This is a genomic window from Micromonospora sp. CNZ322 (genome assembly GCF_007827755.1).
Map to the genome: position 1 here is coordinate 1 of NZ_VITD01000014.1, position 56,084 is coordinate 56,084.

The following is a 56,084-nucleotide window of genomic DNA, read 5'->3' on the forward strand; positions in this document are numbered from 1 at the left end:
TACCACAGCGTGGAGATCTCCAGCCCCAACGCTGACGGTAAGCAGACCGACCGGCTGCGCGCCGACATCGTCAAGACCGTGGACGACGGCCGGGCTGTGGTCGCGAACATCGCCGGCACCAGCGTCGACACCGACGGCGGCGTGCACTCCTTCGAGGGCGGGCACTACATCAGCGTCGTGGGTTACCGCGACGGCGGGAACGTGGTGAAGATCGCCGACTCCGCCGATGCGAACACCGCCTCCTACGAGGTCACCGTCGAGCACCTCGCCGACTGGATCGCCACCCGCGGCTACGCCACCAGCTGACCCACACACCACCAGCACACACCGAAGGGCCGGACCCCCACCACGGGGCCCGGCCCTTCGGCATGCCTCAGTCAGTGGCGAGGACGGTCAGGATCTGCTCGCCGTACTTGGCGAGTTTGTTCTCGCCGACTCCGCTGACCCGGGACAGGTCGGCCAGGGTGCTGGGCGCGTCGCTGGCGATCTGTCGCAGCGTGGCGTCGTGGAAGATGACGTACGCCGGGACGCCCTGCTCCTTGGCGGTGGTCGCGCGCCAGGCTCGCAGCCGCTCGAACAGCGACGCGGCGGCCGGGGTCAGCTCGGCCACGACGGTGGACGAGCCGCGCGGCTTCGATGAGCGGCTCGATGCCGGCTTCTCCGGCTCGCGGCGCATGGTGACCGTACGGCGGCGAGCGAGGACGTCGGCGCTCGCCTCGGTCAGCGCCAGCGTGCCGTAGTCGCCCTCCACGGCGAGGAGCCCTTCGGCGAGCAGTTGCCGGACCACGCCCCGCCACTCGGCCTCGCTGAGCTCGGAGCCGATGCCGAAGACGGTCAGCGAGTCGTGACCGTACTGGCTGATCTTGTCGTTCTGCTTGCCGAGCAGGATGTCGATGCAGTGCCCGGCGCCGAAGCGCTGGTTGCGTTCGCGGTCGAGGCGGAAGACGGCGGAGAGCAACTTCTGGGCGGCGACGGTGCCGTCCCAGGACTCCGGTGGAGTGAGGCAGGTGTCGCAGTTGCCGCAGGCGGCCGTCGACGTCTCGCCGAAGTATTCGAGCAGTTGGACCCGCCGGCAGCGCACCGTCTCGCAGAGGGCGAGCATCGCATCCAGGTGCGCGGCCAGGTTGCGGCGGTGGGCGAGGTCGCCGTCGGACGTCTCGATCATCTTGCGTTGCTGGACCACGTCCTGAAGCCCGTACGCCAGCCAGGCGGTGGATGGCAGGCCGTCACGGCCGGCGCGGCCGGTCTCCTGGTAGTAGCCCTCGACGGACTTGGGCAGGTCGAGGTGGGCGACGAACCGGACGTCGGGCTTGTCGATGCCCATGCCGAAGGCGATGGTGGCCACCATGACCAGGCCGTCTTCCCGCAGGAAGCGCTGCTGGTTGCGAGCGCGGGTGCCCGCGTCCAGCCCCGCGTGGTACGGCAGCGCGGCGACTCCGTTGGCGTTGAGGAACTCCGCCGTCTTGTCGACTGAGGCCCGGGACAGGCAGTAGACGATGCCGGCGTCGCCGGGGTGCTCGTCGCGCAGCAGGGTCAGCAGTTGCTTGCGGGGCTCCCGCTTGGGCACGATCCGGTACTGGATGTTGGGCCGGTCAAAGCTGGCCACGAAGTGCCGGGCGTCGTCGAGTTTGAGCCGGGTCGCGATCTCGGTGCGGGTGGCGCTGGTCGCGGTGGCGGTCAGGGCGATGCGGGGCACCTGCGGCCAGCGCTCGTGCAGCATCGAGAGCGCGAGGTAGTCGGGGCGGAAGTCGTGCCCCCACTGGGACACGCAGTGCGCCTCGTCGATCGCGAACAGGGAGATGCGGCCCCGGTCGAGCAGGGCGAGGGTGGATCGGACGCCGAGCGCCTCCGGGGCCAGGTAGAGCAGGTCCAGTTCGCCGGCGACGAAGGCGGCCTCCACCCGCCGCCGGGCGTCCAGGGTCTGGGTCGAGTTGAGGAACCCGGCGCGTACGCCGACCGCGGTGAGGGCGTCCACCTGGTCCTGCATGAGCGCGATCAGTGGGGACACGACGACGGCGACCCCGTCGCGGACCAGGGCCGGGATCTGGTAGCACAGGGACTTGCCGCCACCGGTGGGCATCAACACCAGCGCGTCGCCGCCGGCGACCACATGGTCGATCACGTCCTGCTGGAAACCGCGGAAGGCGTCGTAGCCGAACACCCGGCGCAGCACCGGCAGCGCGTCCTCGGCCCGCAGGTCGGTGGGAGAAGCCATCCGGGGAGTCTACGAGCCCACCCCGACAGCGCCCGTCCGGCGCACCCGGGTCGGGCGGACCGGACGGGCGACGCGGTCAGCCGGGCTGGCTGGACCGGTTGGCCAGGCCGCGCGGCGGGGCCTTCATCCCCATCACGATGTCGACGATCTCGATGTAGCGGGCCTTGTTGCCCATGCGGAAGGCGGTGGCCGCCGCGTTGATCTCCTCGAGGGTGTCGGCCTCGACCATGGTGACCTGGTCGTACTTGCCGTTCACCCCGGTGCAGACGACGTGGGTGAGCTGCTTGGCGAAGCGGCCCAGGTCGCGGGCGTGCTCGGCGGAGATCTCGTGGATGCCCTCGCGGCCGAGGGCGAAGTACTCGGGGCTGATTCGCATGAACAGGAAGCCGACGTACTTGTTCTTGTCCGCCAGGTCGTGCATCGCACCCTACAGATGTCGGTCTGACCTGCGACGATCACGTTGAGCGTATTGACAACTACTGATCGTCATCAAGCGTGCGGGATGTCGGGAGGGCGACCCTCGAAGCGGTCCGCGGCCGCCGCCCGGCCACGGGTGCCGGGCCGCGACCCGGCGGCGGGATAGAGTCGCTGATTGACCAATCGCGGCCGAGGGCGGCCGCGGCGCCACGGCTTGGGGGTACGGGTGAGCGAGGCGCGCACAGCCGGTGACCGGATCGACGGCCCGGATGCCGGTGACGAGCAGATGGCGGCTGAGTCGGAGACCACCCTCGTGGTGGTCACCGGCCTCTCCGGGGGTGGCCGCAGCACTGTGGCCCGGGCGTTGGAGAACGTCGGCTACTACGTCGTGGACAACCTGCCGCAGGCCCTGATGCTGGACATGGCCGAGCTGGCGTTCAAGGCGGGCGGCGCGGCCCGGCGTACCGCAATGGTGCTGGACGTGCGGTCGCGGGCCTTCTCCACCGATCTGGCCGGGGCGATCCGGGAGCTCAAGGAGCGCGGATTCTCGCCCCGGGTGGTCTTCGTCGACGCCGACGACGAGGTGCTGATCCGGCGGTTCGAGAGCGTTCGGCGTTCGCATCCGTTGCAGGGTGACGGCCGGCTGGCCGACGGCATTGCCGTGGAGCGCGGCCTGCTGGAGGAGGCCCGTGACCAGGCCGACGTGATCATCGACACCAGCCACCTGAACGTCAACCAGCTCCGGCGCCGCATCGAGGAGCTGTTCGGCGGCGAGGACGCCCGCCGGCTGCGGGTCACCGTGTTGTCGTTCGGCTTCAAGTACGGCCTGCCACCGGACGCCGATTTCGTGTTGGACGCCCGTTTCCTGCCCAACCCGTACTGGGTTCCGGAGCTGCGTGAGCACACCGGGCGGGAGGAGGCGGTCAGCGCGTACGTGCTGGGTCAGGAGGGTGCGGACGCCTTCGTCGCCTCGTACGCCGACCTGGTCAACGCCACCACGACCGGCTTCGAGCGGGAGGGCAAGCGGTACCTCACGGTCGCCGTGGGCTGCACCGGCGGCAAGCACCGCAGCGTGGCCATCGCCGAGGAGTTGGCCAGCCGACTGCGTCACTCCGGGTTGGCGGCGAACGCCCAGCACCGCGACCTGGGGCGGGAATGACGGCCCGGCGGGTGGTGGCGTTCGGCGGCGGGCACGGCCTGTCCGCCTCGTTGCGTGCGCTGCGCCACTGCGCTCCCGAACTCGACCTCGACATCACCGCGGTGGTCACGGTGGGTGACGACGGCGGCTCCAGTGGCCGGCTGCGGGCCGAGCGGGGTGGCCTGCCGCCGGGAGATCTGCGCCAGGCGCTGGTGGCGTTGGCCGGGGACCACCCGGCCACCCGGCGCAGCGCCGGGCTGTTCCAGCACCGCTTCGCCGCCGTACCGGTGGGCGTACCCGGATCCGGCGCGACCGGCCCGGGCCCGGCGGTGGGCGACGACCCGGACCGGGACGGCGCGGCCCCGCGCGGCACGGACACAGCCCAGGGCGGCACGGACACAGCCCTGCGCGGCACCGACGGGGCGTCGGCCGGGACCGACGGTCTGACCGGGCACGCGGTGGGCAACCTGGTGCTCTGCGGCCTGATGGAGCTGCTCGGCGACCCGGTGGCCGCGCTGGAGCACGCCGGCGCGATGCTCGGCGCGGTGGGCCGGGTGTTGCCGATGTCCCGCCAACCGGTCGGCATCGAGGCGCGGGTACGCGGTGCCGACCCGGCCGCCCCGGACGAGGTGCAAACGGTCAGTGGCCAGCACCAGGTGGCCGTCACCACCGGCCGGGTTGAGTCGTTGCGCCTCACCCCGAGTGCCCCGCCGGCGTGCGCCGAGGCCATCGAGGCGATCCGGGCGGCCGATTGGTTGATCTTCGGGCCGGGCAGCTGGTACACGAGTGTGCTTCCGCACCTGCTGGTGCCGCAGTTGGCCGACGCGATCGTGTCCACCTCGGCCCGGCGGCTGGTCACGCTGAACCTCGCCGCCGAGAAGGAGACCCTCGGGCTCTCCGTCGCCGATCATCTCGCGGCGCTGCACTGGTACCTGCCCGAACTCAAGGTCGATCTTGTGCTCGCCGATGCCAAGGCGGTGGGTGACCCCGAACCGGTCGAACGTGCGGCAGAATCGCTGGGTGCCCGCCTGGTCCTCGCCCCCGTCGCCGTTGTCGACGGGACTCCCCGCCATGATCCGGCTGCCCTGGGCGCCGCGCTGGTGCCTGTCCTGGGCGCCGATCGTTAGACACGTACGTAATCTCCGGCGACACGCCGGAACAGGTCCGTGAGGGGACGCACAATGGCGATGACGGCCGCGGTCAAGGACGAGCTGAGTCGGGTCGACGTGCCCAAGCCCTGCTGCCGGCGGGCGGAGATGGCCGCGCTGCTGCGCTTCGCCGGCGGGCTGCACATCGTCTCCGGCCGCGTGGTGGTGGAGGCTGAACTGGACACCGGGGCGGTGGCTCGGCGGCTCCGCCGGGAGATCGCCGAGGTCTACGGCTACCCCAGCGAGATCCACGTGCTGGCCTCCGGTGGGCTGCGCAAGGGCAGCCACTTCATCGTGCGGGTGGTCAAGGACGGCGAGGCCCTGGCACGGCAGACCGGCCTGCTCGACGTGCGGGGTCGCCCGGTGCGTGGGCTGCCCCCGCACGTGGTGGCGGCCAACGTCTGCTGCGCGGTCGCCGCGTGGCGGGGCGCGTTCATGGCCCACGGTTCGCTCACCGAGCCGGGCCGCTCCAGCGCGCTGGAGATCACCTGCCCGGGGCCGGAGTCGGCGCTGGCGCTGGTCGGCGCGGCCCGACGCATCGGCATCACCGCGAAGAACCGTGAGGTACGCGGGGTGGACCGGGTGGTCGTCAAGGACGGTGACGCGATCGCCGCGCTGCTCACCCGGATCGGCGCGCACTCCAGCGTGCTGGCCTGGGAGGAGCGTCGGGTACGCCGTGAGGTGCGAGCCACCGCCAACCGGCTCGCCAACTTCGACGACGCCAACCTGCGCCGCTCGGCGCGGGCGGCGGTCGCCGCGGCCGCCCGGGTCACCCGTGCGCTGGAGATCCTCGCCGACGAGGCGCCCAACCACCTGACCGACGCCGGTCGGCTGCGTCTGGAGCACCGGCAGGCGTCGCTGGAGGAGTTGGGGGCCCTGGCCGACCCCCCGCTGACCAAGGACGCCATCGCGGGGCGGATCCGCCGGCTCCTGGCGCTGGCCGACAAGCGGGCCCGCGACCTTGGCATCCCGGATACGGAAGCAGCCGTCACGCCCGACATGCTCGTGGTCTGATAGGACGGTGGGGCCGCACGGTGCGCCCGGGAGCACGACCCGGCGCAGCGTGGTCTCGCACGCTCGGATAGGGTCGCTGCGTACGGCAAGGGGGCCGACACCGGCACTCCTCGTCGTGCCCCACCGCCTCGGGCGGTCAGGTCCTCAGACCGCGCGGCGGGGTGGCCGAGATGAACCGTCGACGGCCGGCTCCAACGGTCGGCGCACACCATTCCCGCCGGCCCGTTGTCTGAAGCCGGCGGACCAGAACGCGAGGAGATGGGACCTGTGACCATCCGGGTTGGCATCAACGGCTTCGGCCGAATCGGCCGTAACTTCTTCCGGGCAGTGCTGGCGTCTGACGCCGACATCGAGGTCGTGGCGGTGAACGACCTGACCGACAACGCCACGCTTGCCCACCTGCTCAAGTACGACAGCATCCTCGGTCGCCTGCCGTACGAGGTCAAGGCCACCGCCGACGAGATCACCGTCGGCGGCAGGACCATCAAGGCGTACGCCGAGAAGGACCCGTCGAAGCTGCCGTGGGGCGAGGTCGGCGCCGACGTCGTCATCGAGTCGACCGGCTTCTTCACCGACGCAACGAAGGCCAAGGCGCACGTCGACGGTGGGGCCAAGAAGGTCATCATCTCCGCCCCGGCGAAGAACGAGGACGTCACCGTCGTCATGGGTGTCAACCACGACACCTACGACCCGGCGAAGCACACCATCATCTCCAACGCCTCGTGCACCACCAACTGCCTCGCCCCGATGGCGAAGGTCCTGCACGACACGTTCGGCATCCAGCACGGTCTGATGACGACGATCCACGCGTACACCCAGGACCAGAACCTCCAGGACGCGCCGCACTCGGACCTGCGTCGTGCCCGGGCCGCCGCGCTGAACATCGTGCCGACCTCGACCGGCGCCGCCAAGGCGATCGGCCTGGTCCTGCCGGACCTCAAGGGCAAGCTCGACGGGTACGCCCTGCGGGTGCCGATCCCGACCGGCTCGGTCACCGACCTCACCGTCAACGTGGGTCGCGAGACCACCGTGGACGAGGTCAACGCCGCGCTGAAGGCCGCCGCGGACGGCCCGCTCAAGGGCATCCTGGTCTACAACGAGGACCCGATCGTCTCCACCGACATCGTGACCGACCCGGCGTCGTGCATCTTCGACGCGCCGCTGACCAAGGTTGTCGGCAACCAGGTCAAGGTCGTCGGCTGGTACGACAACGAGTGGGGCTACTCCAACCGCCTGGTCGACCTCGTCAAGCTGGTCGGTTCGTCGCTGTGAGCATCCGGACCCTCGACGACCTGCTCGCCGAGGGGGTGTCGGGTCGGCGCGTGCTGGTGCGCGCCGACCTGAACGTCCCGCTCGACAAGCAGACCGGTGCCATCACGGATGACGGCCGGATCCGCGCGGTGCTGCCGACTCTCGGCGCGCTGGTCGAGGCCGGCGCGAAGGTGGTCGTCTGCTCGCACCTGGGCCGCCCGAAGGGCGCTCCGGACCCGCAGTTCAGCCTGGGCCCGGTCGCCGGGCGGCTCGGTGAGCTGCTCGGCGCGCCGGTGCACTTCGCCACCGACACCGTCGGTGATTCCGCCCGCTCCACAGTCGCCGACCTGGCCGACGGTCAGGTCGCCCTTCTGGAGAACCTGCGTTTCAACGCCGGTGAGACCAGCAAGGACGAGGCCGAGCGGGGTGCCTTCGCCGACCAGCTGGCCGCGTTCGGCGACGCGTACGTGGACGACGCGTTCGGTGCCGTGCACCGCAAGCACGCCAGTGTCTTCGACGTGCCGGCCCGGTTGCCGCACGTCGCGGGCCGGCTGGTGCTGCGTGAGGTCGAGGTGCTCTCCAAGCTCACCGGTGACCCCGAACGCCCGTACGTGGTGGTGCTCGGTGGGTCGAAGGTGTCCGACAAGCTCGCCGTGATCGAGGCTCTGCTGCCCACTGTCGACCGGCTGCTCATCGGTGGCGGGATGTGCTTCACCTTCCTCAAGGCCCAGGGCCTGGAGGTGGGCACCTCGCTGCTGGAGAAGGACATGGTCGACACCTGCCGCAACCTGCTGGAGCGGTCCGGCGGCAAGATCATGCTGCCGGTCGACGTGGTGGTCGCGGACGCGTTCGCTCCGGACGCGGCACACGACACGGTGCGGGTCGACGGCATCCCGAGCCACCGGCTCGGCCTGGATGTCGGCCCGGAGACGGTGGCCGGCTTCAGCGCCGCGCTGTCCCAGGCGAAGACGATCTTCTGGAACGGTCCGATGGGCGTGTTCGAGATGCCGGCGTTCGCGGCGGGCACCCGGGGGATCGCCGAGGCGATCACCAAGGCCGACGCGTTCAGCGTCGTCGGTGGCGGTGACAGTGCAGCCGCGGTCCGTGCGTTGGGGCTGGACGAGTCGTCCTTCGGGCACATCTCCACCGGTGGTGGCGCCTCCCTGGAATACCTCGAGGGCAAGACCCTCCCCGGCATCGCGGCCCTGGAGAACTGAATGTCGAGCACCACCCGCCGGCCGCTGATGGCCGGCAACTGGAAGATGAACCTCAACCACCTCGAGGCCAACCTGCTGGTGCAGAAGCTGGCGGCGAGCCTCACCGAGAAGCAGCTCACCGACGTCGAGACGGTTGTGCTGCCGCCCTTCACCGACCTGCGCACGGTGCAGACCGCGGTGGACGGGGACAAGCTGCTGATCGGCTACGGCGCACAGGACCTGTCCCCGCACGCGTCCGGCGCGTACACCGGGGACATCTCCGGGCCGCTGCTGGCCAAGCTCGGCTGCACGTACGTGGTGGTCGGGCACTCCGAGCGGCGGGCCTACCACCACGAGGACGACGTGCTGGTCAACGCCAAGGTCAAGGCGGCGCTGACGCACGGCCTGACGCCGATCCTGTGCGTGGGGGAGGGGCTGGACGTCCGCGAGCAGGGCACCCACGTGGCGCACTGCTCCGACCAGCTCGACGGGGGCCTCGCTGGGCTCACCCCCGAGCAGGTGCGGCAGGTCGTGATCGCGTACGAGCCGGTCTGGGCGATCGGCACGGGCAAGACCGCGACCCCGGACGACGCCCAGGAGGTCTGCGGGGCGGTGCGTCAGCGACTGGCGGAACGCTTCGACCAGGAGACCGCCGACCAGGTTCGGGTTCTCTACGGCGGCTCGGTCAAGGCGTCCAACATCGCCTCGATCATGGCCCAATCGGACGTGGACGGGGGCCTGGTGGGGGGCGCCAGCCTGGACGCCGAGGAATTCGCTCAGATCTGCCGGTTCCCGGAGCACCTCGCCCGCTGATCGCTCGGTATCCTTGACACCGCCCGTCCGCCGGTCGGTGCCGCCGTGCCCGATCAGACCGGGCGAGGATCGCTACGAGAGGAACTGACCCCAGCCATGCCGATCTGGTTCGCATACACGTTGATCGTGTTGCTGGTCATCACGAGCATTCTGCTCACCCTGCTGATCCTGCTGCACCGCGGCAAGGGTGGCGGTCTGTCGAGCATGTTCGGCGGTGGCGTCAGCTCCAGCCTCGCCGGCTCCTCGGTCGCGGAGAAGAACCTGGACCGCTACACCGTTCTGGTGAGCGTCGTCTGGTTCGCCGCGATCGTCGGCCTCGGGCTCTGGCTGCGCCTCCAAATGAACAGCGGCGCCTGAGCAGGCTCAGTAAGTCGTACAATCTGCGCGCGGTTCGTCACTCGACGGGCCGCGCGCAGGCTTTTCTCCGCTGCACCGCGTCGCCCGCCGCTCCACCCCCGAAGACGGCGGGTCCCCTCCGACGACAGGAGCGAGCAGCCGTGCCGAATGGCAACGTTATCCGGGGAGCCCGGGTCGGGTCCGCACCGATGCGCCCGGACGAGCGGCACCAACCCGCCCCCCGACAGGACGTCAGCTACTGGTGCCGTAACGACCATCGGGTCGACATCCGGATCGCCGCGGACGTCGAACCGCCACCCGTGTGGGACTGCCCCCGCTGTGGCCTACCCGCCGGTCGGGACGCCCAGAACCCGCCAGGTCGGGTCCGCGCCGAACCGTACAAGAGCCACCTGGCGTACGTGAAGGAGCGGCGCACCGCCGAGGAGGGGGAGGCCCTGCTCGCCGAGGCGCTCGCCGCACTACGCCGTCGACGCGGCGAGTAGCGGGCTCCTCCCCGCGCTCAGCGCAGGCTGCGCAGTCGGACAGGCACGTCGGCTGCGGCCGCCCGGTCCAGCAGCCAGCGGGTGCGGTTCACGCCGTGCACGCCCGCCGCCGGCAACTGCACCGGGCCGGCGCCGGCCAACGCCATACCCACCGCGCGAGCCTTGTCTGCGCCGGCGGCCACCAGCCAGACCTCCTCGGCGGTGTTGATCGCCGCCAGGGTGAGGGTGGTCCGCGTCGGCGGCGGCTTGGGGCTGCCCCGCACCGCGCTGACCGGCCGGGTCTCGTAGCCCACCGGGTGCTCGGGGAAGACCGAGGCCACGTGGCCGTCCTCGCCGACGCCCAGCATCAGCACGTCGAAGTGCGGCAGGGTGGCGTGCCCGGGCCGGGCGGCGTGGACCAGCTCCTCCGCGTACGCGGCAGCCGCCGCCTCGGGGTCGTTGCCGGCCGGGCCGTCCGAGGCCGGCATCGCGTGCACCCGGGCCGGATCCAGTGGCACCACGTCCAGCAGGGCGGCCCGCGCCTGCGTCTCGTTGCGGTCCGGGTCACCGGCGGGCAGGAACCGTTCGTCGCCCCACCACACGTCGACCCGGGACCAGTCCACCGCGTCGCGGGCCGGCAGCGTCGCCACCGCCCGGTACACGGCCGCGGCGACCCGACCTCCGGTGAGCACCACCGAGGCTTCGCCCCGGTCGGCCTGGGCGTCAAGCAGCTTCACCAGCAACCGGGCCGCCACGGCCTGCGCCAGCAGGTCGGCGTCGGCGTGGACGGCGACACTCGCCTCACTCATGGTTACGCCTTCGTTTCCCGACCGCGAGGCGGTCGCTGTCGTGCCCGGGGCGGTGTGCCCGAGGTGGTGGGGCGAAAACCCCGGAGATTGCGGGGCAGGGCCGGTGCGTACCGGCCCTGCCCGACGTTGTGCCCCGGCTGGGCTCAGCCCTCGCCGCTCGTGCCGACGTGCGCGGTCACGCCGGCCTCGGCGCGCTGCGCGGTGGCCGGATCCTTCCAGACGTGGACCCGCTGCGCGGGGCGCTGCTCCAGCCCTCGCAGCCCGACCGTCGCGCCCAGCGCCTCCGCGTACACCTGGTCGGCGTCCAGCCGGCGCAGCTCCTCGGCCAGCTCGTCGCCGAGCGGGCGGCGCACCAGCGGCAGGGCCCGGTCGTCCTGGCCCGTCCGCCGGAACACGGCCAGGCTGTCCTCGCGGGTCAGCGTCAGCTGGTCGCCGTTGGCGCAGCTGAGCTGCACCTCCCGCATCCGAGGGAACTCGTTGCTGTCCACCCGGCGTGGGGTGATGCCGAGCCGGCTGGACAGCCAACCGGCCATCAGCGCCGCCGTCGGGTCGGTGGGAGGGGCGACGATGGTCGCCTCGGTGACCTTCGCGCTGGTGGTGTCGAACGCCCCGGCGACCAGGGTGCGCCACGGGGTGATCCGGGTCCACGCCAGGTCGGTGTCGCCCGGGGCGTAGTCACGGGCACGCTGCCGCAGCGCCTCCACCGGGTCGGCGGCCTGCGCGGAGTCGGTGATCCTCCGGTCGGCCACCACCCCGAGGAAGTCGGTGGCGATCTCCGCCGGTGGCTCACCGTGCCACCAGGTGACAACCGGTACGTCGGGAACGAGCAGCGGCATCACTACCGACTCGGCGTGCAGGGACAACCGGCCGTACATCCGGGTGACCACCGCCTCGCACGGGCCGAGCCGGCCCCCGACCACGATCTCCGCGTCCAGTCGGTTGCGGTCCCGCTCGATCTCCGAGCGGACCACCACCACGAGCCGACACGGGTGCGCGGCGGCGGCGATCGTCGCCGCGGCCTCCGCCTCCCGGACCCGCTTCTCGTCCACGACCACGATGAGGGTGAGCGCCATGCCGCTGGCCACCCCGCCGGCGCTGCGCCGCTCGGCGGCGAGCGCCTTGACCACCTCGTTGCCGGTGGTGTCCCACAGCCCGATCATGCTCGTCTCCAGGCGCGGCCCTCGCGGGCCAGCATCTCGTCGGAGGCCCGGGGGCCCCACTCTCCGGCCCGGTACGGCTCCGGGGTGGTGCCCTCCCAGGCGTGCTCCAGGGGATCGATCACCTGCCAGCTCTGCTCGACCTCGGCCGCGTCCGGGAACAGGGTGCGGTCGCCGATCAGCACGTCCAGCACCAGACGCTCGTACGCCTCGGGGCTGGACTCGGTGAACGCCTCGCCGTACTGGAAGTCCATCGCGATGTCGCGGACCTCCATGGTCGTGCCCGGCACCTTCGAACCGAACTTGAGCACCACGCCCTCGTCCGGCTGCACCCGGATGACCAGCTGGTTGTTGCCCAGCGACTCCATGTCGGCGTCGTTGAACGGCAGGTGCGGCGCCTTCTTGAAGATGATGGCGACCTCGGTGACCCGCCGGGGCAGCCGCTTGCCGGCCCGGATGTAGAACGGCACCTCCGCCCAGCGGCGGTTCTGGATGCCCAACCGCACCGCCACGTACGTCTCGGTGGTGGAGTCGGCGGGGACGTCCCGCTCATCCAGGTAACCGACAGCGCGTTCACCGCCGACCCAGCCCGGCAGGTACTGACCGCGCACGGTGTCCCGGGCGACGTCCTTGGGCAGGGTGATGGCCTTGAGCACCTTCAGCTTCTCGGTCCGGATCTCGTCGGCGTCGAAGCTGGTCGGCTCCTCCATCGCCACCAGAGCGAGGAGTTGGAGAAGGTGGTTCTGCAGCACGTCGCGGGCGGTGCCGACGGTGTCGTAGAAGCCGGCGCGGGTGCCGATGCCGACGTCCTCCGCCATGGTGATCTGCACCGAGTCGACGTACTTGGAGTTCCACAGCGGCTCGAACAGGTTGTTGGCGAACCGCAGGGCGAGGATGTTCTGAACCGTCTCCTTGCCCAGGTAGTGGTCGATCCGGAAGACGTCCTGCCGGGTGAACACGTCGTCGACGAGGTCGTTGAGCGCCTTCGCCGAGGGCAGGTCGTTGCCGAACGGCTTCTCCACGACGACCCGGCGCCAACCGCCGGACTTGTCGTTGTCGGCCATCCCGGTGCGGGCCAGCTGCTTGAGCACGACGGGGAACGCGGCCGGCGGGATGGAGAAGTAGAACGCCGCGTTGCCGGTGATGCCGTGGGTCTGACGCAGATCGTCAAGCGTCGAGGCGAGGGAGTCGAAGGCGGCGTCGTCGTCGAACGACCCGCCGACGAACTTGATGTTGCCGGCCAGCCGCGCCCACACCTCGTCGCGCCACGGGGTGCGGGCGTGCTTGCGGGCAGCCTCGCAGGCCAACGTCTCGAAGTCGCCGTCACCCCAGTCGCGGCGCGCGAAACCGAGCACCACGAAGCCCGGCGGCAACAGCCCCCGGTTGGCCAGGTCGTAGACCGCGGGGAGCAGCTTCTTGCGGGCCAGGTCGCCGGTCACCCCGAAGATCACCAGAGCGCAGGGCTCCGGGATCCGGGGCAGCCGGCGGTCCTGCGGGTCGCGCAGCGGGTTCACCGAACCGCCTCCTCGCTCCGCTTCAGTCACGTCGTCCATCCTCACGCCCGCAGATCACCGGCCGCGTCCAGTAGTTGGGCGACACCGGCGGCCCGGTCGGTCAGGTGCAACCGCAGCACCGGCCGCTCCCGACCGGCGAGAGCCTGCCGGTCACCGGCGGCCTGCGCCGCCTGCAACTCACCGAAGGTGTACGGCTTGCCCGGCACCGCCAGGTCCTCGGCGACCGCGCCGGTCACCTGGAGGTAGCTGCCCACCTGCGGGCCGCCCTTGTGGTACTGGCCCGTCGAGTGCAGGAAGCGCGGACCCCAGCCGAAGGTGACCGGTCGGCCGCTCGCCTGAGCCAGCAGCGACCGCAGCCGGGCCGTGTCGGCGTCGGCGAACCGGTCGAGGTACGCCATCACCGCGAGGTAACCGTCGTCGCCCAGCCCGTCGAGCAGCCAGCGCAGCGCACCGGCCAGGTCTCCGGGGGCGCCCTGCGGGGCGTACACCTCGATCGCGCCCTCGGTGAACGACGGCGTCTCCGCCGGCAGGCCCGAGGCCAGGATCTTGTTGGTGTTCTCCTTGGACTCGGTGACGTTCGGCTGGTTGAACGGGTCGATGCCGAGCACCACGCCGGCCACCGCGGTGGCGTACTCCCAGGCCAGGAACTGCGCGCCCAGCGGGCCGTTGACGGCCACGTCCGGGTTGGCCCCGCCGCCCGGCATGTCGCCGGGGGCCAGCGCGCCGCCGTAGCTGACGGTCAGCACGTCCGCGCCGGTGGCGCCGGGGCTCTGCGGAGACTCCACGACCACCGGGAGGATGCCCACCCCGGCCTTGCCGGTCGACTCGGCGATCAGCTGCTCGGCCCAGTCGCCGAGCCCGTCGATGCCGGTGCCGTCGGAGACCAGGGCGACCTTGTCCCGGGCCAGCGTGGCCGCGGCGCCCAGGGCGGCGCCCAACGCCAGCGCCGGGTTGTTCTGGTCCGCGCCGAGCGACGTGGCCAGCGCGTCGGCCTGGTCGAGCAGTTCCGCGACCTCGACCCCGGCCAGCGCCGAGGGAACCAGACCGAACGCGGTGAGCGCCGAGTACCGGCCGCCGACGTTCGGGTCGGCGATCACGGTGAACGCGCCCATCTCGACCGCGGTGGCCTCCAGCGGCGAACCCGGGTCGGTGACGATGACGAAGTGCCGGCCGGCCTCCGCCTCGGTCATCCCGGCGTCCAGGAACGCCTGCCAGTACGCGCGCCGGTGGCTGTCGGTCTCCACCGTCGACCCGGACTTGCTGGCCACCACCACGACGGTGCGCTCCAGCCGGTCACCGAGCGCCGCCCGGACCTGGCCCGGGTCGGTGGTGTCCAGCACTGTCAACGGGCGACCCAGCGTCCGGGTGATCACCTCGGGCGCGAGCGACGAGCCGCCCATGCCGGCGAGCACCACGTGATCCAGGTCGGCCAGCTCAGCGGTCAGCTCGGCCAACTGGACGAGCAGCTCACGGCTGCGCCGGTGGGTGTCCACCCAGCCCAGCCGGATCTTCGCCTCGGCCTCAGCGTCCGGACCCCACAGGCTCGCGTCCTTGCCCGCCAGCTTGCCCGGGACGCCGGCCTTGACCAGCGCGTCCCGGGTCGAGGCGGGCGCGGCCTTGTCGACCGCGTCCGCGCCGTACACGGCGAGCCCGGCCGCTGCCTCCACCGGCCCAGCCAACAGGTCGCTCATGCGTTACCACCGGCCTTCTCGGCAGCCTTGGCGTTGCCCTTGGCCGCCTTGTTCGGGGCACCCTTGCCCTTGGCCGCCGCCTCCAGCGACTTGCGGACCCCGTCGAGCAGCTCCTGCCAGCTGGCCTCGAACTTCTCCACGCCCTCGCGTTCCAGGGTGACGATCACGTCGTCCATGTCCACCCCGACCGACTCCAGGTCGGCGAAGACCTTCCGGGCCGCGTCGTAGGCGCCGGTGATGGTGTCGCCGCGGGTCTCGCCGTGATCGGCGTACGCGTGGATGACCGACTCGGGCATGGTGTTGACAGTGCCGGGGGCGATCAGCTCCTCGACGTAGATGACGTCCCGGTAGTCCGGGTTCTTCGTCGAGGTGGACGCCCAGAGCGGCCGCTGCGGGTGCGCGCCGGCGGCGGCGAGCGCCTTCCAGCGGTCGGAGGAGAAGATCTCGGTGTAGCGCTCGTACGCCAGCTGGGCGTTCGCGACCGCGGCCTTGCCCTTCAGCGCCTTCGCCTGGTCGGAGCCGACCTTTTCGAGCCTCTTGTCGACCTCGGAGTCGACCCGGGAGACGAAGAACGACGCCACCGAGCCGATCTTGGACAGGTCGTGGCCGTTCGCCTTGGCCTGCTCCAGACCGGCGAGGAACGCCTCCATGACCGCCGAGTAGCGGTCCAGGCCGAAGATCAGCGTGACGTTGACGCTGATCCCCTCGGCCAGGGTGGCGGTGATCGCCGGGAGGCCGGCCTCGGTGGCCGGGATCTTGATGTAGAGGTTGGGGCGGTCCACCAGCCACCACAGGGCCTTGGCCTCGGCCACCGTCCGGTCGCTCTCATGGGCCAGCCGGGGGTCCACCTCGATCGAGACCCGGCCGTCGACACCGTCGCTGCCGTCGTACGACGGGCGCATCACGTCGCAGGCCCATCGCACGTCGTACGTGGTGAGCATGCGCACCGACTCCTCGACCTCGACGCCACGGGTGGCGAGGTCGTGCAGCTGCCAGTTGTACTCGTCGGCGTCGCTCAGCGCCTTGGCGAAGATCGTCGGGTTGGTGGTGACGCCGGCCACGTGCTTCTCGCGGCGCAGCTGGTCCAGCCCGCCGGAGCTCAAACGTACCCGGGAAAGATCGTCGAGCCAGACCGCCACACCCGCGGCGGTGAGCTCATTCAGCTTGTCCGTCATGCCATCCACGCTCCCTCAGTTGCCGGTCGTGAAACCGGTGATGTCGCCCACCCGGGCCAGCGAGGCGTGTGCTGCCGCCACGATCCGGTCGGGGGTGAACCCGAACTGCTCGAAGAGCACGGTGTGCGGGGCGCTCGCTCCGTAGTGCTCCAGGCTCACGCTCTCGCCCAGGTCACCGACGACACCGCGCCAGGACATCGCGATGCCCGCCTCCACGCTCACCCGTGCCTTTACCCCGCGGGGGAGCACCGACTCCCGGTACGCCTCGTCCTGCTCGTAGAACCATTCCTGGCAGGGCATCGAGACGACCCGGGTCGGGGTGCCGTCGGCCTCCAGCCGCTCCCGGGCGGTCAGGCAGAGCTGCACCTCGGAACCGGTGCCGACGATGATCACCTGAGGCTTGCCGTTGGACGCCTCGGCCAGCACGTAGCCGCCCTTGGCCACGCCCTCCGCGCCGCCCAGGACGTCGCGGTCCATGGTCGGCAGCGGTTGGCGGCTCAGCGCCAGCGCGGTCGGCCGGTCGGTGTGCTCCAGCGCCTGCCGCCAGGCCCAGGCGGTCTCGTTGGCGTCCGCCGGACGGACCACGTCCAGGCCCGGGATGGCCCGCAGCGCGGTCAGGTGCTCCACCGGCTGGTGGGTCGGGCCGTCCTCGCCGAGGCCGATCGAGTCGTGCGTCCAGACGTAGGTCACCGGCAGCTTCATCAGCGCGGCCAGCCGCACCGACGGGCGCATGTAGTCGCTGAAGACCAGGAACGTGCCGCCGTACGGGCGGGTGCCACCGTGCAGGGCGATGCCGTTGAGGATCGCGCCCATGGCGTGCTCACGGATGCCGAAGTGCAGCGTGCGGCCGTACTCGTGGCCCGGGAAGTCCTTGGTGGCGTGCGCGGCCGGAATGAACGACGGCTCGCCCTTCATTGTGGTGTTGTTGCTCTCGGCCAGGTCGGCCGAGCCGCCCCACAGCTCCGGGAGCACCGGCGCGAGCGCCTCCAGCACCTTGCCGGAGGCGGCCCGGGTGGCCACCCCCTTGGCGTCCGCGGGGAAGACCGGCAACGCGTCGGTCCAGCCGTCGGGGAGTACGTGACCAGCCAGCCGCTCGTAGAGCGCGGTGCGCTCCGGGTTGGCCTTCTTCCAGGCGTCGAACGCGGTGGTCCACTCCTGCTGGGCGTCGGAGCCGCGGCCCATCACCGTGCGGGCGTGGCTGAGCACCTCCTCGTCGACCTGGAAGGTCTGCTCCGGGTCGAAGTCGAGGATCCGCTTGGTGGCCTTCACCTCGTCGGCGCCGAGCGCCGAGCCGTGGATCTTGCCGGTGTTCTGCTTGTTGGGCGCGGGCCAGCCGATGATGGTGCGCAGCGCGATGAAGGAGGGGCGGCCGGTCTCCGCCTTGGCGGCCACCAGCGCCGCGTACAGCGCCTCGGCGTCCTCGTGGTAGTCGCCCTGGTCGGCGTCGCCGCTGCGCCAGTCGACCGTCTGCACGTGCCAGCCGTACGCCTCGTAGCGGGCGGCCACGTCCTCGCTCTTGGCGATCCGGGTGTCGTCCTCGATGGAGATCTCATTGTCGTCGTAGATCACCGTGAGGTTGCCCAGCTGCTGGTGCCCGGCGAGGGCGCTGGCCTCGTGGCTGATGCCCTCCTCGACGTCACCGTCCGAGACGATGCACCAGATGTCGTGGTCGAAGACGGACGCACCGAGCTCGGACTCGGGGTCGAACAGGCCGCGCTCGCGGCGCGCCGCCATGGCCATGCCGACCGCGTTGCCCAGACCCTGCCCGAGCGGGCCGGTGGTGGTCTCCACGCCTGGCGTGTGCCCGTGCTCGGGGTGCCCCGGCGTCTGCGAGCCCCACTGCCGCAGCGACTTGAGGTCGTCCAGGCTCAGCGGGTAACCGGAGAGGAACAGCTGGATGTAGAGCGTCAGGCTGGAGTGCCCGGCGGAGAGCACGAACCGGTCGCGGCCGGGCCAGTTCGGGTCGGCCGGGTTGTGCCGCATGACGCGGTTGAAGAGGAGGTACGCCGCGGGCGCGAGGCTCATCGCGGTGCCCGGGTGACCGTTGCCGGATTTCTCTACGGCGTCCATGGCCAGCACGCGGACGGTGTCTACGGCCCGGCGATCGAGGTCGGACCAGTTCAGTGCGGAGTGCTCGGGTCGTTTAACAGCCACGATGGTTGTGCTCCTCGGCAGATGGGCGGAACCCTCACCGATGACCTTATCGAGCGTCCCTAAACGTGCGCCCGGGGATCTGCGCATGGTGTGCGCTACGTGACCATCCGGATGCTCGGTTCAACCCGGTGGTGTGACGGCCCGCACCGTTGTCGGGTCGGCCGGGCAGCCAAAACGACGACGCGTAGTGTGTGGGGCGGTATGCGGACCCGAGTGGTCCCGACCGATCCGATCTCCCCGTGCCCGATGCCGGAAGGTGGCAATCCGTGAGCATGATCACCGAGCGCCCCGCGAGCAACCCGGCCGGGCCACACCCGGCGCGGGCGGCCGAGGGCCCGGTGGCCCGGCGGGACGTACGCGCTGTCCTCTCGGCGTACGTCGCGCTCACCAAGCCGCGGATCGTCGAGTTGCTGCTGGTCACGACCGTCCCGGCGATGATGCTCGCCGAGGGCGGGCTGCCGTCGCTGTGGCTGATGGCCATCGTGCTGATCGGCGGCTCGCTCGCCGCCGGCGCGGCCAGCGTCCTCAACTGCTACATCGACCGCGACATCGACCAGCTGATGCGACGCACCAAGCGTCGGCCGCTGCCGGCACACACCGTGTCGCCGCGAAGCGCACTGATCTTCGGTCTGGTGCTGGCGGCGGTGTCAGTGGCCCTGATGGCAGCGTTCACCAACCTGCTGGCCGCGGGGCTGACCCTCGCCGCGATCGCCTACTACGACCTCGTCTACACCCTGTGGCTCAAGCGCTCCACCCCGACGAACACCTTCTGGGGCGGCGCCTGCGGGGCGGCACCGGTGCTGATCGGGTGGGCGGCAGTGACCGGCTCGCTGGCGCCGGCCGCCTGGGGGCTCTTCGCTGTGGTCTTCTTCTGGCAGATGCCGCACTTCTACCCGCTCGCCATGAAGTACAAGGACGACTACGCCCGGGCTGGCATCCCGATGCTGCCGGTGGTGGCCTCGATCCGCCGGGTGAACGCCGAGATCCTGATCTTCGCGTGGCTCACCGTGCTCACCTCCCTGGCCGTCTGGCCGCTGGGGCTCAGCGCGATCTACGGGGTGCCGACCCTGGTGGTGGGTGCCATCTTCGTGGTCGAGGCACACCGGCTCTGCCGGCGCGCGACGCGCGGCGAGGCGGTCAAGCCGATGCGACTGTTCCACTGGTCGACGACGTACCTGACGATCGTCTTCGTGGCCGTCGCGCTCGACGCGCTGATCTGACCCCTCCCCGCGCTGCCCGGCTCTGTGCCCTTCGCGTCCAAGGCAGTGGTCTCCGCCCGCCGTCTTCCGCTGGCTGTCGGCTCTCTTGGGCACCGGGCTCTCTTGGGCACCGGGCTCTCTGGGGCACCGCGGCTTTCTTGCGCGCTGCGGCTCGGCGGCCCTCGCGTCGTGCGTCAGTTGTCGCGCCGTGGCTCTACCCGGCGGGGAATGGCGCCGATGATCTACTGACTAATCATGGACGTGGATGAGTTGTCCGGGTTTAATGTCACATCAGGGTAACTTTCAGCATGAGTCGGATCGGCTCAACCTGGGTCGGTTCGGAGGCGATTTCCCGACGTGCTTTGAGCGCAAAAGTCGGTAAATAAACGGACAGTCAACCTGTGGTCGTCCTTAAACCTGTAGGTAATTGGCATCACAAAAGGTTCATGGTTCTCGCGCGACAGGGTGCAACTCTGCTTAGGCTTCGCGTCATGGCAGATGGTTCCGATACGACGCTGACGGCCGAGCAGACCGCCGGCGAGCAGGCGCCCCAGGGCCTGGTCGCGGGCCTCAAGGCGTTCGCGGCCGGACACGGCGGCGCGAAGGCGGTCATCGAGTACGTCGGCAAGCGTGGCGCGCGGATCGTCCTGGTGGGTTCCGACGGCGAGTGGGGCGACCAGTTCGCCGACGACACCGTCACCGCCCGGGAGGCGTGCGCCAAGGCGGGAGTCACCGTCGAGAACGCCTGGGAGCGTGAACTGATGGACCAGATGCGTCCGAGCAACGACCTCTGGCGGTCGATGGCCCGGCGCACGATGGCCCGCTGAACACACAGCTGAATTGACCACATATCACCAGTCGACCCGGGGGGAACCCCGGGTCGCTCTCGTCACCTGCTCAGACCTGGCCGACCTCGACCCGGACGACCGGCTGGTCCTGACCCCGCTCACCGCCCGTGGCTTCGCCGTCCAGTCCGTCGTCTGGGACGACCCCGACGTCGACTGGTCGTCCTACGACCTGGTCGTGCTCCGCTCACCCTGGGACTACGCGCTACGCCGCGACGAGTTCGTGTCCTGGGCGGCCACCGTGCCGAGGCTGGTCAACCCCGCGGACGTGGTCCGCTGGAACACCGACAAGCGCTACCTCGCCGAACTGAGCGCCGCCGGGGTGCCAACCGTGCCGACGTCGTGGATCGAGCCGGGGGAGAGCTGGCAGCTGCCCGCCGAGACCGGCGAGTACGTGCTCAAGCCCGCGACCAGCGCCGGCAGCCAGGACACCGGCCGGTACGACCTGGCCGACCCGGAGCACCGGGACCTGGCCGCCGCACACGTTCGCCGGCTCTCTGAGGCCGGCCGGGTCACCATGGTCCAGCCGTACCTGCGGGCCGTCGACACCGAGGGCGAGACGGCCCTGCTCTTCCTGGCCGGCCCGGACGGGCTCGCGTTCAGCCACGCGATCCGCAAGGGTCCGATGCTGTCCGGGCCGGACCTCGGCACCGACGGGCTCTACAAGGCCGAAGAGATCACCGCCCGCACCGCCCGCCCCGAACAGCTGGCGGTCGCCGAGCAGACCCTCGCGACGGTGCCCGGCGGCACCCGACAGCTGCTCTACGCCCGGGTCGACCTGATCCCCGGCCCGGACGGCGAGCCGGTCCTGGTCGAGCTGGAGCTGACCGAGCCGTCGCTCTTCATCGGGTACGCGGACGGCGCCCCCGACCGCCTCGCCACCGCGATCACCACCCACCTGGCCCGCACCACCTGACCACCACAACAAGAGCAACCCCTGACGGCCGCCCGCGCCGCCATGCGTCCGCGCCGCCGGCCTCCGTGTGTCCGGTGCCGCTTGCCGCCCGTGCCGCCGTGCGCCCGTTGTCGCCGGCAAGATCGCGCAACATCCTGGTTGTAGTGGCTTCCTGGCGTGCCGTGGCCACTACATCCTGGTTCGAGTGCGATCTTGGTGGCAATGGGCGGCCAAACCGTGGTCCGGTCTCCTCGGGGGCGGGGTTCGTCGTCAAGATCCGAGCAACATCAGGGATGTTGCTGTCTCCCGCGTGTCGGAGGCAGCAACATCGGGGGAGTTGCGGAGATCTTGGCACCGCGGGGCGCGGGAGCGCGGGGCGCCACGAGGCCGAGCGGTTAGGCGGTCAGGCGGTGACTGGCACCGGGGCGGCGGCGTCGGCCGGGGTGGCCTGGGGGGCCGACGTGACCGCGCGGCGTTCCCGGGTGGACCACTGCACCGACAGGGCGGCCAGCAGCACCAGGCAGGAGCCGAGCATGTGCGTGCCGACCAGGATCGCCGGCACGTGGGTGAAGTACTGCACGAAGCCGATCAGGCCCTGACTCAACTCCACGGCGACCAGGATGATCGCGGCGCGGGTGGCCCGCTGCGCACCGACGGCGCGAAGCGCGAAGATCAGCGCCACCGACAGCCCGATCAGCAGGAAGACCCCGTCGGCGTGCACCTGCGAGATCGTCTCCGGGTCGAGCCCGTTGCGGGCGGCGCCGTGGTCGCCGGCGTGCGGGCCGCTGCCGGTGACCCAGGTGCCGACGACGAGCACGGCGACTGTGACGCCTGTGGTGACCCGGGCCAGCGCGCGCAGCGGTGCGGGCACCACGGCCACTGTCGGGCCGTCGGGGTCGCCGATGCGTCGCCAGAGGGCGTACGCGGCGGCGATCACGGCCATCGAGGCGAGGAAGTGCAGCCCGACCACCCACGGGTTGAGGTTGGTCAGCACGGTGATGCCACCGATCACCGCCTGGGCGGGGATGCCCAGGAAGACCGCCACGGCCAGTGCGAGGAGCCCGGGTCGGCGGGGTCGGTGGGCCAGTACGGCCAGTACGGTGGCCAGCGCGATCAGACCCACCGCGAAGGTCAGCATGCGGTTGCCGAACTCGATCACCCCGTACACGCCCATCTCGGGCGTGGTGACGTAGGAATCGTCGGTGCACCGGGGCCAGGTGGGGCAGCCGAGGCCCGAGGCGGTCAATCGGACGGCCCCGCCGGTGACAACGATGCCCACGTTCGCGATGATCGAGGCGAGCGCGAGGCGGCGCAGCAGGATGCCGGAGACCGGACGGACGATTCGGTTCACGGCGCAAATCCTACGCACCGTAGTGATCGAGGTTCGTCCGACTCCGTCGGCTCGGTGGTTGGGATCACCGGAGCCCGGGTTTGCGACCCTCCGGGTAATTACGTAACGTTGGCGTTGTGAAAAACGCGGCGGCGCTCTCCGGGCACCAACCGACGGCCGTACCGGCCCTCGGTGCGTCCGCCTCCGCGCCTGCCGTGACCACGTCGGCCGGCCTCGCTGGGCCGGCGGCGGCCGAGGTTTCCACCCGGGATCGGGTCACCCAGTTGCTGCTGGAGCAGGGTGCCACCACCGCCGCGCAGCTTGGCGCGGCGCTCGGGCTCAGCCCGGCGGCGATCCGCCGGCACCTGGACGCGATGCTTGCGGACGGTGACGTTTACGCCCGCGAGCAGCCCGTGCAGGGCAGTCGCGGTCGAGGGCGCCCGGCCAAGGTGTTCCTGTTGACCGAGGCCGCCCGGGTCCGCTGTGGCACACACCACTACGACAACATGGCCACCGCCGCGCTGCGCTGGATCGCCCGCAGCGGCGGCTCGGACGCGGTCGAGGCGTTCGCCACCGAGCAGGTGTCGGCTCTTGAGTCCCGTTGCCGCACGGCCATGGAGGACGCCGGCGACGACCCTCTCGCCCGAGCCGAGGCACTCGCCGCAGCGCTCACCGGCGAGGGTTACGCTGCCAATGCGACCACGATCGCCTCTGGCGGCCAGCTCTGTCAGCACCACTGCCCGGTGGCGCACGTGGCCGCCGAGTTTCCTCAGCTGTGCGAGGCCGAGACCGCGGTCATCTCCCGTCTGGTCGGCACCCACGTGCAGCGTCTGGCCACCATCGCGCACGGCGACGGGGTGTGCACCACGCACATCCCGACTCAGCCGGGCCGCGCTCAATCCGGTAATCCCGTAACCACTGTGAGGACAGATAGATGACCGAGCAGATCGTCCAGCCCCTGACCCAGGAAGAGCAGCTCGCCGCCCTGGGCCGGTACGAGTACGGCTGGTCCGACCCGGACGCCGCCGGGGCGGTCGCCCAGCGCGGCATCAACGAGGCGGTGGTGCGGGACATCTCGGCCAAGAAGAACGAGCCGGCGTGGATGCTCGACCTGCGGCTGAAGGGCCTGCGGCTGTTCGGCCGTAAGCCGATGCCGGCCTGGGGCGCGGACCTCACCGGGATCGACTTCGACAACATCAAGTACTTCGTGCGGTCCACCGAGAAGCAGGCCACCAGCTGGGAGGACCTGCCCGAGGACATCAAGAACACCTACGACCGGCTGGGCATCCCGGAGGCCGAGAAGCAGCGGCTGGTCGCCGGTGTCGCGGCGCAGTACGAGTCGGAGGTCGTCTACCACAAGATCCGTGAGGACCTTGAGGAGCAGGGCGTCCTCTTCCTGGACACCGACACGGCGCTGCGCGAGCACGAGGACGTCTTCAAGGAGTACTTCGGCACGGTGATCCCGGTCGGCGACAACAAGTTCGCCGCCCTGAACACCTCGGTGTGGTCCGGTGGCTCGTTCATCTACGTGCCGAAGGGCGTGCAGGTCGAGATCCCGCTGCAGGCCTACTTCCGGATCAACACGGAGAACATGGGCCAGTTCGAGCGGACGCTGATCATCGTCGACGAGGGTGCGTACGTGCACTACGTCGAGGGCTGCACCGCGCCGCTGTACTCCTCCGACTCGCTGCACAGCGCGGTCGTGGAGATCATCGTCAAGAAGAACGCGCGTTGCCGCTACACGACCATCCAGAACTGGTCGAACAACGTCTACAACCTGGTCACCAAGCGCGCCGTCTGCCACGAGGGCGCGACCATGGAGTGGGTCGACGGCAACATCGGCTCCAAGGTGACCATGAAGTACCCGGCGGTCTACATGACCGGCGAGCACGCCAAGGGCGAGGTGCTCTCGGTGGCGATGGCCGGCGAGGGTCAGCACCAGGACGCCGGCGCCAAGATGGTGCACGCCGCGCCGCACACCTCCTCGACCATCGTGTCGAAGTCGATCGCCCGTGGTGGCGGCCGTACCTCGTACCGGGGTCTGGTGCAGGTGCTGGAGGGTTCGCACCACAGCCGGAGCACTGTCAAGTGCGACGCGCTGCTGGTCGACACCATCTCCCGCTCGGACACCTACCCGTACGTCGACATCCGTGAGGACGACGTGTCGATGGGCCACGAGGCGACCGTCTCCAAGATCAGCGACGACCAGCTCTTCTATCTGATGAGCCGGGGTCTGAGCGAGGACGAGGCGATGGCCATGATCGTGCGCGGCTTCATCGAGCCGATCGCCAAGGAGCTCCCGATGGAGTACGCCCTGGAGCTCAACCGACTGATCGAGCTTCAGATGGAGGGCGCGGTCGGCTGACGCCGCCGCTCCCCGTGACGGGCCGGAATCTCGGCCCGTCACACCTGGCCCCAACTCGTCGTCACGGAACAGACAGACCAAGGAAGAAATGACTACCCAGGCTTCCGCGCCGCCGCCCAGCACCAAGTCGCAGGCGCTGCGCTCGTACGACGTCGCCGACTTCCCGGCCCTCACCGGCCTGGAGGAGGAGTGGCGCTTCACCCCGCTCAAGCGCCTCCGCGGCCTGACCACTGAGGCGCCGGCCGCGACCGGCGCGGTCCGACACGAGTACGGTGACCTGCCCGAGGGCGTGGCCATCACCCGGGTCGGCCGTGACGACGAGCGGGTCGGCAGCGTGCTGACCCCGGTCGACCAGGTCAGCGCGCTGGCCTACGGTGCCGCCGCCGACGCCCTGCTGCTGCGGGTCGCCCCCGACGTGGTTCTGGGTGAGGCGGTGCGGCTGCGGGTGGTCGGCGAGGGCGTCGAGCAGCCGGCGTTCGGTCACACCTTCGTCGAGGTGGGCCGGTTCGCCGAGGCGACAGTTGTTCTGGAGCACGTCGGGTCGGCCACCCTGGCCGACAACGTCGAGGTCGCCGTGGCCGACGGCGCGAAGCTGACGCTGGTCACTGTCGCCGACTGGGCCGACGACGCGGTTCAGGCCCAGCACCTGAAGATCAAGCTGGGCCGGGACGCCAAGGTCATCCACATCCAGGTGTCCCTGGGTGGCGACCTGGTCCGGCAGTTCACCAGCGTGGAATACACCGGGCGCGGTGGCGAGGCCGAGCTGTACGGCGTCTACTTCGCCGACTCCGGCCAGCACCTGGAGCACCGGCAGCTGGTCGACCACAGCGTCCCGGACTGCCGCAGCTACGTCGGCTACCGGGGTGCTCTGCAGGGCGAGAGCGCGCACACCGTCTGGGTGGGCGACGTGCTCATCCGGGCCGAGGCGACCGGCACCGACACGTACGAGATCAACCGGAACCTGCTGCTCACCGACGGCGCACGGGCGGACTCCGTACCCAATCTGGAGATCGAGACCGGCGAGATCTCCGGCGCCGGCCACGCCAGCGCGACCGGCCGCTTCGATGACGAGCAGTTGTTCTACCTGATGGCCCGGGGCATTCCGGAGAATGAGGCCCGCCGGCTGGTGGTGCGTGGTTTCTTCGCCGAGCTGATCAACAAGATCCCGGTGGAGTCGCTGCGCGAGAGCCTCGGCGACGCGATCGAGGCCCGGCTGACCAAGGCGGGCGCTTGATGATCCGCATTTGCTCCACCGAGGACGTGCCGAAGGGCACCGCGATCAGCGCGGATGTCGACGGCACCCCGATCGCCCTGGTGCACGGCGAGGACGGCGGCTTCTACGCCGCGTACGACGAGTGCTCGCACGCCTCGGTCGCGCTCTCCGAGGGTGAGGTCGATGGCTGCACGCTCGAGTGCTGGCTGCACGGCTCGCGCTTCGACCTGCGCACCGGCGAGCCGACCGGCCTGCCCGCCACCGAACCCGTCCCCGTCTACCCCGTCGAAGTCCGCGACGGCGACATCTACCTCAGCCTGACGCCGAGTAATGGAGTGACCCGATAATGAGCACCCTGGAGATCCGCGACCTGAAGGTGTCGGTCAAGCTGCCCGAGGGTGAGCTCAAGCCGATCCTGGCCGGCGTCGACCTGACCGTGAAGTCGGGCGAGACCCACGCGATCATGGGCCCGAACGGTTCCGGCAAGTCCACCCTGGCGTACTCGATCGCCGGCCACCCCAAGTACGAGATCACCGGCGGTACGGTGACCCTCGACGGCGAGGACGTGCTGGCCATGACGGTCGACGAGCGCGCCCGCGCCGGCCTCTTCCTGGCCATGCAGTACCCGGTCGAGGTGCCCGGCGTCTCGGTGGCGAACTTCCTGCGGACCGCGAAGACCGCCATCGACGGCGAGGCGCCGAAGCTCCGTACCTGGGGTGGCGAGCTGCGCGGCGCGATGGAGCGTCTCCAGATGGACCCGGCGTTCGCCCAGCGCAACGTCAACGAGGGCTTCTCCGGTGGTGAGAAGAAGCGCCACGAGATCGTCCAGCTGGAGCTGCTCAAGCCGAAGATCGCGATCCTCGACGAGACCGACTCCGGTCTCGACGTGGACGCGCTGCGCGTGGTCAGCGAGGGCGTCAACCGGGTCCGCGACAACGGTGACACCGGCGTGCTGCTGATCACCCACTACACGCGGATCCTGCGCTACATCAAGCCGGACTTCGTGCACGTCTTCGTGGCCGGCCGAATCGTCGAGCAGGGCGGCCCGGAGTTGGCCGACAAGCTCGAGGCCGAGGGCTACGAGCGGTACGCCGCCGGGGCCGGCACGGCCAAGGCCTGAGCGGGAGAGGCGCTGCCGAGATGACCAGCATCGCGATCCCCTCGGGGATGCCGCAGTACGACGACGTGCCGCGTTTCGACGTGGCCCGGGTGCGCGCCGACTTCCCGATCCTCGGTCGGGACATCAACGGGCACTCGCTGGTCTACCTCGACAGCGCCAACACCTCGCACAAACCCCGCCAGGTGCTCGACGTGCTCGACGAGCACTACGCGCGGCACAACGCCAACGTGTCGCGCTCGGTGCACACCCTGGGCACCGAGGCCACCGAGGCGTACGAGGGAGCGCGGGCGAAGATTGCCGCGTTCATCAACGCGCCGAGCACCGACGAGGTGGTGTTCACGAAGAACTCCACCGAGGCGATCAACATCGTGGCGTACGCCTTCTCGAACGCCTCGCTGCGCCCGGACGCCGACCCCCGTTTCCGGCTCGGTCCGGGCGACGAGGTGGTGATCTCCGAGATGGAGCACCACTCGAACATCGTCCCGTGGCAGTTGCTCTGTGAGCGGACCGGCGCGACCCTGCGCTGGTTCCCGGTCACCGACCAGGGGCGGCTGGACGAGTCGGGCCTGGAGGATCTGGTCACCGAACGGACGAAGATCGTCTCGTTGGTGCACATGTCCAACATCCTCGGCACTGTCAACGCCACCTCCCGGATCACCGCGCGGGTCCGCGAGGTGGGCGCGCTGCTGCTGCTGGACTGCTCGCAGTCGGTGCCCCACCTGCCCATCGACGTGGTTGACCTGGACGCCGACTACATCGTCTTCACCGGCCACAAAATGTGCGGTCCGACCGGCATCGGTGTGCTCTGGGGTCGGGGTGAGCTGCTGGCGGCCATGCCGCCGGTCTTCGGCGGCGGCTCGATGATCGAGACGGTCAGCATGGCCCGCTCGACCTTCGCCGCGCCGCCGGCCCGTTTCGAGGCGGGCACCCCGCCGATCGCCGAGGCGGTCGCGCTCGGTGCGGCCGTCGACTACCTGACCGGCATCGGGATGCAGGCCATCCAGTGGCACGAGAAGGAGCTGACGGCGTACGCGCTGGAAGCTCTCGGCTCGGTGCCGGACCTGCGGATCTTCGGTCCGACAGTGCCGGTGGGCCGGGGCGGCACCATCTCGTTCGCACTCGGTGACGTGCACCCGCACGACGTGGGTCAGGTGCTCGACTCGCTCGGCGTGCAGGTGCGGGTGGGCCACCACTGTGCCAAGCCGGTGTGCAGCCGGTTCGGCGTCCCGGCCATGACCCGGGCCTCGTTCTACCTCTACACCACCACCGAGGAGATCGACGCTCTGGTGGCCGGTCTGGAGCAGGTGCGGAAGGTGTTCGACTGATGCAGCTCGACCAGCTCTACCAGGAGATCATCCTGGACCACTACAAGCGCCCGCACGGGCGTGGCCTGCGCGATGCCGACGACCCGGGCGACCAGGTCGCGGAGGCGCACCACGTCAACCCCACCTGCGGCGACGAGGTCACCGTCCGGGTGGCCACCGACGGCACGGTGCTGCACGACATCTCGTACGACGGGATGGGCTGCTCGATCAGCCAGGCATCGGCCAGTGTGCTGCACGAGTTGCTGCGTGGCCGGGGCGCCGGGGAAGCATTCGAGGTGCACGAGGCGTTCGTGGAGTTGATGTCCGGACGTGGCCAGGTCACGCCGGACGAGGACGTGCTCGGTGACGGGGTGGCTTTCGCGGGTGTGGCCCGTTACCCCGCCCGGGTCAAGTGCGCGCTGCTGCCGTGGATGGCGTTCAAGGACGCCGCGGCACGCGCCGGTGTGGGTGTGAGCCCGGAGGTGAAGGCGTGAGCCAGCGTCAGCGAGCGAATGACACAGTGGTGCCTTGTGGCATCACGCAGCGATGCGGAGGGACGGCATGAGCGAGAACACCGCTACTGAGGCGACGCCGGAGGCCGGTGACACCACCGTGAAGCCGCAGACCGACGCCGCGACGACCGATGGCACCGTTGACGCCGCCGCTCCCGCGGGCGGCGTCACCAAGGCGATGATCGCCGACATCGAGGAGGCGATGAAGGACGTCGTCGACCCGGAGCTCGGCATCAACGTGGTCGACCTCGGCCTCGTGTACGGCGTCCACGTCGACGACGAGAACGTCGCCACCCTGGACATGACGCTCACCTCGGCGGCCTGCCCGCTGACCGACGTCATCGAGGACCAGACCCGGCAGGCGCTGACCACCGGCCCCGGCGGCGGCCTGGTCAACGACATCAGGATCAACTGGGTGTGGCTCCCGCCGTGGGGCCCGGACAAGATCACTGACGAGGGTCGGGACCAGCTCCGTTCCCTCGGCTTCAACGTCTGACACGATCCACTTCGTCGAGCGCGGTACCCGTCCGGGTACCGCGCTCGACGCGTTCCAGGCCCGCGCGCCAAATAGTGGAACGGATCGTTCCGGTCTGCTAAGCTGAGTTCATCTAACGGAGCGGAATATTCCGCTCCGGAGGCGGGTGGGGAAGCTCGCTGAAAGCCGGCAGAGAGGGCAGGACGATGAGCGAGATGGCAGCGGGGCAGTGGCGGACCGTGCTCGAAGAGGCGCACGAGGCGCTTCGGACGACCGTCGAGGGGGTTCCGGCCGACGCCTGGGAGCGGCCCACCCCGTGCGAGCGGTGGAACGTCACCCAGGTGCTCCAGCACGCGACCGGCGACCAGCTCGCCTTCGCGTCGGCGATCAACGGCGGTCCGGGGCCGACGGAGGACCCGTTCGCACCCTCCGGTCGGATTGACGGCGACAAGCTCGCCGGCCTGCGCGCCGCCCTCGACGCGTCCGCTCGGGCCTGGAAGCGTGTCGCCGACGACGCCCCGGAGGTGCCCACGCCGCTGCCCCAGGGCAAGCTGCCGGCCGAGGTCGGCGCCGTAGCGTGCGCCCTGGATGCGGCAGTGCACGCCTGGGACATCGCGGTGGCCACCGGCCAGCCGTCCCCGCTCGGCACCGAACTGGCCCGCCCCCTGCTGGTGGTGGCCCGGCAGATCGTCGAGCCGCTGCGGGCCTACGGCGCGTACGCCCCGGCGATCGACAGCGCTCCGGAGGCCGACGAGGTCGCCGCCCTGCTCTCCTACCTCGGTCGCGATCCCCGACTGACCGCCTGACGTTCGCCTCTGCCCGGTCGGCCGACTCCCGAACAACCGAAGATCTTGCTCGATCATCGATGTAGTGGCCTCGGTGCGTCGCCGAGGCCACTACATCCTGCTTCGAGCACGATCTTGGCGCGGGGCGCGGGGCGCGGGGCGCGGGGCGCGGGGCGCGGGGCGCGGGGCGCGGGGCGCGGGGCGCGGGGCGCGGGGCGCGGGGCGCGGGGCGCGGGGAAAATCGGTGGCGGCGGCGCGGGTCCGGCGCGGAGAATGCGCGTGTGTCTGAGGCGTACCCGAAGCAGGTTCCTGTCCGTGCGGCCACTGCCGTGCGTCGACAGCGGCTCCGGTCACGGACCTCGACCCGCCACCGACGTCCGTGACCGGGGCGTTCCTCGCCGGTCTCGTGGCCGGCTACGGCGTCGCCATTCCGGTCGGCGCGATCGCGATTCTCATTCTGGGGCTCAGCGCCCGTACCTCGTTTCGGGTGGGTGCCGCCGCAGCCCTCGCGGTGGCGACGGCCGACGGGCTCTACGCGGTGGTGGCCGTGCTCGGCGGTGCCGGCCTGGCCGGAATCATCGCGCCGGTCGCCGGGCCGCTGAGGGTGGTCGCCGCGGTGGTCCTGCTGGGTCTCGCCGGGCACGGCCTGTGGCGGACGTGGTCCGCGCACCGCTCGCAGCGGCCGCCGACGCCACGCGACGGTGGGGGCATGAGCACTCCGGGGCGGGCCTACGCGGCGCTGCTCGGATTGACTCTGCTGAACCCGATGACGGTGCTCTACTTCACCGCGCTGGTGCTCGGCCGCCGGGACACGGCCGACTCGGGCGTGGTCCCGGTGGCGCTCTTCGTGGCCGGGGTGTTCCTGGCGTCGGCGAGTTGGCAACTGGTCATCGCCGGCGGTGGCACTGTGGTCGGCCGGGCGCTGACCGGGCCGCGGGGGCGGCTGGTCACCGGCCTGGTCTCCAGCGCGCTGATCGCCGCGCTGGCGGTGGCCGCGCTGCTGCCAGGCTGAACGGTCACGGCGACCATCCGACGGCTGAGCCACCCGAGCCGACGCCCGACCGCGCCGGGTCGACGGTGTCGCCCCGGTGTTCCGGGCCGGGCCCGGGGCCGCCCGGGGGCCCGGGTGGGCCCGCTGTGCCGTACGGTCGGGCGATGACCAGTCGACCCGCAGCCGGCGGAGGCCGGTGGGTCGAGGTCGACCCGGCCCGCGTCGGCCGGTGGGTCGAGGGCTTCGCCGACCGGCACGGCCCGCCCACCACCAGCGCCCAGGAGTACGGCCTACTGCTCGCCGCCCCGGACGGCGCAACCGCTGAGCTGTACGCCCCACCGGGTGCGCCGGCCGGCTTGGACGTGGCCGGCTTCGTGGCCTCCGCCGTCACGCCCCGCCGGATCGGCCTGCTGCTGGCCCGCAAGGGCGCTGTGGCGCTCGGGGTGGCCGAGGGCGCCGACCTCGTGGTCTCCAAGGTGGACACCCGCTACGTGCAGGGGCGCACCGCTGCGGGGGGATGGTCGCAGCACCGGTTCGCCCGTCGGCGTGACAACCAGGCGAAGGCTGCGCTGGGTGACGCGGCGGACCTGGCCGTACGGCTGCTGTTGCCGGAGGTGGCGACGCTCGCCGCGCTGGTCTGCGGCGGTGACCGGCGGGCGGTGGACGGGGTGCTGGCCGACCGGCGGTTGGCCCCGCTCGTGCCGTTGCGGGCGGAGCGGCTGCTCGACGTGCCGGAGCCCCGGCACGCGGTGCTGGTCGCGGCGGTGGGTGCGGCCCGGGCGGTACGGATCCTGGTGCGCGACCCCGACTGACCTCGGCCTTCACTGGCGTCGGCGTCGGCGGGGAGACGATCGCCACGCAAAACGGGGTTCGCGGCGTGCTGCCCGGCTGGCCGCCGGAGGATGGGCGCGTGGAGTTTCTGGTTGACATGGTGACGACGGTGCCGCAGGGAACATCGGAGAACGGCGTCGCCGAGATGCGCGCGCGAGAGGCGGCGCGTTCGGCCGAGCTGACGGCCCAGGGCAGTCTCCTACGGTTGTGGCGGCCGCCGCTGGCGCCGGGGGAGTGGCGTACGTGGGGGCTGTTCCAGGCCGACGACGCCGATGAGCTGGAAGCCGTGCTCGCGTCGATGCCGCTGCGCGCCTGGCGGCGCGAGACCGTGACGCCGTTGACGCCGCACCCGAACGATCCGGGTCAGCCGCCTCGCTGAGCCTGGAGGGGGTCGCCTCGCACGTGGGGCAGCTCGACAGGCAGGCGACGGGGAACGTCCGTCCAGCAGGGAGATCATCATGTCCGAGGCGCAGATTCTGCGTACCGTCCTCGACCGGTGGAAATCGGCGGTCGACGCCCACGAGCCCGATCGGGTCGCGGCGTGCTTCACCGAAGACGCGATCTTTCAGGGGTTGCAGCGGTACACGGTCGGTCCTGCCGGCGTCGCCGCGTACTACGCCGGACAGCCGCTCGGCCTGACCGCCGCGTACGACATCCGGGAGATCCGTCGTCTCGCCGACGACGTGGTCCTCGGCTACCTGGAGGTGGAGTTCGCCTTCACCGACCGGCCGGCCCTGAACGTCAACCTCGGCGTGCTCCTGCGGCGGGTCGACGACGACTGGCTCATCGGCCACTACCAGGTCTCGCAGCTCACCTGACCCGGGAGCTTCGGCAGGGATGACGATCGTGGCAGGCCCGCCGGGGGACCTGCCACGATCTGGGGGCGGATGTCAGAGCTGGTCGGTGCCGAAGGTGTCGCAGGTCTTCGGGTCGCCGCGGTCGTAGCCCTGGTTGAACCAGCGCTTGCGCTGCTCGGACGTGCCGTGGGTGAACTGGTCGGGGTTGACCCGCCCGCCGGAGCGCTCCTGGATGCTGTCGTCGCCGATCGCCTCGGCGGCGTCGATGGCCTGGTTGATGTCGGCCTCGGTGATCGACGTGAACAGTGGCTGCTGGCCGGTCTTGTCCTTGCTCTCGGTGGCGTGCCTGGCCCAGGCGCCGGCGTAGCAGTCGGCCTGCAACTCCAGCCGTACGGAGGCGGAGCGGGGGCCGCTCTGGTCGCCCTGGCCGGCCTTCGCGTTGGTGCCGAGCAGGTTCTGGACGTGGTGGCCGTACTCGTGGGCGAGCACGTACGGCTGGGCGAACTCGCCCTTCGCCCCGAACCGGGACGCCAGCTCGTCGTAGAAGCTCAGGTCGATGTACACCTTCCGGTCGGCGGGGCAGTAGAACGGGCCGACGCCCGAGTCGGCCTGCCCGCAGCCGGTGTTCACGGCCGCCTGGAAGAAGTTCGTGGTGGTGACCTCGTAGTCGCTTCTGCCCAGCTCGGGGTACGCCTTCTTCCAGTAGTCCTGGATGCTGTTGACGTAGAGCAGGTTGCGGCAGCGCGCATCGTCGAGACGCTCGGGGTTGGCGGTGGAGCACAACTGCTCCAGGTCGGTGCCGCCGGCCTGCCCGCCCTCGTCGCCGTTGGTCATGGCGTTGAGACCGAACCCGCCGCCGAGGAGGGCGACGAGAACGGCCACCACGATTCCGATGATGCCGCCCCGGCCGCCGCCGCCCGGGATGGGGATGCCGAAGCCGCCGCCCGACCCGCCGCTACCCCGGCCCAGGTCGTTGGCCTGGGAGGTGTCGAGCTCGGCCCGCTCGTTGAGTTCCATGGGTGACCCCGATCGCCGTATGCCGGTGAATGTCTTTTGTGTGTCGTTTCGTCCATCGAGTGCCGGACGGGGTCCGGACAGGCGTTCCGATACCCGATGATCTTGATCGGTAATCCGGGAGGGACGTCCGACGGCGCCCGGTACACTTGTCGGGTGCTGCGCTGCGAAGGCTGAACCGCCCCGCGCCGTCGGGCCCCTTGAGCCCGTCGGCGGTTTCGCGTGCCCCGAGTCAGCCTTCCAAACCCCGAGAGCGAGCCCGCAAACATGATCACTGCCACCGGCCTGGAACTGCGTGCCGGTTCCCGGATCCTGCTGTCCGACACCACCCTGCGCGTGCAGCCCGGTGATCGGATCGGCCTGGTCGGTCGCAACGGCGCAGGCAAGACCACCACGCTGAAGGTGCTCGCCGGCGAGGGGCAGCCGTACGGCGGCCAGATCGACCAGCGCAGCGCCATCGGCTACCTGCCGCAGGACCCGCGCACGGGTGACCTGGAGGTCACCGGCCGCGACCGGGTGCTCTCCGCCCGCGGCCTGGACGTGCTGATGGCGCAGATGCAGGAGGTCGAGGCCCGCCTCGCCGAGGACGCCAACGACAAGCTGGTCCGTCGGTACGGCGCGTTGGAGGACCAGTTCGCCGCCCTCGGCGGGTACGCGGCCGAGGCTGAGGCCGCGCGCATCTGCGCCAACCTCGGCCTACCGGACCGGGCGCTCGCGCAGACCATCGGCACCCTGTCCGGTGGTCAGCGTCGCCGCATCGAGCTGGCCCGGATCCTGTTCCGCGACGCGGGCGAGAACGGCGGCGGCATCCTGCTGCTCGACGAGCCCACCAACCACCTCGACGCCGACTCGATCACCTGGTTGCGGGGCTTCCTCGCCAACCACAAGGGCGGCCTGATCGTGATCTCCCACGACGGCGCGTTGCTGGAGTCGGTGGTCAACAAGGTCTGGTTCCTCGACGCCACCCGGTCGGTCATCGACGTGTACAACCTGGGTTGGAAGGCGTACCTGGAGGCGCGCGAGACCGACGAGCGACGCCGCCGCAGGGAGCGGGCCAACGCGGAGAAGAAGGCCGGCGCGCTGATGGCGCAGGCCGACAAGATGCGGGCCAAGGCCACCAAGACCGTGGCCGCGCAGAACATGGCCCGCCGTGCCGAGAAGCTGATTTCCGGCCTGGAGGAGGTGCGGGTCGCCGACCGGGTGGCCAAGGTGCGTTTCCCCAGCCCCGCGCCGTGCGGCAAGACCCCGCTCACGGCGACCGGCCTTTCCAAGTCGTACGGCTCGCTGGAGATCTTCACCGACGTCAACGTGGCGGTGGACCGGGGCTCCCGGGTGGCCATCCTCGGGCTCAACGGCGCAGGCAAGACGACCCTGCTGCGGATGCTCGGCGGGCTGCTCAGCCCGGACACCGGCGAGGTGCACGCGGGGCACGGCCTTCGGCTGGGCTACTACGCCCAGGAGCACGAGACGCTGGACGTGGAGCGGACGGTGCTGGAGAACATGCGCGCCGCCGCCGTCGAGCAGTCCGACACCGACCTGCGCAAGATCCTTGGCGCGTTCCTCTTCTCAGGTGACGACGTGAACAAGCCGGCCGGCGTGCTCTCCGGCGGCGAGAAGACCCGGCTGGCCCTGTCCACTCTGGTCTGTTCGGGTGCCAACGTGCTGTTGCTCGACGAGCCGACGAACAACCTCGACCCGGTCAGCCGCGAGCAGGTGCTCGACGCCATCGCCAACTACCCGGGCGCGATCGTCCTGGTCACCCACGACCCGGGTGCGGTGCTGGCGCTCAAGCCGGACCGGGCCATCCTGCTGCCCGACGGCGACGAGGACGCGTGGAGCGACGACCTGCTCGAACTGGTCGAGCTGGCCTGACCGAGGCTGCTCGGCCGGCTCTCAGCCGAGCAGATCGACCAGTCGGCCGAGCACGCCGGAGCTGACCAGGATCACCAGCCCGATGGCGATGAAGATCGTCGGCACCAGCCAGGCACCAGCGCGCTCGACCAGCCGGACCACCCTCCGGTGCCCGCCCAGCCAGGCCCCGGCCACGCACCAGAGCGCGATCAGCAGCACGAACACCAGCAGGAACACGGCACTGTCGGCCATGCCGAGGGCCCGGAAGACGGGTACGTAGACCGCGACGTTGTCGGCGCCGTTCGCGATCGTCACCCCGGCCACGCCGAGCGCTCCGGTGACGACCGCCGGTGGCTCGTCGTCGCCCGAACTCCGCAGCGCGCGTACGCCGAGCGCGATCGGCAGCAGACCGAGCAGCCCCGTCCACGGGTCGGGGACCACCAGGAGTCCACCCGCGATCACCGCGCTTGCCAACGCGAGCGCGCCGATGCCGAGGTATTGTCCGGCGACAATCTCCCAGGTGCGGGGTTGGCCGGTGGTGCGGGCCGCGACGAAGAACAGCGTCAGAATGACGATGTCGTCGATATCGGTGGCGGCGAAGACCACTGCCGCCGCGCCGGCGGTGCTCAACAGGTCGATCACGAGCGAAGGCTACGGGCCGCCAACAGCCGCCAGCTCCCGGTGGTACGCGCAGACGCCGCGGCGGGCCGGATCGCCAGGATCACTCTATCGGGAAGCTGACATTGCATAGCGTGTCGGTTGGCGAAGAGTTGATATCTGGCGCATGATCGTCCGAGGCGGTCTAATAGGTGGGACCGTATCCGAACCGCACAGTCTGGGACGTGAGGACACAGCATGGCAGCCACTGGCACAGCCACCAGCACTGAGAAGGGTCGCCGGATCGTCGGAGCCGAGCGTCAGACGCTCGCCAAGGACCTGGTAAAGCGGTACACCTCGGGGGAGAGCATCCGCGCGTTGGCGGCCTCGACCGGCCGTTCCTACGGGTTCATCCACCGAGTGCTCACCGAGTCCGGCGTGCAGCTGCGTCAGCGCGGTGGCGCCCGACGCCGCAAGAAGGCGTGACCCGCCCCTCAGCGTCGTGCACCAGCGCCGCGCCCCGGGACGTCCGGTGACCGCCGAGGCGACCGGGGTTCGGCTGACCTGCGACGGGCCGGTCGCCACGGTGACGTTGTGCCGGCCCGACGTGCTCAATGCCCAGACGCCCGCGATGTGGCAGGCGATGAGCGACTTCTCCCGCGACCTTCCCGGCGACGTGCGGGTGGTGGTGGTCCGCGGCGAGGGTCGCGCGTTCTCGGCCGGCCTCGATCTCGCGGTGGCGGGCGCCTCCGGCCCGGGGTCCTTCGCTGAGCTGGCCACGCTGCCCGAGCAGGAGTGCGCCGAGCGCATCGCGGAGTTCCAGGCCGGTTTCACCTGGCTGCACCGGCCGGATGTCGTCTCCGTCGCGGCCGTACAGGGCCACGCGATCGGTGCCGGCTTCCAGCTCGCGCTCGCCTGTGACCTGCGAGTGCTGTCCGCGGACGCGAAGCTGTCGATGGCCGAGGTGACCCTCGGCCTGGTGCCCGACCTGGCCGGCACGAAACGCCTCGTCGAGTTGGTCGGATATTCGCGGGCGTTGGAGATCTGTGCGACCGGCCGCCGGTTGGACGCCGCCGAGGCGGATCGGATCGGGCTGGCCACCCTTGTCGTGCCCCCGGCCGAGCTGGACGGCGCGGTGCGGGACCTGACCGCCGGCCTGCTCTCCGGGGCCCGCGACGCGGTGGTGGAGATCAAGGCGTTGCTCGCCGGTGCCGGCGGGCGGTCGCACGCCGACCAGCAGCGCGCCGAGCGGGAGGCACAGACCCGTCGGCTGCGTGACCTTGCCGGCAGGGGAGAATAGGTAAGGACCGCACGGGAAGATCCGGGTTACGACCGAGGTTGTCACACTCGTCGGGAGAATTGACCTGACGGTGCGGTCCGCCCGGCAACCCGGAGGTGAGCGATGTCCAACCCGATGTCCGGCGGTGGCATGGCCGGGTGGAGCATGCTCCGGTCGATGCGTAACCGCGACGAGGTCTCCGGCCACCAGCTCAAGCGCGGCACCGCCAAGCGGATCATCGCCTTCGCCGAACCGTACCGGCGCGACATTGTGATCTTCCTGGTCACGGTGGTGATTGCCGCAGTGATCGGCGTGGCGACTCCGCTGCTGGCGGGTGAGGTCATCGACGCCATTGCCGATCGAGGGCCGCAAGCCGGCTCCATCGTGGTCAAGCTCGCCCTGGTCATCGCCGCGCTGGCTGTCGCCGACGCCGTCTTCTCCCTCGCCCAGCGCTGGTACTCCGCGCGCATCGGCGAGGGCATCATCCTCAACCTGCGCACCCGGGTCTACGACCACGTGCAGCGGATGCCGTTGCAGTTCTTCACCCGCACCCAGACCGGCGCCCTGGTCAGCCGGCTCAACAACGACGTGCTCGGCGCTCAGCGGGCGTTCACCTCCACCCTCTCCGGGGTGGTCAGCAACGTCATTCAACTGGCGCTCACCGCCGGTGCGATGATGATCCTGTCCTGGCAGATCACGGTGCTGTCTTTGATCCTGCTGCCGGTGTTCATCATCCCGGCTCGCCGGGTCGGCAAGCGACTGGCCGAGATCACCCGAGAGTCGTACAACCTCGACGCCAAGATGAACGCGACAATGACCGAGCGGTTCGGGGTGGCCGGTGCGCTGCTGGTGAAGCTCTTCGGCCAGCCCGATATCGAGGCCCGTCGGTTCGCCGACCGGGCCGAGCGGGTCCGCGACATCGGCATCCAGTCGGCGATGTACTCCCGCACCTTCTTCGTGGCGATGTTGCTGGTCGCCTCACTGGCGCAGGCGCTTACCTACGGCCTCGGCGGCTGGCTGGCGGTCGCCGGCGCGGTCAGTGCTGGCACCGTCGTGAAGCTCGCGTTGCTGCTCACCCGCCTGTACGGGCCGCTCACCGCGCTCTCGAACGTCCGGGTGGACGTGATGAGCGCGCTGGTCTCCTTCGACCGGGTCTTCGAGGTGCTCGACCTCAAGCCGGGCATCGTGGAGAAGCCCGACGCGGTGCCGGTGCCCCTGGGCGCCGGCCGGGTCGACTTCCGCGACGTGCGTTTCCGCTACCCGAGCGCCGCCGAGATCTCCCTCGCCTCCCTGGAGGAGGTCGCCACTCTCGACCGGACCGTCAACGAACCGGTGCTCAAGGGCGTCTCGTTCAGCGTCGAGCCGGGGCAGATGGTCGCGCTGGTCGGCCCGTCCGGGGCGGGCAAGTCGACACTGTCGATGCTCATCTCCCGGATCTACGACGTCAGCGATGGGCAGGTGCTCGTCGGTGGGGTGGACGTGCGCGACGCGACGCTCGCCTCCCTGCGCGACGAGATCGGTGTGGTCACCCAGGATTCGCACCTGTTCCACGAGACGATCGCCGAGAATCTTCGCTACGCCAAGCCGGGCGCCACCGACGACGAGATCTGGACCGCGCTGGCCGGGGCGCAGGTGGCCGATCTGGTCCGGGCGCTGCCCGACGGTCTGGACACCACGGTGGGGGAGCGGGGCTACCGGTTCTCCGGCGGCGAGAAGCAGCGCATCGCTATCGCGCGACTGCTGCTCAAGGCCCCGTCGATAGTGATCCTCGACGAGGCGACAGCACACCTGGATTCGGAGAGCGAGGCGGCGGTGCAGCGTGCGCTGTCGGTGGCGCTGGCCGGGCGTACCGCGCTCGTGATCGCACACCGGCTCTCCACAGTGCGCGACGCCGACCAGATCCTGGTCCTGGACGGTGGACGGATCGTCGAGCGGGGGCGGCACGAGGAGTTGGTAGCTGTCGGTGGGCTCTACGCCGAGCTGTACCGGACCCAGTTCGCGGTCGCCGACTCGCCGACCCCGTTCGTCGACGCGACCGGTCCCGAGCCGGTGGTCATGCCGCTGGGCACCTACCGCGCCGACGAGGTGCTGCCGCCCGCCGCCGCCAACTGACGGCCGCGTCCATCACAGGGCCGGTAGGTCGGTTGCCGTTCGCAACTCGGCGAACGCCAGGCCCAGGGTGGCCGGGGTGAAGTGCGCGTTCAGGCCGCTGGGGTTGGGCAGCACCCACAGCCGGGCGCCGGCCAGCGACTCCGGCTGCGGCCCGAAGGTGGCCTTCGGCCGTTGAAAACCGATCCGGTACGCGGTCACGCCCACCACGGCCACCCAGTGCGGCCGGTACCGGGCCACCTTGTCGGTCAGGATCGCCGCGCCGTCGAGGAGTTCCTCGGTGCTCAGTTCGTCCGCGCGGGCGCTGGCCCGGGCGGCCATGTTGGTGATGCCGAGCCCGAGCGCGGGCAGTTCGTCCTGTTCGCTGGGGTGCAGCAGCCGGGGGGTGAACCCGCCCCGGTACAGGGCGGGCCAGAACCGGTTGCCGGGTCGAGCGAAGTGCCAACCGGTGGCAGCCGACCACAGGCCCGGGTTGATGCCGACGAAGAGCACCGCCAGCCCCGGCGCGAGCACGTCGGGAATGGTCCGGTCCGCAGCCGCCGCCAGGTCCGCCCGGGTCGGCCGGGTCGTCCCGGGCGGCGTCACGGCACGGGCGGGTCGGGCTCCGTCGGGGGTCACAGCCCGCGCAGCGCGCCGCCGTCGACCGGCAGGGTGATCCCGGTGAGGTAGCTCGCGGCGGGGGAGAGCACGAACGCGGCCACCCGGCCGAACTCGGCCGGGTCGCCGACGCGGCGCAGCGGGATGCCGGCCTCCGCCTCGGCGCGGGCCCGCTCCGGGTCGCCGGTCGCTCCGAACAGTTCCCGGTTGCGATCGGTCATGATCCGGCCGGGCAACAGGCCGACCACCCGGACCCCACGCGGGCCGTAGTCGTCGGCGATGTCCTTGGCCGCCCCGACCAGGCCGGGCCGCAGACCGTTGGAGATGCCGAGACCGGGCACCGGGCCACGGGCCGAGGTGGAGAGCACCAGCCCGATCGCGCCGCCGTCGGGCAGGGCGTTGGCGACAGTGCGTACGGCGCGGATTGTGCCCAGGAAGACGGTCTCGAAGGAGAGCCGCCACTGCTCGTCGGTGACCGCTGCGGCGTTGCCCGGCGGCGGCCCACCGACCGAGATCAGCGCGCCGTCGAGCCGGCCGAAATGCTCCTGCGCGGCGGCGACGAGCTGCCCCGGGGTGTCCGGGTCGGTGAGGTCGGCGGTCAGTCCGACGGCGTGCTCCGGGCCACCCAGCTGCTGTGCGGCGGCGGCCACCGCGTCCGGGTCCCGGGCCGAGAGCACCACCCGCGCACCGTCGGCGACCAGGCACTGCGCGGTCGCGTAACCCAGGCCGCGGGAGGCGCCGGTGAGGACGTACACGCGGTCGGTCAGTCCGAGATCCATAACGCCGATCCTGCCGCATCCGGTATCCCGTCGCCAGCACGGGTGGGTACCCGTGGGGCGGGGCGCAGCAGGCGTACCCGGCCGGCGATCTGCACCGCGACGGCGCCGCCGGCGCGGCCCACCGCCGGCACCCGGCGCGGACGCGGCGCCCGAACCCCGTCGTAGCGCAGGCGTGCCTCCCGGACGGCCAACTCCTCGGCGGCCACCGGTGGGAGCGCGTGCTGGTCGCGCAGCACCCGGGCCAGGTCCCAACCGTCGCGCAGCGATCCGGCGGTGGGTCGCCGGGCGGCCCAGTCGGCGAAGGTGGTCGACCACCTGGCACCGAGGCCGGCGGCGAGCAGTGGCCAGTGCCGGGCCACCTCGCCGGCCCGCTTGCGCAGCAGGGCCGCGCGGGTGGCGGCCAGCGATCCCGGCGCGAACCCCGCCGGTGGCTCACCCCCGGCGACCAGCGCCGCGACCAGTTCGGCCTGCCGCTCGGCCAGCCCGGCGCGGGGCGTCAGCGCGGAGCCGCCCTCGGGTGCGCCAGTCATGTCACGGCTGGGAAGCCCGCGGCGGAGGCCAGGGCGTCCAGTTCGGCGCGGAGTTCGGCAGCCGGCGGATAGTGGCCGTCGCGCTCCAGCAGCAGCGCCGGCGGTCGCCGCCGGGCGCAGAGCGCGCCGACCAGCTCCAGCACCGCCGCCGGAACCGGGTCGGTGTGGGTGTCGTGGTAGAAACCGCCGTGCTCCGCGCCACCGGCCACGTGGGCGTACGCGACCCGCTCCAGCGGCAGGCGGTCCAGCAACGCCAGCGGGTCGGCGCCCCGGTTGCGGGCGTTGGCGTGCACGTTGGCCACGTCCAGCAGCAGCAGTGCCCCGGTCCGGTCGAGGATCTCGGTGAGGAAGTCCGCCTCGGTCAACTCGTCGTCGGGCCAGTCGAGCAACGCGGCGATCGGCTCCAGCGCGATCGGCACCGGGAGCTCGGCCTGTGCCCGGGCCACGTTGGCGCAGACCGCGTCGACGGCTTCCCGGCTGCGCGGCAGCGGCAGCAGGTGGCCGGCCTCCAGACCACCGGCCCGGACGAACGCGATGTGCTCGCTGACCAGCGGGGCGTCCAGCCGTTGCGCCACCGCGGCCAGGTGGGCGACCCGGGCCGGGTCGACCGGCTCGGCGCCGCCGAGGGAGAGCCGCACCCCGTGCGGTACGACGGTCACCGCGCGGTCCCGCAGCTGCGTCAGACCGGGCGGGAGCGGCCCGGAGGCGGGCACCCCCTCGGCCACCACCTCGACGAAGCACAGGCCGGGCAGCTCGGCCACGAAGCCGGCGATCTCCGGACGCCAGCCGATGCCGACCCCGGACGGGCCGGTCATCCGCCGCACCCGCCGCCGCCCCCGCACCCGCCGCCTCCACCGCCGCAGGAGCTGCCGCCGTCCCCACCGGAGCTGTCGCCTCCGCCACCGGACGATCCGTCGGACCCGCCCGTCCAGCCGCCGTTGCCGGAGAGGGCCTGGCGCTGAATCTCGGCCTGCTCGGCGAAGCCCGGGTCGAGAGCCCAGAGCGAGGCGGTGCCGTACAGGGCCACGCCCATCGCCGCGCCGGCCGCTCCGTAGGTGGCGTAGGCGGGCGCTGAGGCCGGCGCGAGGTGGGTGTGTTCGCGGCGGACGGAGCGTAGGGCGGCACGACCGGCCCGGGTGCGGACGGGCGCCCGGCGAAGCAGCAGGGCCGCGCCCAGGAGGGCCGCCAGGGTGAGCAGCAGGTAACCCACCGGGCGACCGCTGAACAGGCCGGAGATCAGCCGGAGTACACCGAGGCCCAGCAGGGCCAGCAGGATCCGGTTCCAGAAGCGGGCACGGGCGCGCTGCGCGTCGTCGGTGAGCAGGCCGCGCTGCTCCAGGCCGTTGCGGATCTGGTCCAGCGCGGAGCGTACGCGCTCGTCCTGCGGCAGGTCCCGAACCCGGGAGTGCTGGTGGGCGGCCCAGTGGATGGCCTGATCCAGTGGGGTGAGCCCGGTCGGCGGGGTACCGCCGGTGGTCAGCCGACGGTCCGGTCGTACGCCGACCGCGCCGCTGCCCCGCAGCCCGCCCAGCGCCGCGTGCACCGCGAGCTGAGGGCCACCGTTGAGGTACGCGACCTGCTGTGGTCCGAGTGGGTCTTGGGTGTTGTGCGCCGGGGCGGTCAGCAGGCGGATCCGGTGGTACGCCGCGATCGCCACCACCAGGATGGCCGCCGCGATGTAGTACCGGAGGAAGGTTGGGCCGGAAATGCCCCAGGTGTCGCCGGACGCGGCGTGGACGTTCATCGACTGCTCCTGTCACCGGAGGGGATCGGCGGCCCCATTGTGGAGCAGCCTCGCCACGGGTGTCCGACCGGTGTGCGCGCGGTCAGTGGCGGCGGACCGCCTCCTCGACGAGGTCGAGTACCGGGCCCAGGTCACCGGCCGGTCGGCCCATGGCCAGGTGCAGCACCAGGCCGTCGTAGGCCAGCTCCAGGAACTGGGCCAGCACGTCGATCGGTACGTCCTCGCGCAGCACCCCGGCGTCGCGCTGGCGGGCCAGCCGGTCCCGGGTCGCCTCCGCGATCGCGGCGGACCGCTCCGCCCACCGCCGGGCGAACGCCGGGTCGGTGCGCAGCCGCCGGGAGACCTCCAGTTGGCTGCCCAGCCACCCGGTGGTGTCGGGGGAGACGGCGCGGGCGAGCAGATCGCGCATCACCTGCACCAGACCGTTGCGTGCCACCGTCTCGACCATCGCCGCGGCGTCATCCTCGGCGACGGCGAGGAAGAGCGAGTCCTTGTCGCGGAAGTGGTGGAAGATCGCGCCACGGGACAGGCCGGTGGCCTCCTCGAGGCGGCGTACGGTCGCCCCCTCATAGCCGAGCCGGGCGAAACACGCCCGGGCCGCGGCGAGGATCTCCTGCCGGCGAGCGTCGAGCTGGTCCTGGCTTACTCTGGGCACACGTCGATCGTTGCAGGTCACCCCGGGGCATGCAAACCGTACGTACGGCTTGGGACGTCGCCGATTACGATCGCCCGGTGACTCAGCCTCGCACCCTGCCCAGCTCCCCGCTGACCGTGGCCACCGTCCAGGCCACCCCCACGCCGGGCGACGTCGCCGGCAACGCGGTCATGGCCGCCGACCTGGTCCGCCGAGCCGGCGAGCGGGGCGCCCGGGTGGCCGTCCTGCCGGAGCTGTTCCTCTGCGCGTACCACCCGCCGGTTCTCGCCGCCGACCCGGTCGGCACGGACGTCGCGGCCGATCCGGCCGGGATGGTCGCGGATCCCCGGCTCGACCCGCTGCGGGCGGCGGCGCGCGAGGCCGGCGTCACCGCGTTGGTCGGGGCGGCCGTCCGCCACCCGGACGGTCGGCGGACCATCGCGGCGCTGGTGGTGGACCGGACCGGCGAGGTGCGGGTCGGGTACGACAAGCAGCAGTTGTGGGGCGACGAACGGGAGCTGTTCACCCCCGGCGATCGGGGTGCCACGCTGCTCGTCGACGACTGGCGGCTCGGGCTGGGAATCTGCTACGACGGCTGTTTCCCCGAGCACGGCCGGGCCGCCGCCCTCGACGGCGCACACGCCTACCTGTGCCCCAGCGGATACCTGGCCGGCTCGGAGCACCGCCGGGATCTGTACTACGCCGCGCGTGCCCTGGACAACACGATGTTCGTGGTCTTCGCCAACGCGGTCGGCGGCGTCGACCCGTGGCGGTTCAACGGCGGCGCGGCCATCTACGACCCCGAGGGAAGGGTGCTGGCTCGCGGGGCAGACGACGGCACGGCGGTCCTCGTGGCGACTCTGGATCCCGCCGTGCTCGCGGCCACCCGGACGGCCCACTCGATGCTCGTCGATCGGCTGCCGGACCAGGGTGGCGCGCGGCTGTCGATGCCTGGCTGAGCCCTTCGTCAGCTCGATACCCGCCGCATCTGTTGGCGGACACGTCGGTCCCGTAGGGTGCCCGAGTGCCACTGCTCCTGCTGGACCTGGACAACACCCTGCTGGATCGGGCCGGGCCGTTCCGCCGCTGGGGTGAGCGCTTCCTGGACAGCATCGGCGCGCCCCACACCGACATCGACTGGCTGATCTCGATCGACGCCGACGGTCTGACCGACCGCTGGGACCTCGCCGACGCCATCCGGGACCGCTACGAGCTGCGCATTCCCTCGATCGACCTGGTCGAGGAGCTGCACGACGGGGTGGTGGCGCAGACCCGGCTCGACCCGCTGACCGCCTGCGCGCTGCGGATCGCCGACGACGCCGGCTGGGTGCCGGTGGTGGTCTGCAACGGCACCGTACGCGTCGAGGACGCCAAGATTCGCCAGACCGGGCTGGACCAGTACGTCGCGGACTGGGTGATCTCCGAGGAGGCCGGGGTCAGCAAGCCCAACCCGAGAATCTTCGCGCTCGCCGCCCAGCGGGTCCGGATGCCGCTGCGGGGGGCGTGGGTGATCGGCGACAGCCCGGAGGCGGACATCGGCGGTGCCGCCGCCGTCGGGCTGCCCAGCGTCTGGCTGCACCGGGGGCGCACCTGGTCGGACGTCCGGTTCGCGCCGAGCCGCACCGTGGACGGGTTGATCGCCGCCGTCGCCACGGTCCTGGCCCGCTGAGGGTTTCCGCGCCGGCGACTGGGCGTCGGAGCGGCCGTTCGGGTGGCGGCTCGGTAATTCGGTTGACCGCCCGACGTGATGGTACGAGCATTGTCCGCGCATGGTGCATCCCGGGCGAGTGCCCGGTCGAGGAGAGGGGGTCGGTCATGGCCGTCTTTGCAGGTCGCTTCCAGCTGCCTATCTCAGCCTCGACCAAGGGAACCTCACCACAGTGCGCGATCATGACCTTCCGGCGCTCGAGCGCCGAAGCCGCGGCAAGAGCCGCTTCGACGACGACGAACCGCAGTTTCTGAAGCGCGGGCGGCCCACCGAGCCGCTCGCAGACCCGGACAGCGAGCCCGACCCGGACACCGGCGAGCGCTGGTCGTCCTGGGACGACGCCGTGCACGGGCCACAGCCGCACCCCGCCTGGCTGGTCACCGAGTTGGCCGCCAAGGACACCGAGCTGGGTGTGTTGAAGACCGGCAAGGAGGCGGACGTCCACCTGGTCCGTCGCGCCGTGCCGGACACCGACCGGTCCTGCCTGCTCGCGGTGAAACGCTACCGCGATCCCGAGCACCGGTTGTTCCACCGCGATGCCGGCTACCTGGAGGGCCGTCGGGTGCGCCGGTCCCGGGAGAACCGGGCGATGGCCGGCCGGACGGCGTTCGGCCGGCAGATGATCGCCGGGCAGTGGGCGGCGGCCGAGTTCGCCGCGCTGAGCCGGCTCTGGGAGATCGGCGCCGGGCACGACCGGATCGCCGTGCCGTACCCGGTGCAGTTGCGGGGCACCGAGCTGATGCTGGAGTTCGTCGGTGACGCCGATTCGGGGGAGGCGGCACCCCGACTGGCCCAGTTGCGACCCGGCCCGACCGAGCTGCGTGACCTGTGGGCCCAACTGGTGGAGGCGCTGCGGGTGCTGGCGCGGGCCGGCTACGCGCACGGAGACCTGTCGCCGTACAACCTGCTCGTGCACCAGGGTCGGCTGGTCGTGATCGACCTGCCGCAGGTGGTCGACGTGGTGGCGAACCCACAGGGGCCCGAGTTCCTGGCTCGCGATGTGCGGGTGGTGGGCGCCTGGTTCGCGGCCCGGGGCCTCCCCGCCGAACAGGTGGACCCCGGCATGTTGACCGGAGAGCTGCTGCACGAGGCGGGCCTGCGCTGATCGGAGCGGGTCGGGCGGCCACACCGCCCGACCCGCCACGTCGGCTATTGCAGGTAGCGCTCCACCTCGGGCTTGGGGCGTTCGCCCTGGGCGTCCGGGTCGCCGTGGGTCTCCCGGGCGGCCCGTCGGCGGCGCAGCAGGTCCCAGCACTGGTCGAGGGACTCCTCCAGGGCGCGCAGTCGCTCGCTGGCCTCGCCTTCGGTGCCCGACTCGTGGGCCTGGGCGTCGGCACGCAGCTTGTGTTCCTCGTCGACCAGCTCGGAGATCCGGTTCAGGATGGTCTTGTCGTCCATGCCACAGAGCCTGGCACAGGGTGCCGGGCATCGCCCGGATTCGGGGGTACCGGTGCGTCCTGGGTCACCGACCCGCCCCGGTCAGCCCGATGCCGCCCGTCCGGCCGATGCCGCGGCCAGGTCGGCGGCACGCGCCCGGTCCGCCCATCGCACGGGACCGTGCCTGAGTGTCCATTCAGGAATCGAACAAGATGAGAACATCGACGAGTGTGCGTGCACTTAGATGGAAATTGCGCCGTCCGCAAGTCTGGAGGTGCCCCTCGTTTGGTGAGATGCTTCCGTCGGCCCAGAAGGTGAAAGTTTCATCAACCCGCCCGACCGAAGTGGACCGCTGCGGTCGCCGGGACGACGAGGAGACGTGGTTCGATGTCGCAGGTGTTCGAGGCGCGCCCCGCCACTGTCAGCACCGAGCCCCGGACAGTCCCGTTACGACGCGCTCTGCCGGCACTGGTCCGCGATCCGCTGGGCGCGCTCGTCGACTTCGCCCAGGACGCCGACGGCGACGTCGTCCGGCTCAACCTCGGCTCGTTCCGCCCCTATCTCGTCAGCCATCCTGAGCACCTGCAACGCGTCCTGCGGGACAACGTTGCCAACTACACCCGGGACGGCGACGGGCTGCTCTGGCGACCCGTGCGTCGAATCGTCGGCGACGCCATCCTGGTCGCCGAGGGTGAGATCTGGGAATCCAGCCGAGGCGCGCTGCAACCGTTGTTCACCGCCAAGCGGGCCGAGACGCTCGTCGACAAGATGGCCGAGGCGATCAACGAGGCGGTCGACGAGTGGCTCGAACCGGCCCTCGCCGGGCGCCCGATCGACGGCGGCGCCGAGCTGACCCAGATCGTCCTGCGCACCACCATGCGGGTGCTCTTCGCCGACCGGATCTCGGTCCCCGATGCCCTACGGATCAGCGCCGCGCTGAACACCCTCACCACCGCGATGCTCCCCCGGCTGCTGATGCCCGCCGTGCCGTACGCGGTGCCGATGCCCGGCGACCGGCGCTTCCGCGACGCGGTGCGCGCCATCGACGAGGTGGTGCTGCCGATCATCCGGGAGGCCCGGGCCCGTCCCACCGACGGTGAGGACATCATCTCCACGCTCTGCCGCCCGCGCGCAGATGGCAGCGAACCCGACGAGTACGCGATCCGCGGCGACGTGGTCGCGATGTTCTCCACCGCCACCGAGACCACCATCGCCCTGCTCTCCTGGCTCTGGCCGGTCCTGGCGTCCCGGCCCGACGTGGCCGAGCGGATGACCGACGAGATCGAGCAGGTGGTCGGCGCCGAACGGGTCGGCCGCGAGCACCTGCCCCAGCTGCGCTACGGCCGGATGGTGCTCGACGAGATGCTGCGGCTCTACCCGGCCGGCTGGATGATCCCGCGCACCGCGGTCGGCGACGACGTGCTGGGCGGGGTGCGGATCAAGGCCGGTGGCACGGTGCTGGTCAGCCCGTACGTCACCCAGCGGATGTCAACGTTCTGGACCGACCCGGCGCTCTTCGACCCGGAGCGGTTCGCGCCGGAGCTGCCCCGGCGGCGCTACCGCTACTCCTACTTCCCGTTCGGCGGGGGCCCGCACCAGTGTCTCGGGCAGTACCTGTTCCTGCTGGAGGCGCAGCTCATCGTCAGCACCGTGCTGAGCCGCTACCGTTTCCGGCTGCGCGAGCCGGCCGACCTCACGCCTCGGATGGGTGCCTCGCTGCAACCCAAGCAGCGCGCCGAGGTCATCCTCACCCCGGTCGAGCGTCCGGTCGCGTCGTGACGGAGACCCCGCGACCGGCGCGGGCCGGTCAGGACGCGGTCGCCGAGCAGGGCCGGGTGTGCGCGCTCGCCGTGCGCGGCGTACGCGACCTCCAGGACGTCACCGCCGCCCACCCGGAGCTGTTCGACGCCGCACCGTTCGACCCGGCGCTGCTCAGCTCGGTGGCCACCGTGGTCGCCTTCATCGCACCCTGGCACACCGCCGCCGAACTGCGGATCACCACCCGTACCGTGCTCTGGGTCTTCGCGGCCGACTGGCAGATCGACTACCTGGCCCGGTCCGTGGACGACGTCCGGCAGGTGGTGACCGACTGCCTGGCGGTGGCCGATGGCGCTGTGCCCCCACCGGGGCGGCACCTGGCCCGGCTGCTGGCCGACCTGCGCGACGAACTGGCCACCGTGCCGGCGTTCGCCCGGCTGCGCCCGATCTGGCGCGACGAGCTGGCCCGGATGCTCGCCGCCGCGGCTCGGGAGTGGGACTGGAAGAACCTGCCGACCGACCCGACCACCGGGCGACGCCTGCCGGACCTGGACCGCTACCTGGAGAACGCCGACAACTCCGGCAGCTCCTTCGTCAACGCCACCCACTGGATAGCCACCGGCGACGAGAAGACCCTCGCCCAGTTGGCCGACCTGCTGGACGCCGGACGTGGCGTCCAGCGGGTGCTGCGGCTGGTCAACGACCTCGCCACGCAGAAGCGCGACGCCGAGTGGGGTGACCTGAACGCCCTCTCGCTGGTCGACGACCCGGCGCAGGTGCACGATCGGCTGGCCGAGCTGACCGCCCGGTCCCGGGGGGACCTGGCCGCCCTCGCCGAGCGCTGCCCCCGCCAGGCGGACTACCTCAACCGGCAGATCTCCTTCACCGGCGGCTTCTACCAACTGTCGGACTTCTGGGGGGAGCGCGATGAGTGACGGTGCCACCCGGATGCTCGCCGACGCGGCGACCACTGCCGACCCGGTCGCCGACGCCGCCCGCGAGCTGATCGCCGGCCTGGCGCTGCGACCGTGGGGGCAGGTCGCAGCGTCGGTGTACGAGACCGGGCGGCTGGTCGCCGTCGCTCCCTGGCTGACCGGGCACGACCAGCGGATCGCGTTCCTGTTGCGCAGCCAGCGCCCGGACGGGGCGTGGGGCCCACCCGAGGGGTACGCCCTGGTGCCGACGCTGAGCGCCACCGACGCGCTGCTCGCGGCACTGGCCGACGGCCGGGCCGGGACGGAGCTGCTCGCTGCGGTGGCCCGTGGGCTCGGCGCGCTCGTCGGCACGCTGCTCATCAGCGACGCCCGGACTCTGCCGGACACCCCCGCGCTGGACCTCATCGTTCCGGCGTTGGTCGACGCGATCAACGACCGGCTCGCCGGGCTGGAGCGGGCCACCGCCGCCCGACTGCCCCGCCCGCCGTTGCCGCTGCCCACCGGACTCAACCGCGACCGGCTGCGCGCGGTGCGGTCCGCGGTGGCCGCCGGAGCGACGCTGCCACCGAAGCTGGCCCACTTCTACGAGATCCTGGACGCGACACCCACCGACGCTGGCCCCACGCTCACCGCGGTCGGCGCCTCACCCGCCGCGACCGCGGCCTGGCTGACCGCGGCCGGCCCGGCCGCCGGCCCCGCCGCGCACGCCTTCCTGCGGGCGTTGATCCGGGACGGAGGCGGCCCGGTGCCCTGCCCGGCACCGATCACCGTCTTCGAGCGAGCCTGGGTGCTGAGCGGCCTGCGCCGGGCCGGGATCACGATCAATCCACCGGCCGCCGTCCTGGAGAGCCTGACCGCTGCCACCGCCGGCCAGGGAATCGCCACCGGCGACGGCCTGCCGACCGACGCCGACACCACGGCGGTGTCCCTCGACGCGTTGGCCCGGCTCGGCCGTCCGGCGGACCCGGCCAGCCTGTGGGCGTACGAGACGGCTGACGGTTTCTGCACCTGGCCGGGGGAGGACGGCTTCTCGATCACCACCAACGCCCACGTGCTGGACGCCTTCGGTCAGCACCTGGCCCGTCACCCGGACGCGGAGGCGCGCTATCACCTGGCGGTCGACCGGCTGAGCACGGTGCTGACCGGGCGCCAGCGCGCGGACGGCGCCTGGCAGGACCGGTGGCACGCCTCGCCGTACTACGCCACCGCCTGCTGCGTGCTGGCACTGGCCGAGTTCGGGCGGGGTGCGGCCGCCGCCGAGGCGGTGGATCGGGCGGCCGGCTGGGTGTTGAACAGCCAGCGCGCGGACGGTTCGTGGGGGCGATGGGACGGCACTGCGGAGGAGACCGCGTACGCCCTCCAGGTGCTGCTGACGGTGCCGACAACGGTGCCACGGGTCGACGACGCCGTGGCTCGTGGGCACGCCTACCTGCACGAATCCGCCGGCCGGGAGCACCCTCCACTGTGGTACGGCAAAGAGCTGTACTGTCCGACCGTCATCGTTGGCGCCACTGTGCTCGCCGCCTGCCGACTGGCCAGCATCCGTGTCTCCGGCGTGGACCGATCGGTGGTGGATTGCGGTTACCAGTCAACAAAAACAACAACTTGAGGGGTTGTGTCGACACTGCTAGCGTACGCAGAGCCTCAGCCCCGGATGCCCCGCTGCGGTGGGACGTCGCCCCCTCTGATCATTCGTTGATGAGCTGAGTCAACGCCCGGCCTGGGACGGTTCAATGCGTTCTCGCGGTACGAGTATCCGCACCAAGGTTATTGCCCTGCTGCTCTCCCTGGTCGCGCTCTGGATGTTCGCGGCGTGGGTGACCCTGCGCGACGGCTTCAACCTGCTCGGTGTCCAGCTGATCAACAGCAAGGTCTACACGCCGAGCGAGCCGCTGTTGCAGGGGCTCCAGGCGGAGCGGCGGCTGACCCAGTCGTACCTGAGCAATCCCGAGGCCGCGCAGCGGACGGCTCTTGAGGCCGAACACCGCAAGACCGCGCAGCTGGCCGCCGACTTTGCCGACTCGGTGCGCAACTGGCAGGTCGACGTCGCCGGCAGTTCCGCACTGGACAACCAGCTCGGCGTGACGATCGCCCAGGTCAACGCCCTGGAGCGGACCCGTGCGGAGGTGCTGGACCGCAAGATCGACCGGATCGCCGCCGCCGAGGCGTACACCGACACGATCGAGTCGATCTTCCAGATCTACGACGTGACGGGCAGCCTGGACGACAAGCAGATCGCCGGCGAGGCCGCGGCCCTGATCCAGCTCAACCGGATGAAGGAGCTGATCTCCCAGGAGGACGCGCTGCTCAGCGGCCTCTTCGGCAACGGCCGGATGAGTGGGCCGGAGTACGTCCGCTACGTCAGCCTGGTCTCCGCAGAGCGGTTCCTCGGCGAGGAGGTCCGGGTCCGCCTCGCCAACGCCGACCAGCGCCGTTACCAGCAGCTCGTCGAGGGTGAGGCGTTCACCCGACTGCGCGCCGTGCAGGACAGCATCATCCGTGAGGGCCGGCCGTCGACCCAGTTGCCGGTCGGCGCCGAGCAGTGGCGGGTCACTGTCGAGCCGGCGCTGGCCGGGGTGAACGACACAGTGACCACCGGCGGCGAGGGCATCGTGGACCGGGCCACCGGCGTCGCCGTGATGGTCGTCGTCCGGCTGGTCCTCGCCACCGGCCTCGGCCTGCTCGCCGTCATCGCCTCGGTCGTCGTCTCCATCACCACGGCCCGGACCCTCCTGCGCCAGCTGGAGCGGCTGCGGCAGGCCGCCTGGCAGCTCGCCGACGAGCGGCTGCCCCGCGTGGTCGAGCGACTCGGCCGAGGCGAGGAGGTCGACGTGGCCACCGAGGCGCCCCCGCTGGAGTTCGGCACCGACGAGATCGGCCAGGTCGGCAAGGCGTTCAACGCGGTCCAGGAGACCGCGTTGCGCACCGCCGTCGAGCAGGCCGACCTACGTCGCAACGTCCGCGAGGTCTTCCTGAGCCTGGCCCGACGTACGCAGGCGCTCGTCCACCGCCAGCTCACCCTGCTCGACGCGATGGAACGCCGCGAACACGACGCGGAGGAGTTGGAGGACCTGTTCCGGGTCGACCACCTGGCCACCCGGATGCGGCGCAACGCGGAAAACCTGATCGTGCTCTCCGGCTCCACCCCCGGTCGGGCCTGGCGGCGCAACGTCCCGATGGTCGACGTGGTGCGCGGCGCCGTGGCCGAGGTGGAGGACTACACCCGGGTCAACGTGCTGCCGCTCGGGCCGGTCTCGCTCGCCGGCCGCGCGGTCGGCGACGTCATCCACCTGCTCGCCGAGCTGATCGAGAACGGCCTGTCGTTCTCCCCGCCACACACGACCGTCGAGGTCCGCGGCCAGCTGGTCTCCAACGGGTTCGCCATCGAGATCGAGGACCGGGGCCTCGGCATGAGCGAGGAGGACCTGGCCGCGGCGAACCACCGGATCGTCGACCAGTCCGAGCTGAACCTCGCCAACGCCGCCCGCCTCGGGCTCTACGTGGTGAGCCGGCTGACCGAACGGCACGGCGTGCGGGTACGGCTCAAGGAGTCCGCGTACGGCGGCACCACAGCTGTCGTGCTGATCCCGCTGGAGCTGGTCAACCAAGCCGACGTCTCCCCGGAGGACTCCGGGTCGTTCCGGACCGGCTCGGCCATCCCGATGCCGTCGGCGCCCGCCACGGACAGCGGCCGTCCGGCGTCCCTCGCACCGGTCGCGCTCGCCGCGCCGACAACCACCGCGTCGGAGGTGGCGGTGACCTCACCGGCGCCGATGCCGGCCGACACCACCGCGCCGACGACGGACGAGGAGGCCGAGGCGGACACCGTTCTCCCCACCCGACAGCGGACCACCCCGGCAACCGGCACCCCCGACCTGCCCACCCGCGCCCGGCGTGGCCCGGCCCAGCCAGCCCTGGAAGCCCCGACCGTGCCCACCGGCCTGCCCGCCGTCGACCGCACCCGCCCGGAGACCCCTGACGGAGAGCCGGCCGGCGAGGGTGGCCCGGTGCCCGCCCGCGCCGAGGCGGAGCGGACCGACTCCGGCCTGCCCGTCCGGGTCCGACAGGCGAACATCGTTCCCGAGTTGCGAGACGACCCGGCGGTGTCCGAAACCGACGACGAGGATGTGGTGCGCCCGCCGGAGCAGGTTCGCCGGATGATGAGCTCCTACCAGACCGGCACCCGGCGTGGGCGGACCGACGCGGCTCGGCTGCTCGGCGGCGCCTCCGGTGCCCCGGCGGCGACGCCGTCCGAGCCGACCGACGAGGATCCACAAGCGACCTGACCGAGCACCGACGACGCGGGTTTCCCGCGCGGTGTGACGGTCGAGCCCAAGACGAACAACGGCGCACAGCCGGGCGAGAAGAGGACGACGAAGTGACCCAGAAGACGGCTTCGAGCGCCGACCTGACGTGGTTGCTGGATGACCTGGTGGGCCGGGTGAAGCAGGCCGAACACGCGGTCGCGCTCTCCACCGACGGCCTCTTGATGGCCTCCTCCCAGGGGTTGAGCCGGGACGACGGCGAGCACCTCGCAGCGATGGCGGCCGGCATCCAGAGCCTCGCCCGAGGCGCCGGCAAGCGTTTCGGTGGTGGGCAGGTGCAGCAGACCATCATCGAGATGCAGTCGTCGTTCCTGTTCGTCACCGCGGCCGGCCGCAACGCCTGCCTGGCGGTACTGGCCAGCGAGGACGCCGACGTCGGCCTGATCGCCTACGAGATGGCGATGCTGGTCACCCGCGTCGGCAAGTACGTCGCATCGCCGTCGCGCGGCACTGATCAGCAGGTCGGCGAGAGGTAACGGCGATGACGGTCCAGGGGGAGTCCGCAGACCATCAGTGGGTGGATGACCACGCGGGTCCGGTGGTGCGTCCGTACGCGGTGACGCGTGGTCGGGCCCGCCCGGTCACCGGCACATTCGACCTGATCTCCCTGGTCACGGCGACCCGAGCCGAGGTCACGCCCGAGGTCGGTCTCGGTCCTGAGCATTTGGCGATCGTCGGGCTGTGCCAACGCATACAGTCCGTCGCCGAGATCGCCGCCCATCTCGACCTGCCGGTGGGCACCATCCGGGTGCTCCTCGGTGATCTGGCGGCCCGCAGCCTGGTGCAGGTCCGCGAGCCGCAGACCACGGCCGGTCTTCCCGACAACAGCATCTTCGAGGCGGTAATCAATGGACTACGGGCACTCTGACCGGCCGGCGGGAGCGACGCCACTGCCCACCGCGATCAAGATCCTGGTCGCGGGCGGCTTCGGCGTGGGCAAGACGACAATGGTTGGCGCGGTCAGCGAAACCCGGCCGTTGCGCACCGAGGAGGTGCTGACGGAGACGGGGGTCGGCATCGACGACCTGTCCGGGGTGGAGGGCAAGACCACCACCACCGTGGCCATGGACTTCGGCCGGATCACCATCAGCGACGACCTGGTGCTGTACCTGTTCGGCACGCCGGGGCAGGACCGGTTCTGGTTCGTCTGGGACGAGTTGGCGTTGGGGGCGATCGGCGCGGTGGTGCTGGCCGACACCCGCCGGCTCGCCGACTGCTTTCCCTCGATTGACTACTTCGAGGGTCGGGGCACGCCCTTCGTGGTGGCGGTGAACTGCTTCCAGGACGCCCGGAAGTACCGGCTCGACGAGGTGCAGGCCGCGTTGAACCTGGACCCGGGTGTGCCGGTGCTGCTCTGCGACGCCCGGCAGCGTGAGTCCAGCAAGGAGGTGCTCGTCACGCTGATGGAGCACGCCATGAAGACCCGCGAGGCCCGTCGCCGCGCCGCCAGCGGAGACTGACAGAAGTTTTTCGGGGGAGGGTGTCCGGAACGCCGCCGGCCGATCGTCATGCTGGCGACACCCCGAGAAACCAGGGAGCGACCAGATGAAGTACATGATGTTCGTTTGCAGCGACACCCAGCCGGACACCGACCCCACCGAGCTGCCCGACATCGAGAAGTGGGTGGCGGAGAACGACTCCCGTGGCCGCCGCCTGACCGGCAACGTGTTCGCGT

Annotated in this window: 58 protein-coding genes (1 of these 58 running past the window's edge); 40 read left to right on the plus strand and 18 right to left on the minus strand. The window is 71.3% G+C overall.

Features of this window, described 5'->3' with window-relative positions; translation table 11 throughout:
- The coding region (locus FB453_RS26585; RefSeq protein WP_186718576.1) for a C39 family peptidase at positions 1–306 on the plus strand (306 nt) is incomplete at its 5' end.
- 67 nt (positions 307–373) lie between these two features.
- Here FB453_RS26585 and recQ read toward each other — a convergent pair.
- Positions 374–2,215, minus strand: coding sequence for a DNA helicase RecQ (recQ, locus tag FB453_RS26590; RefSeq protein ID WP_145794687.1), 1,842 nt, complete (start codon positions 2,213–2,215; stop codon positions 374–376).
- Positions 2,216–2,291: 76 nt separating this feature from the next.
- Positions 2,292–2,636, minus strand: a complete 345-nt coding sequence (locus FB453_RS26595; RefSeq protein ID WP_145794690.1) for a hypothetical protein — start codon at positions 2,634–2,636, stop codon at positions 2,292–2,294.
- Positions 2,637–2,918: 282 nt separating this feature from the next.
- Between FB453_RS26595 and rapZ the strand changes: the two genes are divergently transcribed.
- The 8 genes from rapZ to FB453_RS26635 all read left to right on the plus strand — a co-directional run bounded on the left by rapZ (position 2,919) and on the right by FB453_RS26635 (position 10,031).
- Positions 2,919–3,791, plus strand: a complete 873-nt coding sequence (gene rapZ, locus FB453_RS26600; protein WP_112588408.1) for an RNase adapter RapZ — start codon at positions 2,919–2,921, stop codon at positions 3,789–3,791.
- The gene (locus FB453_RS26605; protein ID WP_145794692.1) at positions 3,788–4,897 is read left to right on the plus strand and encodes a 2-phospho-L-lactate transferase CofD family protein; all 1,110 of its coding nucleotides are present in this window, start codon (positions 3,788–3,790) and stop codon (positions 4,895–4,897) included. Before rapZ ends, FB453_RS26605 begins: the two co-directional genes overlap by 4 nt.
- Positions 4,898–4,951: 54 nt before the next feature.
- Positions 4,952–5,932 (plus strand): DNA-binding protein WhiA, encoded by a 981-nt coding sequence (gene whiA, locus FB453_RS26610; protein ID WP_091403660.1) that lies wholly within the window; start codon positions 4,952–4,954, stop codon positions 5,930–5,932.
- Between the two features lie 267 nt (positions 5,933–6,199).
- Positions 6,200–7,204, plus strand: a complete 1,005-nt coding sequence (gene gap / locus FB453_RS26615) for a type I glyceraldehyde-3-phosphate dehydrogenase (RefSeq protein ID WP_091403662.1) — start codon at positions 6,200–6,202, stop codon at positions 7,202–7,204.
- The gene (locus FB453_RS26620; RefSeq protein ID WP_088949252.1) at positions 7,201–8,400 is read left to right on the plus strand and encodes a phosphoglycerate kinase; all 1,200 of its coding nucleotides are present in this window, start codon (positions 7,201–7,203) and stop codon (positions 8,398–8,400) included. The genes gap and FB453_RS26620 overlap by 4 nt, the downstream gene beginning before the upstream one ends.
- Complete coding sequence (gene tpiA / locus FB453_RS26625) at positions 8,401–9,192, plus strand: triose-phosphate isomerase (RefSeq protein ID WP_112588351.1); 792 nt, start codon at positions 8,401–8,403, stop codon at positions 9,190–9,192.
- A gap of 96 nt (positions 9,193–9,288) precedes the next feature.
- On the plus strand, positions 9,289–9,549 hold the full coding sequence (secG, locus tag FB453_RS26630; RefSeq protein ID WP_030337344.1) for a preprotein translocase subunit SecG: 261 nt from the start codon (positions 9,289–9,291) through the stop codon (positions 9,547–9,549).
- 140 nt (positions 9,550–9,689) lie between these two features.
- Positions 9,690–10,031 carry an RNA polymerase-binding protein RbpA gene (locus FB453_RS26635; protein WP_112588349.1) on the plus strand — a complete coding sequence of 114 codons (342 nt, stop codon included), beginning with the start codon at positions 9,690–9,692 and terminating at the stop codon, positions 10,029–10,031.
- Between the two features lie 17 nt (positions 10,032–10,048).
- Here the strand turns inward: FB453_RS26635 and pgl are convergent, their stop codons facing one another.
- From pgl to tkt, 6 genes are all read right to left on the minus strand, one after another.
- Complete coding sequence (pgl, locus tag FB453_RS26640) at positions 10,049–10,819, minus strand: 6-phosphogluconolactonase (protein WP_112726835.1); 771 nt, start codon at positions 10,817–10,819, stop codon at positions 10,049–10,051.
- 143 nt (positions 10,820–10,962) lie between these two features.
- Entirely contained in the window at positions 10,963–11,979 is a 1,017-nt protein-coding gene (locus tag FB453_RS26645; RefSeq protein ID WP_112588345.1) for a glucose-6-phosphate dehydrogenase assembly protein OpcA, read from the minus strand.
- Complete coding sequence (gene zwf, locus FB453_RS26650; protein ID WP_112733086.1) at positions 11,976–13,529, minus strand: glucose-6-phosphate dehydrogenase; 1,554 nt, start codon at positions 13,527–13,529, stop codon at positions 11,976–11,978. The genes FB453_RS26645 and zwf overlap by 4 nt, the downstream gene beginning before the upstream one ends.
- 2 nt (positions 13,530–13,531) lie before the next feature.
- Complete coding sequence (locus FB453_RS26655; protein ID WP_145794694.1) at positions 13,532–15,181, minus strand: glucose-6-phosphate isomerase; 1,650 nt, start codon at positions 15,179–15,181, stop codon at positions 13,532–13,534.
- Positions 15,178–16,356, minus strand: a complete 1,179-nt coding sequence (tal, locus tag FB453_RS26660) for a transaldolase (RefSeq protein ID WP_112700329.1) — start codon at positions 16,354–16,356, stop codon at positions 15,178–15,180. Before tal ends, FB453_RS26655 begins: the two co-directional genes overlap by 4 nt.
- 15 nt (positions 16,357–16,371) lie before the next feature.
- Positions 16,372–18,510 carry a transketolase gene (tkt, locus tag FB453_RS26665; RefSeq protein WP_145794696.1) on the minus strand — a complete coding sequence of 713 codons (2,139 nt, stop codon included), beginning with the start codon at positions 18,508–18,510 and terminating at the stop codon, positions 16,372–16,374.
- Positions 18,511–18,776: 266 nt separating this feature from the next.
- On the opposite strand from tkt, the gene FB453_RS26670 reads away from it, so the two are divergent.
- The 3 genes from FB453_RS26670 to FB453_RS26680 all read left to right on the plus strand — a co-directional run bounded on the left by FB453_RS26670 (position 18,777) and on the right by FB453_RS26680 (position 21,470).
- Positions 18,777–19,730 carry a heme o synthase gene (locus FB453_RS26670; RefSeq protein WP_091403680.1) on the plus strand — a complete coding sequence of 318 codons (954 nt, stop codon included), beginning with the start codon at positions 18,777–18,779 and terminating at the stop codon, positions 19,728–19,730.
- Positions 19,731–20,200: 470 nt separating this feature from the next.
- On the plus strand, positions 20,201–20,536 hold the full coding sequence (locus FB453_RS26675; protein WP_091403682.1) for a hypothetical protein: 336 nt from the start codon (positions 20,201–20,203) through the stop codon (positions 20,534–20,536).
- A gap of 13 nt (positions 20,537–20,549) precedes the next feature.
- A complete protein-coding gene (locus FB453_RS26680) occupies positions 20,550–21,470 on the plus strand; it encodes a hypothetical protein (RefSeq protein WP_145794699.1) in 921 nt (306 codons plus the stop codon).
- A gap of 382 nt (positions 21,471–21,852) precedes the next feature.
- On the opposite strand, the gene FB453_RS26685 is transcribed toward FB453_RS26680, so the two are convergent.
- The gene (locus FB453_RS26685; RefSeq protein ID WP_186718578.1) at positions 21,853–22,818 is read right to left on the minus strand and encodes a COX15/CtaA family protein; all 966 of its coding nucleotides are present in this window, start codon (positions 22,816–22,818) and stop codon (positions 21,853–21,855) included.
- A 98-nt stretch (positions 22,819–22,916) separates the two neighbouring features.
- Between FB453_RS26685 and FB453_RS26690 the strand changes: the two genes are divergently transcribed.
- The 13 genes from FB453_RS26690 (at position 22,917) to FB453_RS26755 (ending at position 33,193) form a co-directional block, all read left to right on the plus strand.
- On the plus strand, positions 22,917–23,717 hold the full coding sequence (locus FB453_RS26690; protein ID WP_486480480.1) for a helix-turn-helix transcriptional regulator: 801 nt from the start codon (positions 22,917–22,919) through the stop codon (positions 23,715–23,717).
- Entirely contained in the window at positions 23,714–25,144 is a 1,431-nt protein-coding gene (gene sufB, locus FB453_RS26695; protein ID WP_091403689.1) for a Fe-S cluster assembly protein SufB, read from the plus strand. The genes FB453_RS26690 and sufB overlap by 4 nt, the downstream gene beginning before the upstream one ends.
- Before the next feature lie 88 nt (positions 25,145–25,232).
- The gene (sufD, locus tag FB453_RS26700) at positions 25,233–26,378 is read left to right on the plus strand and encodes a Fe-S cluster assembly protein SufD (protein ID WP_145794703.1); all 1,146 of its coding nucleotides are present in this window, start codon (positions 25,233–25,235) and stop codon (positions 26,376–26,378) included.
- The gene (locus FB453_RS26705) at positions 26,378–26,704 is read left to right on the plus strand and encodes a non-heme iron oxygenase ferredoxin subunit (protein WP_091403693.1); all 327 of its coding nucleotides are present in this window, start codon (positions 26,378–26,380) and stop codon (positions 26,702–26,704) included. Before sufD ends, FB453_RS26705 begins: the two co-directional genes overlap by 1 nt.
- Positions 26,704–27,477, plus strand: a complete 774-nt coding sequence (gene sufC / locus FB453_RS26710) for a Fe-S cluster assembly ATPase SufC (RefSeq protein ID WP_112677399.1) — start codon at positions 26,704–26,706, stop codon at positions 27,475–27,477. The genes FB453_RS26705 and sufC overlap by 1 nt, the downstream gene beginning before the upstream one ends.
- A gap of 20 nt (positions 27,478–27,497) precedes the next feature.
- On the plus strand, positions 27,498–28,802 hold the full coding sequence (locus tag FB453_RS26715) for a cysteine desulfurase (RefSeq protein ID WP_145794706.1): 1,305 nt from the start codon (positions 27,498–27,500) through the stop codon (positions 28,800–28,802).
- Positions 28,802–29,275, plus strand: coding sequence for a Fe-S cluster assembly sulfur transfer protein SufU (sufU, locus tag FB453_RS26720; protein ID WP_091403700.1), 474 nt, complete (start codon positions 28,802–28,804; stop codon positions 29,273–29,275). Before FB453_RS26715 ends, sufU begins: the two co-directional genes overlap by 1 nt.
- A gap of 67 nt (positions 29,276–29,342) precedes the next feature.
- The gene (locus tag FB453_RS26725; RefSeq protein ID WP_145794708.1) at positions 29,343–29,789 is read left to right on the plus strand and encodes a metal-sulfur cluster assembly factor; all 447 of its coding nucleotides are present in this window, start codon (positions 29,343–29,345) and stop codon (positions 29,787–29,789) included.
- 185 nt (positions 29,790–29,974) lie between these two features.
- On the plus strand, positions 29,975–30,574 hold the full coding sequence (locus tag FB453_RS26730) for a DinB family protein (protein ID WP_486480481.1): 600 nt from the start codon (positions 29,975–29,977) through the stop codon (positions 30,572–30,574).
- Between the two features lie 358 nt (positions 30,575–30,932).
- On the plus strand, positions 30,933–31,565 hold the full coding sequence (locus FB453_RS26740; protein ID WP_145794710.1) for a LysE family transporter: 633 nt from the start codon (positions 30,933–30,935) through the stop codon (positions 31,563–31,565).
- 143 nt (positions 31,566–31,708) lie between these two features.
- A complete protein-coding gene (locus tag FB453_RS26745) occupies positions 31,709–32,356 on the plus strand; it encodes an acVLRF1 family peptidyl-tRNA hydrolase (protein ID WP_145794712.1) in 648 nt (215 codons plus the stop codon).
- A 98-nt stretch (positions 32,357–32,454) separates the two neighbouring features.
- Positions 32,455–32,754, plus strand: coding sequence for a muconolactone Delta-isomerase family protein (locus FB453_RS26750; RefSeq protein ID WP_145794715.1), 300 nt, complete (start codon positions 32,455–32,457; stop codon positions 32,752–32,754).
- Positions 32,755–32,833: 79 nt separating this feature from the next.
- Entirely contained in the window at positions 32,834–33,193 is a 360-nt protein-coding gene (locus FB453_RS26755) for an SgcJ/EcaC family oxidoreductase (protein WP_145794717.1), read from the plus strand.
- Between the two features lie 72 nt (positions 33,194–33,265).
- Here the strand turns inward: FB453_RS26755 and ypfJ are convergent, their stop codons facing one another.
- The gene (ypfJ, locus tag FB453_RS26760) at positions 33,266–34,189 is read right to left on the minus strand and encodes a KPN_02809 family neutral zinc metallopeptidase (RefSeq protein ID WP_145794719.1); all 924 of its coding nucleotides are present in this window, start codon (positions 34,187–34,189) and stop codon (positions 33,266–33,268) included.
- 264 nt (positions 34,190–34,453) lie between these two features.
- On the opposite strand from ypfJ, the gene FB453_RS26765 reads away from it, so the two are divergent.
- Positions 34,454–36,058, plus strand: a complete 1,605-nt coding sequence (locus tag FB453_RS26765) for an ABC-F family ATP-binding cassette domain-containing protein (protein WP_091403713.1) — start codon at positions 34,454–34,456, stop codon at positions 36,056–36,058.
- Positions 36,059–36,079: 21 nt separating this feature from the next.
- Here FB453_RS26765 and FB453_RS26770 read toward each other — a convergent pair whose 3' ends face one another.
- Positions 36,080–36,679: a cadmium resistance transporter gene (locus FB453_RS26770; protein WP_145794722.1), complete on the minus strand. Its 600-nt coding sequence runs from the start codon at positions 36,677–36,679 to the stop codon at positions 36,080–36,082.
- A 213-nt stretch (positions 36,680–36,892) separates the two neighbouring features.
- Between FB453_RS26770 and FB453_RS26775 the strand changes: the two genes are divergently transcribed.
- The 3 genes from FB453_RS26775 to FB453_RS26785 all read left to right on the plus strand — a co-directional run bounded on the left by FB453_RS26775 (position 36,893) and on the right by FB453_RS26785 (position 40,025).
- Positions 36,893–37,120, plus strand: coding sequence for a helix-turn-helix domain-containing protein (locus FB453_RS26775; RefSeq protein ID WP_007462679.1), 228 nt, complete (start codon positions 36,893–36,895; stop codon positions 37,118–37,120).
- Between the two features lie 46 nt (positions 37,121–37,166).
- Positions 37,167–37,934, plus strand: coding sequence for an enoyl-CoA hydratase/isomerase family protein (locus FB453_RS26780; protein ID WP_091403716.1), 768 nt, complete (start codon positions 37,167–37,169; stop codon positions 37,932–37,934).
- A gap of 114 nt (positions 37,935–38,048) precedes the next feature.
- A complete protein-coding gene (locus tag FB453_RS26785; protein WP_186718590.1) occupies positions 38,049–40,025 on the plus strand; it encodes an ABC transporter ATP-binding protein in 1,977 nt (658 codons plus the stop codon).
- 12 nt (positions 40,026–40,037) lie between these two features.
- Here the strand turns inward: FB453_RS26785 and mug are convergent, their stop codons facing one another.
- The 6 genes from mug to FB453_RS26815 all read right to left on the minus strand — a co-directional run bounded on the left by mug (position 40,038) and on the right by FB453_RS26815 (position 44,327).
- On the minus strand, positions 40,038–40,640 hold the full coding sequence (gene mug, locus FB453_RS26790; protein ID WP_225855214.1) for a G/U mismatch-specific DNA glycosylase: 603 nt from the start codon (positions 40,638–40,640) through the stop codon (positions 40,038–40,040).
- Entirely contained in the window at positions 40,637–41,398 is a 762-nt protein-coding gene (locus FB453_RS26795) for an SDR family oxidoreductase (protein ID WP_145794726.1), read from the minus strand. The genes mug and FB453_RS26795 overlap by 4 nt, the downstream gene beginning before the upstream one ends.
- Positions 41,383–41,928 carry an SCO6045 C-terminal-like domain-containing protein gene (locus FB453_RS26800; protein WP_145794728.1) on the minus strand — a complete coding sequence of 182 codons (546 nt, stop codon included), beginning with the start codon at positions 41,926–41,928 and terminating at the stop codon, positions 41,383–41,385. Before FB453_RS26800 ends, FB453_RS26795 begins: the two co-directional genes overlap by 16 nt.
- Positions 41,925–42,743 carry an MbnB/TglH/ChrH family RiPP precursor modification enzyme gene (locus tag FB453_RS26805; protein WP_145794730.1) on the minus strand — a complete coding sequence of 273 codons (819 nt, stop codon included), beginning with the start codon at positions 42,741–42,743 and terminating at the stop codon, positions 41,925–41,927. The genes FB453_RS26800 and FB453_RS26805 overlap by 4 nt, the downstream gene beginning before the upstream one ends.
- Complete coding sequence (locus tag FB453_RS26810) at positions 42,740–43,672, minus strand: TIGR04222 domain-containing membrane protein (RefSeq protein ID WP_145794732.1); 933 nt, start codon at positions 43,670–43,672, stop codon at positions 42,740–42,742. Before FB453_RS26810 ends, FB453_RS26805 begins: the two co-directional genes overlap by 4 nt.
- 82 nt (positions 43,673–43,754) lie before the next feature.
- Positions 43,755–44,327, minus strand: coding sequence for a TetR/AcrR family transcriptional regulator (locus FB453_RS26815; protein ID WP_091403732.1), 573 nt, complete (start codon positions 44,325–44,327; stop codon positions 43,755–43,757).
- A gap of 77 nt (positions 44,328–44,404) precedes the next feature.
- Here FB453_RS26815 and FB453_RS26820 point away from each other — a divergent pair, with 77 nt between their 5' ends.
- The 3 genes from FB453_RS26820 to FB453_RS26830 all read left to right on the plus strand — a co-directional run bounded on the left by FB453_RS26820 (position 44,405) and on the right by FB453_RS26830 (position 47,119).
- Positions 44,405–45,265 (plus strand): carbon-nitrogen hydrolase family protein, encoded by an 861-nt coding sequence (locus FB453_RS26820; protein WP_486480482.1) that lies wholly within the window; start codon positions 44,405–44,407, stop codon positions 45,263–45,265.
- Between the two features lie 65 nt (positions 45,266–45,330).
- Complete coding sequence (locus FB453_RS26825) at positions 45,331–45,975, plus strand: HAD family hydrolase (protein ID WP_091403736.1); 645 nt, start codon at positions 45,331–45,333, stop codon at positions 45,973–45,975.
- A gap of 211 nt (positions 45,976–46,186) precedes the next feature.
- Positions 46,187–47,119, plus strand: a complete 933-nt coding sequence (locus FB453_RS26830) for a serine protein kinase RIO (protein ID WP_112588664.1) — start codon at positions 46,187–46,189, stop codon at positions 47,117–47,119.
- Positions 47,120–47,163: 44 nt separating this feature from the next.
- Here FB453_RS26830 and FB453_RS26835 read toward each other — a convergent pair whose 3' ends face one another.
- Positions 47,164–47,412: a DUF2630 family protein gene (locus tag FB453_RS26835; protein WP_091403743.1), complete on the minus strand. Its 249-nt coding sequence runs from the start codon at positions 47,410–47,412 to the stop codon at positions 47,164–47,166.
- 366 nt (positions 47,413–47,778) lie between these two features.
- On the opposite strand from FB453_RS26835, the gene FB453_RS26840 reads away from it, so the two are divergent.
- From FB453_RS26840 to FB453_RS26875, 8 genes are all read left to right on the plus strand, one after another.
- Positions 47,779–49,170, plus strand: a complete 1,392-nt coding sequence (locus FB453_RS26840; protein ID WP_145794736.1) for a cytochrome P450 — start codon at positions 47,779–47,781, stop codon at positions 49,168–49,170.
- Complete coding sequence (locus FB453_RS26845) at positions 49,167–50,084, plus strand: terpene synthase family protein (protein ID WP_145794738.1); 918 nt, start codon at positions 49,167–49,169, stop codon at positions 50,082–50,084. Before FB453_RS26840 ends, FB453_RS26845 begins: the two co-directional genes overlap by 4 nt.
- The gene (locus FB453_RS26850) at positions 50,077–51,693 is read left to right on the plus strand and encodes a prenyltransferase/squalene oxidase repeat-containing protein (RefSeq protein ID WP_145794740.1); all 1,617 of its coding nucleotides are present in this window, start codon (positions 50,077–50,079) and stop codon (positions 51,691–51,693) included. The genes FB453_RS26845 and FB453_RS26850 overlap by 8 nt, the downstream gene beginning before the upstream one ends.
- Before the next feature lie 124 nt (positions 51,694–51,817).
- Positions 51,818–54,370 carry a nitrate- and nitrite sensing domain-containing protein gene (locus tag FB453_RS26855; protein ID WP_145794742.1) on the plus strand — a complete coding sequence of 851 codons (2,553 nt, stop codon included), beginning with the start codon at positions 51,818–51,820 and terminating at the stop codon, positions 54,368–54,370.
- 92 nt (positions 54,371–54,462) lie between these two features.
- Entirely contained in the window at positions 54,463–54,885 is a 423-nt protein-coding gene (locus FB453_RS26860; RefSeq protein ID WP_091403761.1) for a roadblock/LC7 domain-containing protein, read from the plus strand.
- A gap of 5 nt (positions 54,886–54,890) precedes the next feature.
- The gene (locus tag FB453_RS26865) at positions 54,891–55,277 is read left to right on the plus strand and encodes a DUF742 domain-containing protein (RefSeq protein WP_030337267.1); all 387 of its coding nucleotides are present in this window, start codon (positions 54,891–54,893) and stop codon (positions 55,275–55,277) included.
- Positions 55,258–55,869, plus strand: coding sequence for a GTP-binding protein (locus FB453_RS26870; RefSeq protein ID WP_112588672.1), 612 nt, complete (start codon positions 55,258–55,260; stop codon positions 55,867–55,869). The genes FB453_RS26865 and FB453_RS26870 overlap by 20 nt, the downstream gene beginning before the upstream one ends.
- Positions 55,870–55,954: 85 nt before the next feature.
- A protein-coding gene (locus FB453_RS26875) for a YciI family protein (protein WP_091403763.1) crosses the window boundary here: on the plus strand, positions 55,955–56,084 show its 5' end (the start). 206 nt of this gene lie beyond the right edge of the window; only the first 130 of its 336 coding nucleotides appear in the window; the start codon lies at positions 55,955–55,957; its stop codon lies off the right edge, out of view.

Excerpts from the sequence above, each read along its gene's own strand:
- FB453_RS26675 (WP_091403682.1), top strand. The coding sequence starts at position 20,201 with ATGGCAGATGGTTCCGATACGACGCTGACGGCCGAGCAGACCGCCGGC.
- FB453_RS26800 (WP_145794728.1), bottom strand. The coding sequence starts at position 41,928 with ATGACTGGCGCACCCGAGGGCGGCTCCGCGCTGACGCCCCGCGCCGGG.
- zwf (WP_112733086.1), bottom strand. The coding sequence starts at position 13,529 with ATGGACGACGTGACTGAAGCGGAGCGAGGAGGCGGTTCGGTGAACCCG.
- FB453_RS26835 (WP_091403743.1), bottom strand. The coding sequence starts at position 47,412 with ATGGACGACAAGACCATCCTGAACCGGATCTCCGAGCTGGTCGACGAG.
- FB453_RS26810 (WP_145794732.1), bottom strand. The coding sequence starts at position 43,672 with ATGAACGTCCACGCCGCGTCCGGCGACACCTGGGGCATTTCCGGCCCA.
- FB453_RS26645 (WP_112588345.1), bottom strand. The coding sequence starts at position 11,979 with ATGATCGGGCTGTGGGACACCACCGGCAACGAGGTGGTCAAGGCGCTC.
- whiA (WP_091403660.1), top strand. The coding sequence starts at position 4,952 with ATGGCGATGACGGCCGCGGTCAAGGACGAGCTGAGTCGGGTCGACGTG.
- pgl (WP_112726835.1), bottom strand. The coding sequence starts at position 10,819 with ATGAGTGAGGCGAGTGTCGCCGTCCACGCCGACGCCGACCTGCTGGCG.
- FB453_RS26730 (WP_486480481.1), top strand. The coding sequence starts at position 29,975 with ATGAGCGAGATGGCAGCGGGGCAGTGGCGGACCGTGCTCGAAGAGGCG.
- FB453_RS26655 (WP_145794694.1), bottom strand. The coding sequence starts at position 15,181 with ATGAGCGACCTGTTGGCTGGGCCGGTGGAGGCAGCGGCCGGGCTCGCC.
- FB453_RS26870 (WP_112588672.1), top strand. The coding sequence starts at position 55,258 with ATGGACTACGGGCACTCTGACCGGCCGGCGGGAGCGACGCCACTGCCC.
- ypfJ (WP_145794719.1), bottom strand. The coding sequence starts at position 34,189 with ATGGAACTCAACGAGCGGGCCGAGCTCGACACCTCCCAGGCCAACGAC.
- rapZ (WP_112588408.1), top strand. The coding sequence starts at position 2,919 with ATGGCGGCTGAGTCGGAGACCACCCTCGTGGTGGTCACCGGCCTCTCC.
- sufD (WP_145794703.1), top strand. The coding sequence starts at position 25,233 with ATGACTACCCAGGCTTCCGCGCCGCCGCCCAGCACCAAGTCGCAGGCG.
- FB453_RS26855 (WP_145794742.1), top strand. The coding sequence starts at position 51,818 with ATGCGTTCTCGCGGTACGAGTATCCGCACCAAGGTTATTGCCCTGCTG.
- FB453_RS26605 (WP_145794692.1), top strand. The coding sequence starts at position 3,788 with ATGACGGCCCGGCGGGTGGTGGCGTTCGGCGGCGGGCACGGCCTGTCC.
- sufB (WP_091403689.1), top strand. The coding sequence starts at position 23,714 with ATGACCGAGCAGATCGTCCAGCCCCTGACCCAGGAAGAGCAGCTCGCC.
- FB453_RS26775 (WP_007462679.1), top strand. The coding sequence starts at position 36,893 with ATGGCAGCCACTGGCACAGCCACCAGCACTGAGAAGGGTCGCCGGATC.
- FB453_RS26725 (WP_145794708.1), top strand. The coding sequence starts at position 29,343 with ATGAGCGAGAACACCGCTACTGAGGCGACGCCGGAGGCCGGTGACACC.
- FB453_RS26715 (WP_145794706.1), top strand. The coding sequence starts at position 27,498 with ATGACCAGCATCGCGATCCCCTCGGGGATGCCGCAGTACGACGACGTG.
- FB453_RS26850 (WP_145794740.1), top strand. The coding sequence starts at position 50,077 with ATGAGTGACGGTGCCACCCGGATGCTCGCCGACGCGGCGACCACTGCC.
- FB453_RS26840 (WP_145794736.1), top strand. The coding sequence starts at position 47,779 with ATGTCGCAGGTGTTCGAGGCGCGCCCCGCCACTGTCAGCACCGAGCCC.
- FB453_RS26765 (WP_091403713.1), top strand. The coding sequence starts at position 34,454 with ATGATCACTGCCACCGGCCTGGAACTGCGTGCCGGTTCCCGGATCCTG.
- tpiA (WP_112588351.1), top strand. The coding sequence starts at position 8,401 with ATGTCGAGCACCACCCGCCGGCCGCTGATGGCCGGCAACTGGAAGATG.
- tal (WP_112700329.1), bottom strand. The coding sequence starts at position 16,356 with ATGACGGACAAGCTGAATGAGCTCACCGCCGCGGGTGTGGCGGTCTGG.
- recQ (WP_145794687.1), bottom strand. The coding sequence starts at position 2,215 with ATGGCTTCTCCCACCGACCTGCGGGCCGAGGACGCGCTGCCGGTGCTG.
- sufU (WP_091403700.1), top strand. The coding sequence starts at position 28,802 with ATGCAGCTCGACCAGCTCTACCAGGAGATCATCCTGGACCACTACAAG.
- FB453_RS26785 (WP_186718590.1), top strand. The coding sequence starts at position 38,049 with ATGTCCGGCGGTGGCATGGCCGGGTGGAGCATGCTCCGGTCGATGCGT.
- FB453_RS26745 (WP_145794712.1), top strand. The coding sequence starts at position 31,709 with ATGACCAGTCGACCCGCAGCCGGCGGAGGCCGGTGGGTCGAGGTCGAC.
- FB453_RS26805 (WP_145794730.1), bottom strand. The coding sequence starts at position 42,743 with ATGACCGGCCCGTCCGGGGTCGGCATCGGCTGGCGTCCGGAGATCGCC.
- sufC (WP_112677399.1), top strand. The coding sequence starts at position 26,704 with ATGAGCACCCTGGAGATCCGCGACCTGAAGGTGTCGGTCAAGCTGCCC.
- secG (WP_030337344.1), top strand. The coding sequence starts at position 9,289 with ATGCCGATCTGGTTCGCATACACGTTGATCGTGTTGCTGGTCATCACG.
- FB453_RS26595 (WP_145794690.1), bottom strand. The coding sequence starts at position 2,636 with ATGCACGACCTGGCGGACAAGAACAAGTACGTCGGCTTCCTGTTCATG.
- FB453_RS26705 (WP_091403693.1), top strand. The coding sequence starts at position 26,378 with ATGATCCGCATTTGCTCCACCGAGGACGTGCCGAAGGGCACCGCGATC.
- FB453_RS26755 (WP_145794717.1), top strand. The coding sequence starts at position 32,834 with ATGTCCGAGGCGCAGATTCTGCGTACCGTCCTCGACCGGTGGAAATCG.
- FB453_RS26865 (WP_030337267.1), top strand. The coding sequence starts at position 54,891 with ATGACGGTCCAGGGGGAGTCCGCAGACCATCAGTGGGTGGATGACCAC.
- FB453_RS26795 (WP_145794726.1), bottom strand. The coding sequence starts at position 41,398 with ATGGATCTCGGACTGACCGACCGCGTGTACGTCCTCACCGGCGCCTCC.